The 54,227-nt window shown below is 60.7% G+C and carries 58 protein-coding genes, 1 other RNA gene, 1 pseudogene and 1 riboswitch (2 of these 61 cut by a window edge); of the genes and pseudogenes, 26 read left to right on the top strand and 34 right to left on the bottom strand.

The window, feature by feature from the left end:
* From murF to rsmI, 8 genes are all read right to left on the bottom strand, one after another.
* On the bottom strand, positions 1 to 69 hold the 5' portion of the coding sequence (gene murF, locus HX821_RS18605) for a UDP-N-acetylmuramoyl-tripeptide--D-alanyl-D-alanine ligase (protein ID WP_177036214.1). The gene continues 1,302 nt to the left of window position 1, outside the view; the window shows 69 of its 1,371 coding nt (coding positions 1–69); its start codon is at positions 67 to 69; its stop codon lies off the left edge, out of view.
* On the bottom strand, positions 62 to 1,525 hold the full coding sequence (locus tag HX821_RS18610; protein ID WP_003216207.1) for a UDP-N-acetylmuramoyl-L-alanyl-D-glutamate--2,6-diaminopimelate ligase: 1,464 nt from the start codon (positions 1,523 to 1,525) through the stop codon (positions 62 to 64). The genes murF and HX821_RS18610 overlap by 8 nt, the downstream gene beginning before the upstream one ends.
* Positions 1,525 to 3,267: a penicillin-binding protein 2 gene (locus tag HX821_RS18615; protein ID WP_166742205.1), complete on the bottom strand. Its 1,743-nt coding sequence runs from the start codon at positions 3,265 to 3,267 to the stop codon at positions 1,525 to 1,527. The genes HX821_RS18610 and HX821_RS18615 overlap by 1 nt, the downstream gene beginning before the upstream one ends.
* Positions 3,267 to 3,560, bottom strand: a complete 294-nt coding sequence (gene ftsL / locus HX821_RS18620) for a cell division protein FtsL (RefSeq protein WP_003216203.1) — start codon at positions 3,558 to 3,560, stop codon at positions 3,267 to 3,269. The genes HX821_RS18615 and ftsL overlap by 1 nt, the downstream gene beginning before the upstream one ends.
* Positions 3,557 to 4,504 carry a 16S rRNA (cytosine(1402)-N(4))-methyltransferase RsmH gene (rsmH, locus tag HX821_RS18625; protein WP_003216201.1) on the bottom strand — a complete coding sequence of 316 codons (948 nt, stop codon included), beginning with the start codon at positions 4,502 to 4,504 and terminating at the stop codon, positions 3,557 to 3,559. Before rsmH ends, ftsL begins: the two co-directional genes overlap by 4 nt.
* A complete protein-coding gene (mraZ, locus tag HX821_RS18630; protein ID WP_003171868.1) occupies positions 4,501 to 4,956 on the bottom strand; it encodes a division/cell wall cluster transcriptional repressor MraZ in 456 nt (151 codons plus the stop codon). Before mraZ ends, rsmH begins: the two co-directional genes overlap by 4 nt.
* Positions 4,957 to 5,311: 355 nt before the next feature.
* Positions 5,312 to 5,665: RNase P RNA component class A (gene rnpB / locus HX821_RS18635), an RNA gene on the bottom strand.
* Between the two features lie 95 nt (positions 5,666 to 5,760).
* Entirely contained in the window at positions 5,761 to 6,666 is a 906-nt protein-coding gene (gene rsmI / locus HX821_RS18640; protein ID WP_177036215.1) for a 16S rRNA (cytidine(1402)-2'-O)-methyltransferase, read from the bottom strand.
* A 176-nt stretch (positions 6,667 to 6,842) separates the two neighbouring features.
* On the opposite strand from rsmI, the gene HX821_RS18645 reads away from it, so the two are divergent.
* From HX821_RS18645 to HX821_RS18660, 4 genes are all read left to right on the top strand, one after another.
* Positions 6,843 to 8,654 (top strand): penicillin-binding protein activator, encoded by a 1,812-nt coding sequence (locus tag HX821_RS18645; RefSeq protein ID WP_008434234.1) that lies wholly within the window; start codon positions 6,843 to 6,845, stop codon positions 8,652 to 8,654.
* Positions 8,654 to 9,025 (top strand): YraN family protein, encoded by a 372-nt coding sequence (locus HX821_RS18650; protein WP_003216193.1) that lies wholly within the window; start codon positions 8,654 to 8,656, stop codon positions 9,023 to 9,025. Before HX821_RS18645 ends, HX821_RS18650 begins: the two co-directional genes overlap by 1 nt.
* A 92-nt stretch (positions 9,026 to 9,117) precedes the next feature.
* Complete coding sequence (locus tag HX821_RS18655) at positions 9,118 to 9,711, top strand: phosphoheptose isomerase (protein WP_003216190.1); 594 nt, start codon at positions 9,118 to 9,120, stop codon at positions 9,709 to 9,711.
* Positions 9,708 to 10,289, top strand: coding sequence for a BON domain-containing protein (locus HX821_RS18660; protein WP_003216188.1), 582 nt, complete (start codon positions 9,708 to 9,710; stop codon positions 10,287 to 10,289). The genes HX821_RS18655 and HX821_RS18660 overlap by 4 nt, the downstream gene beginning before the upstream one ends.
* 67 nt (positions 10,290 to 10,356) lie before the next feature.
* On the opposite strand, the gene HX821_RS18665 is transcribed toward HX821_RS18660, so the two are convergent.
* Both HX821_RS18665 and HX821_RS18670 read right to left on the bottom strand, forming a co-directional pair.
* On the bottom strand, positions 10,357 to 11,127 hold the full coding sequence (locus tag HX821_RS18665; RefSeq protein ID WP_032899265.1) for an OmpA family protein: 771 nt from the start codon (positions 11,125 to 11,127) through the stop codon (positions 10,357 to 10,359).
* A gap of 218 nt (positions 11,128 to 11,345) precedes the next feature.
* Positions 11,346 to 11,990: an MBL fold metallo-hydrolase gene (locus HX821_RS18670; protein ID WP_003216184.1), complete on the bottom strand. Its 645-nt coding sequence runs from the start codon at positions 11,988 to 11,990 to the stop codon at positions 11,346 to 11,348.
* Between the two features lie 179 nt (positions 11,991 to 12,169).
* Between HX821_RS18670 and HX821_RS18675 the strand changes: the two genes are divergently transcribed.
* From HX821_RS18675 to HX821_RS18695, 5 genes are read left to right on the top strand one after another with little or no spacing between them, the layout of a single operon-like run.
* Positions 12,170 to 12,766, top strand: coding sequence for a paraquat-inducible protein A (locus HX821_RS18675; RefSeq protein WP_003216183.1), 597 nt, complete (start codon positions 12,170 to 12,172; stop codon positions 12,764 to 12,766).
* On the top strand, positions 12,763 to 13,407 hold the full coding sequence (locus tag HX821_RS18680; protein WP_003216181.1) for a paraquat-inducible protein A: 645 nt from the start codon (positions 12,763 to 12,765) through the stop codon (positions 13,405 to 13,407). The genes HX821_RS18675 and HX821_RS18680 overlap by 4 nt, the downstream gene beginning before the upstream one ends.
* On the top strand, positions 13,388 to 15,043 hold the full coding sequence (locus HX821_RS18685; RefSeq protein WP_177036216.1) for an intermembrane transport protein PqiB: 1,656 nt from the start codon (positions 13,388 to 13,390) through the stop codon (positions 15,041 to 15,043). Before HX821_RS18680 ends, HX821_RS18685 begins: the two co-directional genes overlap by 20 nt.
* Positions 15,044 to 15,060: 17 nt before the next feature.
* Positions 15,061 to 15,615, top strand: coding sequence for a membrane integrity-associated transporter subunit PqiC (locus HX821_RS18690; protein WP_008434246.1), 555 nt, complete (start codon positions 15,061 to 15,063; stop codon positions 15,613 to 15,615).
* 23 nt (positions 15,616 to 15,638) lie between these two features.
* Positions 15,639 to 15,983: a hypothetical protein gene (locus tag HX821_RS18695; RefSeq protein WP_102369890.1), complete on the top strand. Its 345-nt coding sequence runs from the start codon at positions 15,639 to 15,641 to the stop codon at positions 15,981 to 15,983.
* Positions 15,984 to 15,992: 9 nt separating this feature from the next.
* On the opposite strand, the gene HX821_RS18700 is transcribed toward HX821_RS18695, so the two are convergent.
* The 5 genes from HX821_RS18700 to HX821_RS18720 form a co-directional block, all read right to left on the bottom strand.
* Positions 15,993 to 18,722, bottom strand: a complete 2,730-nt coding sequence (locus HX821_RS18700) for a LuxR C-terminal-related transcriptional regulator (protein WP_177036217.1) — start codon at positions 18,720 to 18,722, stop codon at positions 15,993 to 15,995.
* 309 nt (positions 18,723 to 19,031) lie between these two features.
* The gene (locus tag HX821_RS18705; protein ID WP_003216172.1) at positions 19,032 to 20,396 is read right to left on the bottom strand and encodes a DUF1329 domain-containing protein; all 1,365 of its coding nucleotides are present in this window, start codon (positions 20,394 to 20,396) and stop codon (positions 19,032 to 19,034) included.
* A 43-nt stretch (positions 20,397 to 20,439) separates the two neighbouring features.
* On the bottom strand, positions 20,440 to 22,302 hold the full coding sequence (locus HX821_RS18710; RefSeq protein ID WP_063027189.1) for a DUF1302 domain-containing protein: 1,863 nt from the start codon (positions 22,300 to 22,302) through the stop codon (positions 20,440 to 20,442).
* 331 nt (positions 22,303 to 22,633) lie between these two features.
* A complete protein-coding gene (locus HX821_RS18715) occupies positions 22,634 to 24,316 on the bottom strand; it encodes a fatty acid--CoA ligase (RefSeq protein WP_134327311.1) in 1,683 nt (560 codons plus the stop codon).
* Positions 24,317 to 24,447: 131 nt separating this feature from the next.
* On the bottom strand, positions 24,448 to 25,080 hold the full coding sequence (locus HX821_RS18720) for a LysE family translocator (protein ID WP_003216169.1): 633 nt from the start codon (positions 25,078 to 25,080) through the stop codon (positions 24,448 to 24,450).
* 84 nt (positions 25,081 to 25,164) lie between these two features.
* Between HX821_RS18720 and HX821_RS18725 the strand changes: the two genes are divergently transcribed.
* From HX821_RS18725 to HX821_RS18735, 3 genes are all read left to right on the top strand, one after another.
* A complete protein-coding gene (locus HX821_RS18725; protein WP_003216168.1) occupies positions 25,165 to 26,130 on the top strand; it encodes a 2-hydroxyacid dehydrogenase in 966 nt (321 codons plus the stop codon).
* A 30-nt stretch (positions 26,131 to 26,160) separates the two neighbouring features.
* The gene (locus HX821_RS18730) at positions 26,161 to 27,159 is read left to right on the top strand and encodes a class I SAM-dependent methyltransferase (RefSeq protein ID WP_008434258.1); all 999 of its coding nucleotides are present in this window, start codon (positions 26,161 to 26,163) and stop codon (positions 27,157 to 27,159) included.
* A 51-nt stretch (positions 27,160 to 27,210) separates the two neighbouring features.
* Positions 27,211 to 27,330: riboswitch (yybP-ykoY riboswitch) on the top strand.
* An 88-nt stretch (positions 27,331 to 27,418) separates the two neighbouring features.
* Positions 27,419 to 28,003, top strand: a complete 585-nt coding sequence (locus tag HX821_RS18735) for a TMEM165/GDT1 family protein (protein ID WP_003216166.1) — start codon at positions 27,419 to 27,421, stop codon at positions 28,001 to 28,003.
* Positions 28,004 to 28,163: 160 nt separating this feature from the next.
* Here the strand turns inward: HX821_RS18735 and HX821_RS18740 are convergent, their stop codons facing one another.
* Complete coding sequence (locus tag HX821_RS18740) at positions 28,164 to 28,982, bottom strand: M48 family metallopeptidase (protein ID WP_003216165.1); 819 nt, start codon at positions 28,980 to 28,982, stop codon at positions 28,164 to 28,166.
* Positions 28,983 to 30,314: 1,332 nt separating this feature from the next.
* Here HX821_RS18740 and HX821_RS32020 point away from each other — a divergent pair.
* Both HX821_RS32020 and HX821_RS32025 read left to right on the top strand, forming a co-directional pair.
* Positions 30,315 to 30,515 (top strand): annotated as a pseudogene (locus HX821_RS32020) (HAMP domain-containing protein); the annotation flags it as partial.
* 114 nt (positions 30,516 to 30,629) lie between these two features.
* Positions 30,630 to 31,373, top strand: coding sequence for a methyl-accepting chemotaxis protein (locus HX821_RS32025; protein ID WP_371316415.1), 744 nt, complete (start codon positions 30,630 to 30,632; stop codon positions 31,371 to 31,373).
* A gap of 133 nt (positions 31,374 to 31,506) precedes the next feature.
* Here HX821_RS32025 and HX821_RS18750 read toward each other — a convergent pair whose 3' ends face one another.
* From HX821_RS18750 to HX821_RS18760, 3 genes are read right to left on the bottom strand one after another with little or no spacing between them, the layout of a single operon-like run.
* A complete protein-coding gene (locus tag HX821_RS18750) occupies positions 31,507 to 32,127 on the bottom strand; it encodes an SOS response-associated peptidase (protein WP_003216163.1) in 621 nt (206 codons plus the stop codon).
* A gap of 36 nt (positions 32,128 to 32,163) precedes the next feature.
* Positions 32,164 to 32,424 carry a putative signal transducing protein gene (locus HX821_RS18755; protein ID WP_017477710.1) on the bottom strand — a complete coding sequence of 87 codons (261 nt, stop codon included), beginning with the start codon at positions 32,422 to 32,424 and terminating at the stop codon, positions 32,164 to 32,166.
* Positions 32,425 to 32,434: 10 nt separating this feature from the next.
* The gene (locus tag HX821_RS18760) at positions 32,435 to 32,614 is read right to left on the bottom strand and encodes a CPXCG motif-containing cysteine-rich protein (RefSeq protein WP_102369897.1); all 180 of its coding nucleotides are present in this window, start codon (positions 32,612 to 32,614) and stop codon (positions 32,435 to 32,437) included.
* Between the two features lie 144 nt (positions 32,615 to 32,758).
* On the opposite strand from HX821_RS18760, the gene HX821_RS18765 reads away from it, so the two are divergent.
* Entirely contained in the window at positions 32,759 to 33,922 is a 1,164-nt protein-coding gene (locus tag HX821_RS18765; protein WP_029615884.1) for a 1-acyl-sn-glycerol-3-phosphate acyltransferase, read from the top strand.
* A gap of 135 nt (positions 33,923 to 34,057) precedes the next feature.
* Here the strand turns inward: HX821_RS18765 and HX821_RS18770 are convergent, their stop codons facing one another.
* Positions 34,058 to 34,315, bottom strand: coding sequence for a hypothetical protein (locus HX821_RS18770; RefSeq protein WP_003216159.1), 258 nt, complete (start codon positions 34,313 to 34,315; stop codon positions 34,058 to 34,060).
* A 181-nt stretch (positions 34,316 to 34,496) separates the two neighbouring features.
* On the opposite strand from HX821_RS18770, the gene HX821_RS18775 reads away from it, so the two are divergent.
* On the top strand, positions 34,497 to 34,706 hold the full coding sequence (locus tag HX821_RS18775) for a hypothetical protein (RefSeq protein ID WP_008434269.1): 210 nt from the start codon (positions 34,497 to 34,499) through the stop codon (positions 34,704 to 34,706).
* 107 nt (positions 34,707 to 34,813) lie between these two features.
* Here HX821_RS18775 and HX821_RS18780 read toward each other — a convergent pair whose 3' ends face one another.
* On the bottom strand, positions 34,814 to 35,398 hold the full coding sequence (locus HX821_RS18780; protein ID WP_003216157.1) for a YajG family lipoprotein: 585 nt from the start codon (positions 35,396 to 35,398) through the stop codon (positions 34,814 to 34,816).
* Between the two features lie 184 nt (positions 35,399 to 35,582).
* On the opposite strand from HX821_RS18780, the gene HX821_RS18785 reads away from it, so the two are divergent.
* Both HX821_RS18785 and mqo read left to right on the top strand, forming a co-directional pair.
* The gene (locus HX821_RS18785; RefSeq protein WP_003216156.1) at positions 35,583 to 35,816 is read left to right on the top strand and encodes a hypothetical protein; all 234 of its coding nucleotides are present in this window, start codon (positions 35,583 to 35,585) and stop codon (positions 35,814 to 35,816) included.
* 727 nt (positions 35,817 to 36,543) lie between these two features.
* Positions 36,544 to 38,052 (top strand): malate dehydrogenase (quinone), encoded by a 1,509-nt coding sequence (gene mqo / locus HX821_RS18790; protein ID WP_008434276.1) that lies wholly within the window; start codon positions 36,544 to 36,546, stop codon positions 38,050 to 38,052.
* Positions 38,053 to 38,146: 94 nt separating this feature from the next.
* Here mqo and HX821_RS18795 read toward each other — a convergent pair whose 3' ends face one another.
* The 3 genes from HX821_RS18795 to HX821_RS18805 all read right to left on the bottom strand — a co-directional run bounded on the left by HX821_RS18795 (position 38,147) and on the right by HX821_RS18805 (position 39,747).
* Positions 38,147 to 38,434: a PA4642 family protein gene (locus tag HX821_RS18795; RefSeq protein WP_003216153.1), complete on the bottom strand. Its 288-nt coding sequence runs from the start codon at positions 38,432 to 38,434 to the stop codon at positions 38,147 to 38,149.
* A gap of 208 nt (positions 38,435 to 38,642) precedes the next feature.
* The gene (locus tag HX821_RS18800; protein WP_177020458.1) at positions 38,643 to 39,128 is read right to left on the bottom strand and encodes a hypothetical protein; all 486 of its coding nucleotides are present in this window, start codon (positions 39,126 to 39,128) and stop codon (positions 38,643 to 38,645) included.
* A 61-nt stretch (positions 39,129 to 39,189) separates the two neighbouring features.
* Positions 39,190 to 39,747: a hypoxanthine-guanine phosphoribosyltransferase gene (locus tag HX821_RS18805; protein WP_003216150.1), complete on the bottom strand. Its 558-nt coding sequence runs from the start codon at positions 39,745 to 39,747 to the stop codon at positions 39,190 to 39,192.
* 165 nt (positions 39,748 to 39,912) lie between these two features.
* Here HX821_RS18805 and upp point away from each other — a divergent pair, with 165 nt between their 5' ends.
* Both upp and HX821_RS18815 read left to right on the top strand, forming a co-directional pair.
* Complete coding sequence (upp, locus tag HX821_RS18810; RefSeq protein WP_003216149.1) at positions 39,913 to 40,551, top strand: uracil phosphoribosyltransferase; 639 nt, start codon at positions 39,913 to 39,915, stop codon at positions 40,549 to 40,551.
* 2 nt (positions 40,552 to 40,553) lie between these two features.
* The gene (locus tag HX821_RS18815) at positions 40,554 to 41,828 is read left to right on the top strand and encodes a uracil-xanthine permease family protein (RefSeq protein WP_087692860.1); all 1,275 of its coding nucleotides are present in this window, start codon (positions 40,554 to 40,556) and stop codon (positions 41,826 to 41,828) included.
* A 128-nt stretch (positions 41,829 to 41,956) separates the two neighbouring features.
* Here the strand turns inward: HX821_RS18815 and hisC are convergent, their stop codons facing one another.
* From hisC to HX821_RS18865, 10 genes are all read right to left on the bottom strand, one after another.
* Positions 41,957 to 43,009: a histidinol-phosphate transaminase gene (gene hisC / locus HX821_RS18820; protein ID WP_003216145.1), complete on the bottom strand. Its 1,053-nt coding sequence runs from the start codon at positions 43,007 to 43,009 to the stop codon at positions 41,957 to 41,959.
* A gap of 3 nt (positions 43,010 to 43,012) precedes the next feature.
* Positions 43,013 to 44,338 carry a histidinol dehydrogenase gene (hisD, locus tag HX821_RS18825; RefSeq protein WP_177036219.1) on the bottom strand — a complete coding sequence of 442 codons (1,326 nt, stop codon included), beginning with the start codon at positions 44,336 to 44,338 and terminating at the stop codon, positions 43,013 to 43,015.
* Positions 44,339 to 44,465: 127 nt separating this feature from the next.
* Positions 44,466 to 45,101 (bottom strand): ATP phosphoribosyltransferase, encoded by a 636-nt coding sequence (gene hisG / locus HX821_RS18830; protein ID WP_003188599.1) that lies wholly within the window; start codon positions 45,099 to 45,101, stop codon positions 44,466 to 44,468.
* 247 nt (positions 45,102 to 45,348) lie between these two features.
* Entirely contained in the window at positions 45,349 to 46,614 is a 1,266-nt protein-coding gene (gene murA / locus HX821_RS18835) for a UDP-N-acetylglucosamine 1-carboxyvinyltransferase (protein ID WP_003216140.1), read from the bottom strand.
* 23 nt (positions 46,615 to 46,637) lie between these two features.
* Entirely contained in the window at positions 46,638 to 46,877 is a 240-nt protein-coding gene (locus HX821_RS18840; RefSeq protein ID WP_008434291.1) for a BolA family protein, read from the bottom strand.
* A 114-nt stretch (positions 46,878 to 46,991) separates the two neighbouring features.
* A complete protein-coding gene (locus tag HX821_RS18845; RefSeq protein WP_003216137.1) occupies positions 46,992 to 47,297 on the bottom strand; it encodes a lipid asymmetry maintenance protein MlaB in 306 nt (101 codons plus the stop codon).
* Positions 47,294 to 47,947 carry a phospholipid-binding protein MlaC gene (locus tag HX821_RS18850; protein WP_003216135.1) on the bottom strand — a complete coding sequence of 218 codons (654 nt, stop codon included), beginning with the start codon at positions 47,945 to 47,947 and terminating at the stop codon, positions 47,294 to 47,296. The genes HX821_RS18845 and HX821_RS18850 overlap by 4 nt, the downstream gene beginning before the upstream one ends.
* Before the next feature lie 11 nt (positions 47,948 to 47,958).
* On the bottom strand, positions 47,959 to 48,426 hold the full coding sequence (mlaD, locus tag HX821_RS18855; protein WP_003216133.1) for an outer membrane lipid asymmetry maintenance protein MlaD: 468 nt from the start codon (positions 48,424 to 48,426) through the stop codon (positions 47,959 to 47,961).
* Complete coding sequence (gene mlaE, locus HX821_RS18860) at positions 48,426 to 49,223, bottom strand: lipid asymmetry maintenance ABC transporter permease subunit MlaE (RefSeq protein ID WP_003216131.1); 798 nt, start codon at positions 49,221 to 49,223, stop codon at positions 48,426 to 48,428. Before mlaE ends, mlaD begins: the two co-directional genes overlap by 1 nt.
* Entirely contained in the window at positions 49,223 to 50,032 is an 810-nt protein-coding gene (locus tag HX821_RS18865; protein ID WP_003216128.1) for an ATP-binding cassette domain-containing protein, read from the bottom strand. The genes mlaE and HX821_RS18865 overlap by 1 nt, the downstream gene beginning before the upstream one ends.
* Before the next feature lie 292 nt (positions 50,033 to 50,324).
* Here HX821_RS18865 and HX821_RS18870 point away from each other — a divergent pair, with 292 nt between their 5' ends.
* The 6 genes from HX821_RS18870 to HX821_RS18895 form a co-directional block, all read left to right on the top strand.
* On the top strand, positions 50,325 to 51,299 hold the full coding sequence (locus HX821_RS18870; protein ID WP_003216126.1) for a KpsF/GutQ family sugar-phosphate isomerase: 975 nt from the start codon (positions 50,325 to 50,327) through the stop codon (positions 51,297 to 51,299).
* On the top strand, positions 51,300 to 51,824 hold the full coding sequence (locus HX821_RS18875; RefSeq protein ID WP_087692862.1) for an HAD family hydrolase: 525 nt from the start codon (positions 51,300 to 51,302) through the stop codon (positions 51,822 to 51,824).
* 8 nt (positions 51,825 to 51,832) lie between these two features.
* Positions 51,833 to 52,405: an LPS export ABC transporter periplasmic protein LptC gene (gene lptC, locus HX821_RS18880; protein WP_003216122.1), complete on the top strand. Its 573-nt coding sequence runs from the start codon at positions 51,833 to 51,835 to the stop codon at positions 52,403 to 52,405.
* The gene (gene lptA, locus HX821_RS18885) at positions 52,392 to 52,964 is read left to right on the top strand and encodes a lipopolysaccharide transport periplasmic protein LptA (RefSeq protein ID WP_023659193.1); all 573 of its coding nucleotides are present in this window, start codon (positions 52,392 to 52,394) and stop codon (positions 52,962 to 52,964) included. Before lptC ends, lptA begins: the two co-directional genes overlap by 14 nt.
* Positions 52,964 to 53,689: an LPS export ABC transporter ATP-binding protein gene (gene lptB / locus HX821_RS18890; RefSeq protein WP_003216119.1), complete on the top strand. Its 726-nt coding sequence runs from the start codon at positions 52,964 to 52,966 to the stop codon at positions 53,687 to 53,689. The genes lptA and lptB overlap by 1 nt, the downstream gene beginning before the upstream one ends.
* A gap of 184 nt (positions 53,690 to 53,873) precedes the next feature.
* A protein-coding gene (locus HX821_RS18895) for an RNA polymerase factor sigma-54 (RefSeq protein ID WP_003216117.1) crosses the window boundary here: on the top strand, positions 53,874 to 54,227 show its 5' portion. The gene runs 1,140 nt beyond the window's last position; only the first 354 of its 1,494 coding nucleotides appear in the window; the start codon lies at positions 53,874 to 53,876; the stop codon falls past the right edge of the window.

Raw genomic sequence — 54,227 nt, forward strand, 5'->3', positions numbered from 1 at the left:
GCAATCAGCCGACAGCACACGGGCCGACAGGGCCTGGGTCAGTTCGCTGAATGTGAGCGCCTTAAGCATGGGCCACCTCCCATGCGGTCAAGGCATGATCGGCCTCGACCAGATCAGAGAAGGCGTGACGTTCGCCGTTGATTTCCTGATAGTCCTCGTGGCCTTTACCGGCCAGCACCACCACATCGTCAGCACTTGCGCCGGCGATCAATTGGGCGATGGCTGCACCGCGACCGGCAACGAATGTCGCCTTGGACGCATCTTTAAAGCCGACACGAATATCATCGAAAATCTGGCTTGGGTCTTCGCTGCGCGGGTTGTCGTCAGTGACGAGCACACCGTCGGCCAGTCGCTCGACGATTTCCGCCATCAGCGGGCGCTTGCCGCGATCGCGGTCACCGCCACAGCCGAACAGGCACAGCAATTTACCCTTGGCGTGGGGGCGCAGGGCCTGCAGGATTTTTTCCAGGGCGTCCGGCGTGTGGGCGTAATCGACCACCACCAGCGGCTGGGTGCCGCCGCCGAGGCGCTGCATGCGACCGGCCGGGCCTTCGAGCTTCGGCAGCACCCGCAGGATTTCGTCGAGGGCGTAATCCAGGCCGAGCAAGGCACCCACAGCGGCCAACACGTTGCTCAGGTTGAAACGCCCGAGCAAGGTGCTGCGCAAATGGTGCTCGCCCTGTGGCGTAACCAGCGTGGCGCGCACGCCTTCGTCATCAAAGGTGGCTTCACGGCAATACAGGTAGGCGCTGGAGTCTTCCAGGCTGTAGCTGATCAGGCGGCCGTCGCCTTGGGCGGCGGCCAGTTGGCGACCGAATTCGTCGTCCAGGTTGACCACCCGGCACTTCAGGTCATTCCAGGCAAACAGCCGAGCCTTGGTGGCGGCGTAGGCCTCCATGGTCCCGTGGTAATCCAGGTGATCGCGGGACAGGTTGGTCATCACCGCCACGTCGAACGCCAGGGCAGTCACGCGCCCCTGGTCCAGACCGTGGGACGAGACTTCCATGGCAACCGCCTTGGCACCGGCCTTTTTCAGGTCGGCCAGGGTCGCTTGCACGGCAATCGGGTTAGGCGTGGTGTGCAGCCCGCTTTGCAGCGCGCCGTAGAAACCGGTGCCCAGGGTGCCGACGATGCCGCAATGCTGACCCAGCAGGTCAAGCGCCTGGGCAACCAATTGGGTCACGCTGGTCTTGCCGTTGGTACCGGTCACGCCCACCAGGTTCAGGGTGCGGCTCGGGTCGCCATAAAAGCGCCCGGCGATGTCCGACAACTGCGCAGCCAGGCCCTTGACCGGAATCAAAGGCACGTCGGTGATCGGCAGCACGGTGGCGCCTTCCACTTCATAGGCTACTGCCGCAGCGCCGCGTTGCAGCGCGTCGGCGATATGGTCACGGCCGTCGAACTTGCCACCCGGCACTGCCAGGAACAGGTCGCCGGCACGCACATTACGGCTGTCCAGGGTCAACTCGCGAATCAGCAGATCGCGGCCGGCGTGGGCAAAAATCTTGTTCAGGCTCAGAGACATCAGCCGCGCCCTCCATTGGCTTTTACAGCAGCGGCCGGCGGGCCGGCGTTCGCTTGTTGGGTAGCCGGCAGGTTGTCCGGCGTGATGTTCATCAGGCGCAACGTCCCGGACATCACCTTGCTGAACACCGGCGCCGATACCAGGCCACCGAAGTAACCGGCTTTGCTCGGCTCATCGATCACCACGACGATGGCGTAGCGCGGATCGCTCATCGGGCCGAAGCCTGCGAACAGCGAGCGGTAGGAGTTTTCGGCGTAGCCCTTGGTACCCACGGCGGTTTTACGCGCGGTACCGGACTTGCCTGCCACGTGATACGCCGGCACCTGGGCACGGAACACGCCACGTGGTGCTTCGATCACTTGTTGCAGCATGCCTTGCATGGTCTTGGCGACGTTTTCCGGGATCACCTGGGTCGCAGGCGGCGCCTCGTCCAGGTGGATCAGGCTCAGCGGCACCATGCGGCCGTTGTTGGCCAGCACCGAGAAGGCGTGGGCCAGTTGGATGGCTGTCACCGACAGGCCGTAACCGTAGGAAAGCGTGGCGGTCTCGGCTTTTTTCCAGTCACGGTAGTTCGGCAGGTTGCCCACACGTTCGCCCGGGAAGTCCAGGCCGGTGGGTTGCCCCAGGCCGACTTTCTGCGCGAGGTGGTAGATGGCTTCGCCGCCGATATCGAAGGCGACTTTACTCATGCCCACGTTACTGGAGTTGATCAGGATACCTGTCAAATCCAGCACCGGACCTTCGGTGCGCGACACGTCACGAATGGTGTATTTGCCCAGCTGCAATGTGCCCGGGTAAACCTCGACCTTATCGGCCGGTTTCCAGCGCCCGGTTTCCAGGGCGGCACTCATGGAAATGGCTTTCATGGTCGAACCCGGCTCGAACACGTCGATCATGGCGCGGTTGCGCATCATCGCCGGCTGCAGGTTGCGACGGTTATTCGGGTTGTAGGTCGGCTGGTTGACCATGGCGAGAATCTCGCCGGTCTTCACGTCCATGATCACCAGGCTGCCGGCTTTCGCACCGTTCTCGATGATCGCGTTACGCAGCTCACGGTTGGCCAGGTATTGCAGGCGCAGGTCAATCGACAACGCCAAGGGCTTACCGGCCTTGGCGTTTTTGGTGACCTGGACATCCTTGATCAGTCTGCCGCGCCGATCCTTGATGACCTGTCGTTTGCCGGGAACCCCGGCCAGCCATTCGTCGTAGGCGAGTTCCACGCCTTCGCGACCGTGATCATCAATGTCGGTGAAACCCACCATATGGGCGGTGGTTTCGCCGGCCGGGTAGAAACGCCGAAATTCCTCGATGCCGTAGACACCGGGGACTTTAAGGTCGAGTACTTGCTGGCCTTGTTCGGGGGTGAGCCCGCGAACCAGGTAGATGAATTCTTTATTGGCCTGGGCTTCGAGGCGTTCGCTCAGGGCTTTCGGGTCCTGGCCCAGGGCGGCAGCCAGTTCCGGCCATTTGTCCTTGGCGGTCTGCATTTCCTTGGCATTGGCCCACAGGGTGGTCACCGGAGTACTGACGGCCAGGGGCTCGCCGTTACGGTCGGTGATCAGGCCGCGGTGTGCAGGAATCGGGATATGCCGCAGGCTACGGGCATCGCCCTGGCCGATCAGGAAGTCACGGTCCACCACTTGCAGGTCGATAATCCGCCAGGCAATCGCGCCCACCATCAGTGCCAGCAACCCCAGCACTACGCGGAAACGCCACGGGTAGAGTGCGCCCTCGAGTTTCATCATGGCGCCACCATGCGAACTTCTGCAGCGCCCGGGATGTGCATCTTCAGTTGTTCAGTGGCCAGCACTTCGATGCGGCTGTGGGCCGTCCAGGTACTTTGCTCGAGGATCAACCGGCCCCACTCCGCCTGCGCCTTGTCGCGCACGCTCAATTCCCCGTACAGGGTATTGAGCAGTTGACGGTTGTAGTGGGCGCTGTAGGACACCGCAATCGCGGACACCAGCACGCCAACAAATAGCAGCAACATAAAGAAGCTGCCGCCCGGAAGGGGCTTGGCGAAAAGCTTGCTCACCGCAACTTCTCCGCAACGCGCATGACAGCGCTACGGGCACGTGGGTTGGCCTTGAGTTCGGCTTCGGAAGCGAACTGCGCTTTGCCATGGATTTTGATTTTCGGCACAAAAGCTTCGTAACGCACCGGCAGGTTGCGCGGCAGGTTGTCGGACTCGCCCTTGACCAGGCGACGCATGAACAATTTGACGATACGGTCTTCCAGGGAGTGGAAGCTGATCACCACCAGGCGACCACCCACTTCCAGGGCTTCCAGGGCGGCTTCGAGGCCGGCTTCCAGGTCGCCCAATTCGTTGTTGACGTGAATACGCAGGCCCTGGAACGCACGGGTTGCCGGGTTCTTGCCCTTTTCCCATGCAGGGTTGGCGACTTTCAGCACCTCAGCCAGGTCGGCCGTGCGCTCGAACGGCTGGATTTCCCGGCGTTCGACCACGGCACGCGCCATGCGGCCAGCGAAGCGCTCCTCGCCGTATTCCTTGAACACGCGGGTGATTTCTTCGTGGGGAGCGGTAGCGATGAACTGCGCGGCGCTGATGCCACGGCTTGGGTCCATGCGCATGTCCAGCGGGCCGTCGTTCATGAAACTGAAGCCGCGCTCAGGGTCGTCCAGCTGCGGGGAAGACACGCCCAGGTCCAGCAGAACCCCGGCCACCTTGCCCGCCATGCCACGTTCGGCGACTTCTGCACCGAGCTCGGCAAAGCTGCGCTGCACAACGACAAAGCGGCCGTCTTCGGCCGCTAGCGCTTGCCCGGTGGCAATCGCTTGAGGGTCTTTGTCGAACCCGAGGAGCTTACCGTCCGGACCCAGCTGGCTGAGGATCAGCCGACTGTGCCCGCCCCTGCCGAAGGTGCCATCCAAATAGCAGCCATCCGCGCGTACGGCGAGAGCCTCAACGGCTTCGTCAAGCAGTACGGTGATGTGGTTAAAGCCGCTATCAATAGTCACAGGATCAAATCACGCAGTTCATCAGGCATGGCGCCCGGTTGTTGAATAGCAGCCAGGTCAGCTGCAGAAACAGCATCCCAGGCATCTTCGTCCCACAATTGGAACTTGTTCAGTTGGCCTACCAGCATCGCGCGCTTGTCCAATTTGGCGTATTCGCGCAGACGCGGTGGAACCAGGAAACGACCACTGCCATCGAGTTCGAGGTCGACGGCATTACCAATCAGCAAGCGTTGCAGGCGGCGGTTCTCTTCACGCAGTGAAGGCAGTGCACGCAACTTGGTTTCAATCAGCTCCCACTCATCGAGCGGGTACACACATAAACAGGGATCAACGGCATCGATGGTGATGATTAATTGCCCGGAACTTCGCGAAATGAGCTCGTCACGATACCGGCTCGGCATGGCGAGACGGCCTTTTGCATCGAGACTGATAGCGTTAGCTCCGCGAAACACAGATGCGTTTCTCCAAATTTTAGCGTTTTACGTTCAAAAAACCCACTTTGTGCCACTTTCCGCCACTTGCGCACACTATAGGAATGCGCCCACCACACCGTCAAGGCGCGGATTCAAGGAAAAGCCTTACAGAACGGAGATTTAGGAAGGTAAAGGGAGGAGAAACGAGAGTTTGACGGCGATTTTGACTCAACAACACCAAATAGCTCAAAGAGCTAAGGCTTAAAGTTAAAGTAATTTATTAAGAGTAAGATTTTTTCGGTATTACGAAGACGCATCTGCTGACGATTCAGCAGGGAGGGATTCTCGCGTTACTACCAGGTTCCTGCCCGAGATTCGGACAGAAGGAAAAAAGGTGGAGAGTCGATCTGTAAGCCGGGTTCTGTCTTGAACAGTCATTCGTCTACGATGGCCATCACTGGACATCTTTAGCAACCTACCCGGTCCCAGCGCGGGCCACGCCTTGGGACCCTATTTGGTCTTGCTCCAAGTGGGGTTTACCTAGCCACGAACTGTTGCCAGTCGTGCGGTGCGCTCTTACCGCACCTTTTCACCCTTACCGGTACCGAAGTACTTAGGCGGTTATTTTCTGTGGCACTTTCCGTAGGCTCACGCCTCCCAGGCATTACCTGGCACTTCGCCCTATGGAGCCCGGACTTTCCTCCCCCCTCTAATTTTCATAGAAGGCAGCGACTGTCCAATCGACTCTCCGCCGCGCAGGTTAACGGCACGGCGGCGTTAGAACAAGTATTAAAAGACACTAATGCCATCATGTTCAGACGGAGTGCAGGTTAGAACCCGGAACTATTCGCCCTTTTGTTTATCCAGCGCCACTTGATACAGGACGTTCTTGCGTACGCCGGTTATTTCCGCGGCCAATGCAGCGGCGCGCTTCAATGGCATCTCCTTGAGCAGCAGGTCAAGAATGCGCATTGCCTCGCTGCCCACGGCATCTTCGCTTTCCGGCGCCGACCAGCCGGCTACCAGCACCACGCACTCGCCGCGCTGCTGATTGCTGTCGCCCTCGACAAATTCGCGCAGTTCCTGCAGCGGCAAGCCCTTGAGGGTTTCGAAGGTCTTGGTGATTTCCCGCGCCAGCAGTGCCAGGCGATCGCCGCCGAACACCAGCTCCATATCTTGCAGGCACTCAAGGATGCGGTGCGGGGCTTCGTAGAAGATCAGCGTGCGTGACTCTTCCTTTACCAGTTCCAGGCGCGCCCGGCGCCCGACGGCCTTGGCAGGCAGGAAGCCTTCGAAGATAAACCGGTCCGACGGCAAGCCGGCAGCAGACAATGCAGCAATCAGCGCGCACGCTCCCGGAACAGGCACTACATTGATACCAGCCGCCCGCGCCTGGCGAACCAGATGATAGCCAGGGTCGGAAATCAGCGGCGTACCCGCATCCGAGATCAACGCCACGTCATCACCCGCCAACAAACGAGTGATAAAACGACTGCCTTCTTCACGCTCGTTGTGTTCGTGACAGGCGGCCAAGGGGGTCGGAATACCGAAATGCTGCATCAACCGCTGGGAGTGCCGAGTGTCTTCAGCCGCGATCAGTTTTACGTCGCGCAACACTTTCAGCGCACGCGCACTGATGTCGTCCAGGTTGCCAATGGGCGTCGCCACGACAAAAAGCGAGCCTGCAGTGGAATTCAAAGGACCTGGAGCAGTCAAAACGCACACCTCGATGGTTGGCAAAAGCCACATTGTAGCGCGTAGACGCCTTGAATATATGCCCTCGGGGCGGGTTCGATTTCAGCCGCGTATTGGGTCCTGCAACATTTACACGACCTAAATAGACGGTTTCACGCCAGTAACATCGCGCCCCGGCCAGTGCTTGGGTACAATTCCACGCTAATTTGATCGGTATCAGGAACACTTACATGATCGCTTGCCTGCGGCTGTTCTCTGCCCTCTGCCTCGCTGCCCTGTTGGCGGCTTGCGCCAGCTCGCCCTCGTCCAGCCTTGGCGACCTCCCCCGGACTCCGGATGCCAGCATCGAGCAACTGCTCGAACAGGCGACTTCGGCCAAGACTCCGGAAAAAGCCGCGCTGTTGCGCTTGAGTGCGGCTGACCTGGCGTTCCACCAAAACAATCCGGGACGCTCGGCGCAGATTCTTGCCCAGGTGCCACTGGACGTCCTGAAACCGGCGGCGCAGGTATTTGCCAGCACCCTGTCGGCTGAACTGGCGATGGCCCGCAACCAGCCCAAGGCAGCGTTGACGGCCTTGAATCACCCGAGCCTGCAAAGCCTCAAGGAACTGCCGCCTGAACAGCAGATCCGCACGGGCACCGTGCATGCCCGCGCCTATGAGGCCGACGGCCAGACCCTGGCCGCCGCCCGCGAGCGCGTCGCCATGGCCCCGCTGCTGACGGGCGATGCCTACAACAGCAACCACGAAGCCATCTGGGCACTGATTGCCGCCTTGCCTGCCGATCAGCTGCAAGCCAGCGGCAACCCGACGCTGGACGGCTGGATCAGCCTGGCCCAGGCAGTCAAGGGCGCCGGCACTCTGGAGCAACAGCAGGCGGCCATCGACACCTGGCGCGCCCAGAACCCTGGCCACCCGGCAGCTTCGCAATTGCCGCAGCCGCTGACCAAGCTCAAGGAACTGGCCAGCCAGCCGCTGAACAAGATCGCCCTGCTGCTGCCGCAGGAAGGTCCTCTGGCCGGCGTTGCCAAGGCGCTGCGCGAAGGCTTCATGGCCGCGCACTACCAGGCTGAACAAGCCGGGCAGAAGCCGCCGGTGATCGAGTTCTACGACAGCTCGCGCCTGACCTCCATCGACGACTTCTACGCCAAGGCCCAGGCCGCCGGCGTGCAACTGGTGGTCGGCCCGCTGGAGAAACCGCTGGTCAAGCAACTCAGCGCACGCCCGCAATTGCCGATCACCACCCTGGCCCTGAACTACAGCGAAGCCGACCAGAACCCGGCGCAACTGTTCCAGTTTGGCCTGGCCGCTGAAGACGAAGCCCGTGAAGTGTCCCGTCGTGCTCGCGCCGATGGCCTGCACCGCGCCGCCGCCATGGTGCCGAAAGGCGAATGGGGCGAGCGCGTCTACAAGGCATTCCGTCAGGATTGGGAAGCCAATGGCGGCACCGTGGTGGGCGTCGAGTACGTTGACCAGCCGGTAGCCCTGGCCCAGCAGATTGCCGACCTGTTCCAGCTGCGCAAGAGCGAAGGCCGCGCCAAGAGCCTGCAAAGCACGGTAGGTTCGGATGTTTCCGCCCAGCCATCGCGCCGCCAGGACATCGAGTTCATCTTCCTGGCCGTGACTCCGCAACTGGCCCAGCAGATCAAGCCGACCCTGAACTTCCAATACGCTGGCGACGTGCCGGTGTATGCGACGTCCCACGTGTTCAGCGCCAGTGGCGACAAGAACCAGTACCTGGACATGACCAACGTGATGTTCTGCGAAACCCCTTGGCTGCTGAACACCACCGACCCGCTGCGCAACCAGGTCGCCGCCCAATGGCCACAAGCCAACGGCAGCCTTGGCCGTCTTTATGCGATGGGTGTGGATGCCTACCGCCTGGCGCCGCGCCTGGGGCAGCTCAAGGCACTGCCGGACACTCGTGTCGACGGCCTGTCGGGCAACCTGGGCGTCAGCGCCAGCCAGCGTGTCGACCGCCAGATGCCATGGGCGAAGTTCGTCGGTGGCGAGATCCAGCGCCTGCCTGATACCCCGCGCTGATGCCCGAGCGGTCAAGCGCACAAAGCGGCAAGGACGCCGAACTTCAAGCTCTCGAGTACCTGCAACGACAAGGTCTGCGCCTCCTGGCGCAGAACTGGTTATGCAAACGCGGCGAGCTTGATCTGGTCATGCTTGACGGCGATACAGTAGTATTTGTCGAAGTCCGCTACAGAAAACACGCACAATGGGGTGGCGCGCTCGCCAGTATCGACGGGCGCAAGCGCCAGAAGCTGATACTCGCCGCGCAGTTTTTCCTGCTCAAGGAGCGTCGCTGGGCCGATCATCCCTGCCGTTTCGATGTGGTTGCCATAGAAAGCACTCCCCGGGGAACAGCCGATCTGAACTGGCTGCAAGATGCCTTTGACAGCTGATTCGCCGGACATCTACACCGCACACTTTTGCTCTTTGCTTTGCGGGCTGCACATTCCTGTGCCAAACAGCCGCGCTACTTAAGGTCACACAGATGGACATGCAATCCCGAATTCGCCAGCTTTTCCAGGCCAGTATCGATACCAAGCAACAGGCGATGGACGTACTTGCACCGCACATCGAGCAAGCCAGTCAGGTCATGGTCAACGCCTTGCTCAACGAGGGCAAAATGCTTTCGTGCGGCAACGGCGGTTCGGCCGGCGATGCCCAGCATTTCTCCTCCGAGCTGCTCAACCGCTTCGAGCGTGAGCGCCCGAGCCTGCCGGCCATCGCCCTGACCACCGACACCTCGACGATCACCTCGATCGCCAACGACTACAGCTACAACGAAATCTTCTCCAAACAGATCCGCGCCCTTGGCCAGCCGGGGGACGTCCTGCTGGCGATCTCCACCAGCGGTAACTCGGCGAATATTATTCAAGCGATCCAGGCCGCACATGATCGTGAAATGATTGTCGTAGCATTGACCGGACGCGACGGCGGCGGCATGGCCTCGCTGCTGTTGCCCGAAGACGTGGAAATCCGCGTCCCGGCCAATGTCACCGCACGTATCCAGGAAGTCCACCTGCTGGCGATCCACTGCCTGTGCGATCTGATCGACAGCCAACTGTTCGGGAGTGAAGAATGACCGTTAAACGCCTTAGCCTATTGGCAATCACGCTGTGCCTAGGCATCAGCGGCTGCAGCTCGGTAATCGAAGCGAGCCGCGACACGCCCATCCAGGACGATAAAGGCACCCGCACTTTCGGCAGCAAAATCGATGACTCACTGATCGAGACCAAGGTTTCCGTCAACGTGTCCAAGGCCGCTCCAGACCTGGGCAACGGCGCGTCGCGCATCGTGGTCGTCAGCTTCAACGGCGTGGTGCTGCTCACCGGCCAAACCCCGCGCGCCGACTTGAAGGCCCAGGCTGAACAAGCTGCCGCCACTGTGCAGCGGGTCAAGAAGGTTCACAACGAACTGCAGGTGATGGACCCGATCACCCTGCTGGCAATCAGCAACGACGCCCTGCTGACCACCAAGATCAAGACCCAGATGCTGACCGACAGCGCCATTCCCGGCTCTCGGATCAAGATCGTCACCGACAACGGCATCGTCTACATGATGGGCCTGCTGACCCAGGCAGAAGCCACCCGCGCCGCCAACCTGGTACAAAGTGTGTCCGGCGTACAGAAGATCGTGAAGCTGTTCGAATACATCGACTGATTTATCGTCAGCCACAAAAAAGGGCGCCGTGCATGGATTGCACGGCGCCCTTTTTATTGACTACAGATTACTGGTACTGCTGGTACGGGTTGCCCTGGAACTGGTTGTTCTGCTGCGGCGCCTGTTGCTGCTGGGCGGCCGGCTGACCGTACTGCTGGCCAGGGATCGGGCCCAGGTTGACCTCCACACGACGGTTCTGGGCACGGCCATTGACATCGGCGTTGCTGGCGATCGGGTTATCCGGGCCGGCACCGCGGGCACTCAGGTTGGTCGGGCTGACACCTTGGGAGGTCAGGTAATTGGCCACGCTCTGCGCACGACGCTGGGACAGGTCCATGTTGAGCTGACGGCTGCCGGTGCTGTCGGTGTAGCCAACGATCTGGATGGTGTTCTGGTTGAACTGCTTCAGCGAGTTCGCCAGGTTGTTCAGCGGCGTGTAGAAGCTGCTGGAGATCGCATCCGAGTTGGTGGCGAAGGTGATGTTACCCGGCATGATCAGCTTGATCTGGTCGCCCTGGCGCTGCACTTCGACACCGGTGTTGGCCATGCTGGCACGCAGTTTCTTTTCCTGCTGGTCGGCGTAGTAGCCGTAGCCCGCACCACCGATACCGGCGACGGCAGCGCCGATCAACGCACCCTTGCCGCGGTTGTTGTGGTCGATGGCTGCACCCGCCAACGCACCAGCCAGGGCGCCCAGGCCACCATACTTGGCGGTATTGCTCACACCGGAAGAGCCACCACCCTGTGCCTGGCTGCCGTCATAAGGATTAGGTGAAGCGCAGCCCGACAACAGGGCTACGGCAGTAGCAACAACAAGCAGACGACGAGAAGTGAACATGAAGGAAGCTCCTACTTTTGCATTCGGTGATGCAGAGGACATTGGCATTGGACCTGTGCCGAGCTTGGAACACGACAAACGGTAAAAATTCCATCTCCACACAAGCCCGGCCACACTCAAACCCTAGCAGAGACTTCCTGAACGGTAATTGTCATTTTCTCTATATGTTTCGTCTGATAGTTGCCACTTGGTATCCGAAAAACTACCCACATTTTCCTTCACGCGCGGACAAACGGATTCTCACGCATTTCATCTCCCAGGCGCGTATCCGGACCGTGCCCTGTCACCACCACCGCCGCTTCATCCAGAGTGTAGAGCCGTTGCTTGATCGAGCGCACGATGGTCGCCTGGTCACCGCCCCACAAATCCGTACGGCCCACGCCGCGCCGAAACAGGGTATCGCCGGCAATCAGCAACTTCGCATCGGCGAACCAGAAACTCATCGAGCCGGGTGTGTGTCCAGGTGTATGCAAGGCAACCCCGCAACCACAGGCCAGCTCTTCTTCATCCTCCAGCCAACGATCCGGCGACGGCACTGGCGTGTAAGGCACGCGGAACATCTGGCACTGCATTTCCAGGTTGTCCCACAGAAACTGGTCTTCCTTGTGCAGGTGCAGGGTAGCGCCGGTTTTTTCCTTCAACTGCCCGGAGGCCAGGAAGTGATCGAGATGGGCGTGGGTGTGAATAATACTGACCACTTTCAGGCCCAGCGCATCGAGGCGCGCCAGGATCAGCTCATGGTTGCCGCCCGGGTCGACGACGATGGCTTTTTTGGTGACGGGGTCGCCGATGATCGTGCAGTTGCACTGCAACGGGCCTACCGGGAACGTTTCGCGGATCAGCGCGGGAGACTGAATATTCATGGGTATTCCTGCAAATTCAAAGGCACACTCTTTTGTACTGCATTCTGGCGCACAGTATGTTCGACCCTGCACCCGATCCGAAAGCGCTCGCGAGCGCACGGCTGTCAAACCCGGCAACTGCTAAGCTACTCTGGCGCCAGTCATACAACGCGCAACGTATAGCGCATGGAGTGGGACTTATGGCGACCCTCAGCCCATTGATCATCTGCGAACACTGCGATTGCGTGTACGAAAAAGTCACGCTCGCCAAACATCAGAAGACCCTTTGCACCCGCTGCGCAGGCGTACTCCAGCGTTATAACGGGCTGTCGGTGGAACAACGCCTGGCCCTGACCCTGACCGCCACCGTGCTGTGGATTTTCGCCAACTTCTACCCGGTGATGAGCATCAGCCTGCAAGGCCTGAAAAGCAGCGCCACGTTATGGGATTCGGTGGTCGCACTGGCCCAGGGCCCGATCACCTTCATCGCGCTGGTGGCGGCGATTTCCATCATCATCGCGCCGGTGTTCCAGTTGCTGCTGTTGATCTGGGTGCTGGGCTTTGCGATGAAGGGCCAACGCTCGCCGGCGTTCAAGCTGTGCATGCGCTGGCTCGAAGCGCTTCGGCCCTGGAGCATGCTCGAAGTCTGCCTGCTCGGCGCCATGGTGGCGGTGTTCAAACTCGCCGGCATGCTGGATGTATTGCCCGGCACCGGCCTGTTTGCCCTGGCCGCCCTCAGCCTGTTGCTGATCCGCATTGCGGGGCGTGATATTCGCGACCTGTGGGACATCTTATGAGCCGTCCACCGACCGCCAGCGAGCTGAACCTGTGCCTGTGCCACAGCTGCGGCCAGGCTTGCGACGTCAGCACCGCGCCCGACGAATGCGAGCGTTGCGGCGCGCCGCTGCACCGGCGCAAGGTCCATTCGCTGACCCGTACCTGGGCCTATATGCTGACGGCGCTGGCGTTTTACGTGCCCGCCAACTTACTGCCGGTGATGAACACCTCGATGCTCGGCTCAGGCGCCGACAGCACCATCATGAGCGGCGTGCTGGAGTTCTGGCAGCACGGCGCCTGGGACATCGCCCTGATCATTTTCATCGCCAGCATCGCGGTGCCGGGTATCAAGTTCGTCGCATTGACGTTGCTGCTGGTCACTGTGCAGCGCAATAACCAGTGGGCGCGCAAGGAGCGCTCGAAGCTGTTTCGCTTCGTCGAAGTGATTGGCTACTGGTCGATGCTGGATGTGATCGTGGTGGCCTTGGTGGCCGCCCTGGTGCGGTTCCAGGCCCTGGGCACCATCGAGCCGCGCCTGGGCATTCTGTTCTTTGGCCTGGTGGTGGTTTTCACCATGCTCTCGGCAATGAGTTTCGACCCGCGCCTGATCTGGGAAAACCCACACAACGAGGAGATGCCGGATGGCGTCGCAAACCACTGACAAACCGCAGCCTGCGGGCTCGCCTGCGATCAAGACGCGGCGCTTCAGCGTCTCGCTGGTGTGGATCGTGCCGATTGTCGCGGTGCTGGTGGGCATTTCGCTGGTGGTGCACAGCATCCTTCAGCAAGGGCCGAGCATTACCATTACCTTCAAGACCGGCAGCGGCCTGACCGCCAACAAGACCGACGTGAAATACCGCAACGTGGTGATCGGCCAGGTGACTGACGTGGAGTTGAGCGACGATCAGAAAAGCGTCAACGCCACGATCAAACTGTCCAAACAGGCTGAAAGCTTCACCCGTGAAGACTCGCAGTTCTGGGTGGTGCGCCCACGTATCGGCGCCGGTGGCGTTTCCGGTATCGACACGCTGCTCTCAGGGGATTATATCGGCGCCGATATCGGCCAGTCCGATACCCGCGCCAACCGGTTCACCGGCCTGGAAAACCCGCCGCCCATTACCTATGGCGAACCGGGCAAGCGCTTCACGCTGCACACCCAGGATCTGGGTTCGCTGGATATCGGCTCCCCCGTGTACTACCGCAAGATTCCCGTTGGCCAGGTGGTGGCCTATGCTCTGGACGCTGACGGCAAGGGCGTGAACATCGACGTGTTCGTGCATGCACCCAATGACGCCTACGTCACCGAGAACACCCGGTTCTGGAACGCCAGCGGGATTGATGTGAGTGTCGGCGCCAACGGGTTTGCGCTGAAAACCGAATCCTTGTCGTCCATGCTGGTGGGCGGCATCGCCTTCCTCGCCCCGCCCTACAGCCCCAACGACAAGCCGGCCGACGAAGAACACTCCTATGAACTGTTCGCCGACCAGCAAACCGCGCTGGCCCCGCCCAATGGCAAGGCGCAATACCTGAACCTGCGGTTCGACCAGGCCTTGCGCGGGCTTACGGTGGGTGCGCCAGTGGAGTTCCTGGGTATCGAATTCGGCAAAGTGGTGTCGATCAACCTGGATTTCGACGAGAAAAAACGCAGCTTCCCGGTCAACGTCGGCATCGTGATCTACCCGCAGCGCCTCGGCGAAGCCAACACCAAAATGCTCACGGTCTTGAAGCATGACCCCAACGACGAAGCCGGCGGTGTGCGCCTGATAGGCAGCTTCATCGAACACGGCCTGCGCGCCCAGGCCCGCAGCGGCAACCTGCTCACTGGCCAGCTGTATATCGCCCTGGACTTCTTCCCCAAGGCCGACAAAGTCGTGTTTGACCCGAACCTGCGCCCCGTCAGTATTCCGACCATCCCCGGTAACCTGGAACAACTGCAGGAAAAACTCGAAGGCATCGTCAACAAGATCAACCAGCTGCCGATCGAGCGAATTGCCGGCAACCTCGACGGCAGCCTGGTGGAACTGCGCAAGGGTCTCGGCCAGTTCAACGCCAAGACACTGCCGGGGGTGCAAAACGCGCTGGCCGACGTGAGTAAAACCCTGCAATCCGCCAGTTCGACCCTGGCCGAGGATTCGCCGCAACGGGAACAGTTGACCCACACCCTGGACGAACTGAGCCGCATGTCGCGCTCCCTGCGAGAGCTGTCGGACTACCTGGCACGCCATCCCGAATCGCTGATTCGCGGTCGCCCCGACAACGCCGCGCCCTCCGACCTGCAAGGGCCACCGCGCAAATGACCACAGGAGCAACCACCATGGCTTTGCCGCTGAAGATCACGCTGCTCACCGGGTTGCTGCTGCTGACGGCGTGCCGCAGTGAGCCCATTCAATTTCATACCCTGACGCCGGTGCAGCGCAGCAATGCGTCATTGGCCGCGGGGGGCGAGATCCGGATTGAAAGCATCACGGTCCCGCCACAGGTCGACAGGCCACAGATTGTCATCCGCCAGGGTGACAGCGGCGTGGCCATTCTCGAGACGCAATGGTGGGCTGCCAGCCTGGTGGATGAGTTGCGCAGCGCGCTGGTGGATCAACTCGCCAGCAGCCGGAAAAACCTGGCGGTGCGCATTGAGGTCCAGCGCTTTGACTCGATCCCCGGGCAGTACGCCCTGCTCGACGTCAAATGGCGGCTTCGCCAGACGGGCACGGACGAACGCACGCCGCTGACGTGTCGCACGGTGGTGCAGTCGCCATCCGGCCCGACCATTGACGACCTGGTGATCGCGCAGCAAAACAACGTCAAGCGGTTTGCCGCGCTGCTCAGCCAGGCCGCCGACAAGTCATCGAGTGAGTGCCCCGCCGTGCGGTAAACATTGATCCAGGGGATCGAGCCATGCGCACATTCTGGAAGTGGTATCAACAACTGCTGGAGAATGACTTCAGCACCCAGGTCTTCGACAATGTGAAGAACCTGCTGGTATGCGCGCTCTTGTTTGCTGCGGGCACCAACGCACTGGCCGGGAAACATCAGCTGTTCCTCGGCATCCTGGCGTCAAGCGTGGCCGGGTGGGGCTTGATCGTCGTTTCAAGCTTGCTGATGGTGCTGAATGTGAGCGATGGCATCCGCCGGCTCGCCAAGCTGCGTTATCACCTGGTCCTTCAGCTGCTGCTTATCCTGATCTATGTACTGGTGGCAGCCCGCGTGGTGGAAATCGTCTGGGGCTTTCGATCCCATTGATCCAGGTTTCTACCCCAGCAATCCCATCTCCTGCGCCCGCGCCACCGCCTGTGTGCGCCGCTCCACCCCGAGCTTGCTGTTGATATGGCTGGCGTGGGTTTTCACGGTGTGCAGGGAGATAAACAGCTGATTGCTGATCTCCTGGTTTGAACAACCCTGTGCGATCAGGTGCAGCACCGCCAGTTCACGGGTGCTCAGGGTCTCCAGTGTGTGTGGGGTTTCAACTACTGCAACATCCGGCAAGAGTGCCAGCAGGCCCTGGTTCAACAGTCCATGGGGATCCCGAGACAGCTGCTCCCGCGTCCACTCGGGATAGCGTTCCAACAGGCGCTGGAAAGGTTGCATCGCGCCACCGGCAGCCGCTTCAAGCGCGCGGGCAAACACCGGACGGGCCTGGGCTTCCTGGCCACCGTCCAGCAGTAACAGTGCCTGCTGGGTCAGCGCCATCAGGCTGATCATCTGCCGGCCACTGTTATGGGCCTGGCGTGCCAGTTCGTCGAGCCGTTGCAGTGAAGCCGCCGGCTGATGACGGATGGCGTCGAGTGCCGCCTGTTGCAACTCGATATGTTGCGGCAGGTGCGGGTGGAACTCCGGTGCGGCAGCGGCCTGTTCACCGTTGTAGGTTTGCCCCAGCCGCGTCAGCCAGGCATCCGCCAGGTCGGTGCGCCCCTGAGCCAGCCATAGCTCGCATTTGACCAGGGTGATCATCGCCAGATAGAAAATCGGCGGCACGTCCCAGATATGCATCAAGCGCTCGGCCTCGGCCAATTCGGCAAAGGCCACGGAGAAGTCGCCACGGCGACCTTCGAAGCTGGCGATCACACAGTGGCCGATCAACACGCTGATATCCCGACAGGCTCGCGCCTCCGTCAATCCGGCACGCAGCCGAGCGAGCCCGGCTTCAGGCTGGCAGCGCATCAGCAGCAAATAGCCTTCGTACAACGCCAGGCGCGCGCGCACTGCGTACAGCCGTTGCGGCGCCAGGCCTTGCAAACGTTGCAGGCCCTGGCGCACTTCATCCAGCGACCGCAGGATCTCGCCACGGGCCTGCAGTACACGCGCTCGGTCGTAATGGGCCAGCGCTTCGAACAATGGATTGCCGACCCGCTGCGCCAACTCCAGGGATTCGCGGTTCAGGCCGCGGGCGCGCCACAGGTCGGCGTCGACAATGGCCAGGTTGGACAGGGTCGACAGGCACATCAACCGCTGGCCATAGCGTTTGTGCGGCAGGCTTTCCAGGGCCTCGCTGCAATACGAGTGGGTCAGCTCACGATCACCACGGCCCCGGGCAATAATCCCGCTGAGGGCCAGCCATTGCGCCAGCATCGACTTTTGCGCGGTGGCCGACGGGGCCGGTAAAAAACGGCTGAGGTGGCTGGCCAGTTCCTGCGCCGCATCCAGCTGGCAGGCCAGGCCCAACGCCCAGCTGTAGAGCACGATCAGGCGTGGCGTACTCATCAGCAAACTGTCGGGCAAGTCCATTTTCCAGCGCAGCAGCATGCCGACATTCTGCTCCGCCAGCAGTTGCTCTTCGGACAGGTTCTGCACCAGGTTTGCCGCCACATCCAGGTGGCCCGCACGCAGTGCCTGCTCCACTGCCTCGTCGATCAAGCCCTGGGCATTGAACCAGCGGCAGGCCCGCAGGTGCAGGCTGGCTGCCGGCAACACAGCATTGCTCGCGCGCCGGGTGCGCAGCAGGTCGGAAAACAGATGGTGATAACGGTACCAATGGCCCTGCTCGTCCAGCGGCACCAGGAATACCTGGTGGGCTTGCAGGTAGCGCAGGATTTCCGTGCTGTCGTGGGCCTCGCGCACGGCGTCGCACAGCTCGCTGCAAAAGCGCTCCTGGGACGCGGTGTCGTAGAGGAACGCCTGGACTTCCGAGGGCAGGCAGTCGATGACCTCTTCGAGCAGGTAATCGCGGATCAGCCCTTCCCCGCCGTGCAAACCCTGGGGCAGCGTACCTTCGCTGCCGGCCTCGGAAGCCGCCAGCAGCCAGAAACGCAGGCCGGCCACCCAGCCTTCGCTGCGCCGGATCAGGTTATCCAGGGCTTCACCACGCAATGAACTGCTGTGGCGATCCAGCAGCGCCAGGGATTCGCCGTGAGTCAGGCGCAGGTCCTGCTCGTGCAGTTCCAGCAAATGCCGGGACAGGCGCAGGCGGGCCAGGTGCCAGTCGGGACGCTGGCGGCTGGTGACCAGCACCAGCAGGCCGTCGGGCAGATGATTGAGGAAAAATTGCAGGCAGCGGTCGAGTACCGGGCCCTGGGCCAGATGGTAGTCATCCAGCACCAGCAACAGCGGCGCCTGGGTCGACAGGTGCACCGTCAGCTCATCCAGCAGGCCGTCGAGCCATTCTTCAAAGGCGAAGGGTTGGTGACGCTGGCGCATTTTCAGCAGGCCCAGGGATTGGGCGCCCAACTGCGGGAAGTATTGCTGCAAGCCGTCGAGCAGGCGTTCAAGGAAACGTCCCGGGTCATTATCGCGAGGACTGAGCCCCAGCCACAGGCTTTGCCAGTGGGCCGGCAGGCTCTGGCAGAACTCCACCGCCAGCGAACTCTTGCCGAACCCGGCCGGGGCGCTGACCAGCAACAGACGCCCGGCCAAACCTTCACTCAGCCGTTCGCACAGGCGCGGTCGCAACACATAGCCGTCAGGCAGTGGGGGTCGATAGAAGCGCCCTTCCAGGGTCGGAATCACCGCGCTGGCAGGCCCTTGAATTCGGGACAGATCAGTCATCGCCGGGCTCTTGTAGAAGGCTGTTGTCGGCATTGCAGATGTCCGCAGACTAGCGGTAAAAGCGGCAGCTTTGTAGATCTTTGCAACATTTGTCTGAAAAAGACTACAACAAAAAATATCCGGACTTCTTCTGGAACGACCCACACTCTGTGGCGAGGGAGCTTGCTTCCGCCGGAGTGCGCAGCGCTCCCGTTTTTGGGGCTGCTACGCATCCCTGCGGGAGCAAGCTCCCTCGCCACCGTGGTCGCGCAAAAAGAAGCCCCGAACCAGTCGGGGCTTCTTCGAGGATGCGGCCTCGTTTACAGCAAGTTAGCGAACACCATCCTGGCGCAGAGCCGCCGGGGTGAAGTCGCTGGTGGTGGCGGTGAAACCGAAGTCATAGGCCTGTTTCTCTTCGTTCTTCATGCCCAGTGCCAGGTAGCGGCCGGACTGCAGGTCGTAGAGGGTTTCGAGGGCGTACCACGGCACTTGCTTGTCGTAGTAGTTCTCGGCATGGGCTTCCGCCACGCGCCACAGCTGGCCACGACCGTCGTAGTGGTCGATGACCGCGGCTTGCCAAGTGTCTTCGTCGATGAAGAAGTCACGCTTGGCGTAGATATGGCGCTGGCCTTCCTTCAGGGTTGCAACCACATGCCACACGCGGCGCAGCTCGTAGCGCGCCAGGTCCTGGTTGATGTGGCCGGCCTTGATGATGTCGACATACTTGAGCTTCGGATCGTCAAGCTTGTAGCTGTTTTCGGCGATGTAGAGCTCTTTCTTGCCTTCCAGTTTCCAGTCGTAGCGGTCCGGTGCACCGTTGAACATGTCGAGGTTGTCGGAGGTACGCAGGCCGTCGGCGGCGGTACCCGGGCCGTCATACGACACTTGCGGTGCCCGGCGCACACGACGCTGGCCGGCGTTGTAGACCCACGCCGAACGCGGCTCTTTCACCTGGTCGAGGGTTTCGTGCACCAGCAGCACACCACCGGCCAGACGTGCCGGCGCAGTCACTTGCTGCTTGAAGTAGAACAGGATGTTGCCCGGGTTTTTCGGGTCGTAGTCCTTCATCTTGTCGCGGAACACGAACTGATCACGGAAATACACCAGGCTGAACGAGCCGTTGGTTTGCGGCGTGGCCTGGGTCACCAGGCGGGTCACGCTGCCGCCGCGATAGCGGGTGATGTGGTTCCAGATCACTTCAACGCCGCTTTTCGGAATCGGGAACGGTACGGCGGTTTCAAAGTTTTCCAGGCCGTTGCCGCCGGACACCAGGTTGGTGCTGGTGGCGTTTTTCTTGATGGCGGCGAACACATCAGCTGGCACCGTGGCGCCGCGATGGGTCGGGTAGACCGGCATCTTGAAGGTGTCGGGGTAGCGCTTGAACATCGCGTACTGCCCCGGCGCCAGCTTGTCCTTGTACTGCTCGACGTTCTGCGCGGTGATGGTGAATTGCGGTTGTTCGTTGGCGTATGGGTTGGCGAGGAAGCCACGGGCATCCACGGCACCGGCGTTGGTTGGCAGCGGCGACCATTTAGGGATGGTGCCGGCCGCGTTACCGGCCATTTCGGCGCCCATCGGGGTCAGGGTCGTGCCGAGCTTGGCGGCTTCATCCGCCGAGACCGCCGCCATGACGCTACCCGCCATGATCGACAGCCCCAGCACACCCACCTGCAACAGATTTTTAGTTATTTTCATGTTCTGGTTCTTCCTTAAAACATACTGCTTAAAGAGAGTGTGCTTAGAAGTTCACGCCGACGCTCAAGGCGACAAAGTCGCGGTCGTCCACGGTGCTGTAGTCGCCACCAAAGAAGTTGGTGTAGGCCAGGCTCGCGGTGTAAGTGTTCTGGTACTCGGCGTCCAGCCCGAGGCTGATCGCCTTGCGGCCTTCCTCGAAGTTACCGCCAGGGCCAGGCGAGTAACCCTTAACGTCATGGGACCAGGCCACGTTGGGTTTGAGGTTGACGCCGGCAAACACATCCGGGTATTCCCAGATCGCACGGCCACGGTAGCCCCACGAAGTTGCAGTAGTGAAGCCGTCGTTGTTGCAACTGGTGTTCAGGCCGTTGGCATTGGGAAGGCCAGCACCTTGGGCGGTAGAGTTGTTCAATGCCGCACACGCGCCGTTAGGCAGGGTACCCGGGCCAAACACCGGATCACGGCCATAGCGAACCTTGGACTTGCTCTCCAACCCGCCGACATAGGTCATACCGACTTCGCCCACCAGCGTCAGGCGGCTGGCGCCCATGACCTGGTCAAAGAAGTGGGTGAACGTGGTTTGGAGTTGAGTGATTTCCTTACGGCGATAACCATGCAAATCCTGGCCTGGTACACCGCTTAACAACGAAGCATCCTTGAGCACCGGGAAGCCCAGAGGGCGAACGCCGGCAAACAGGATGTCGGTGGAGTTCAACTGCACAGGCGCGTTGGGCCGGTAGCTCAACTCGCCGCTCCATGCCGTGCCGGTAGGCAACGTGGTGGAGAAACTCAAGCCAAAGAGGTGGATGTCTTCCGGATACTCAACGAAGTATTGCGAGTTGCCCGCCACCACCAGTGCAGCTGCCTGACCCAAAGGCCTGGCTCTGTCGTAGACCGACTGAGGCGCGCCAGTTGCACTGAAAATCGGCGCACGGCTGTGGTAGTTCATGTAGTAGGCGCCGAACTCGGTGTCCAGCGGCTCAAAGTTGTAGTGCATTGCGACGCCGTATTGGCCGCCGTCACGTGCGTTACGGTTCGGACCGCGGCGCACCAGGACGCCCTCGTCATTAACGTCGACGCCCAAGGCGGCCAAGCTCGGCAAAGCGGCCGGGTTGATCGTGGAACGCTTGTTCAACACCCGCAAATTATCGTTACAGCCGGTGGTAATGATGTCGGGCTGCGAAAAAAACGTGCCGCAGTTATCGGTCACGGTCTTGTCCCAACCGATCTGATAGAAGCCTTCAGCCGACAGGTTGTCGGTCAGCGTTTGCGACAGGTAGAACATGTTGACCGGAATCAGGCCCTCCTTGATCTCGGCCCCCGGACGACGGAATGCAGCCACGTCGATCGGGTTGATGGCGTTGATACCGCCACCAATGAACGTGCTCTCACCCCAGCTCACTACCTGCTTGCCCAACCGTACGGAACCCGGTTCATCACCAATCGAGTAGTTGTGGTAGACGAAGGCGTCGAGAATCTGCCCGCCGGAAGATCGGGCGCCTGTTGGGCGGTTGTTGTCGCTGATGTTCTTGAAATCGAGGTCGTCGTCTTTAAGCTTGAAGTCATACCAGTACTTGCCCCGGACAAACACGCCGGTGTCGCCGTATTTCAACTCAAGGTCATGAATGCCTTTGAAGATCTTCGAGAAGGAATCACCTTTGTCGAAGTTCAGGTGACCGTCATCCGAGGTTTGCGACAACCCCCTGCCACCGTTGTTGGCACCGATCAGGTCTTTATTGCGACCCGCCGTCGACCAACTGGCTCCGACCGACAGGGACGAGTCAAAGCTGCCTTCGATTTCACCGATGTTGAAACTGACGCCGAATGCGGGCCCGGCGAGCGTAGAGGCGAGGCTGACGGCCAAAGGCAGTTTTGCCCGGCGCCAGAACTGGTGTGCTGAGATCATCGACGCTACTCCATGTGCATTATTGTTATGGCAGTGAGTCGTTTCTAAGGGCTTGTAACGGCCGGAATACAACGATTCCAATGCCGGGCGAACAGATGAACCCGCCAGGTTCACAGCACCGCACCTTGAAAAACTCTGGGATGGACTATAGCCAGCAGGGGGTACCGCTTGATCCCTCTAAAGTGTGATTTGCATCACCAACCCGTCTGCCACAGTCCTTTTCGCCATGCTGACGAAGGTCAGCGACGGAAGGATGGCTGAAAATTGGCAAATCACAAGTGAAGGCTTGGACTAGAGCGCTGCCGTGCCCGCGAGGGCACGGCAAGCAGCGTCAGAGGGTGGAGAGGAAGGTGCTGTTGTTGGCCTGCCATTCGATGATGTCGATACGGATACGTTTTTTGTCGAGCTTGCCGACACTGGTCTTGGGAATTTCCGTAACAACGGCGATTTGGCTTGGAATCGCCCACTTGCTCAGGTGGCCCAATTCCACAAACGGCTTGAGATGTTCCTTCAGCTCTTTGGCCCCTATCACATGGCCATCACGCACCACCAGCAACGCAAACGGGCGCTCGCCCCACTGCGGGTCGGCAATCCCCACCACCGCTACTTCGCGTACCGCCGGGTGACGGCTGACCAGGTCTTCCAGCGCCAGGGAGGAGATCCACTCGCCGCCGGTCTTGATCACGTCCTTGATGCGGTCGCGGATATCGATCACGCCGAAGGCATCGAGGGTGGCCACATCGCCGGTGTGCATCCAGCCGCCGGCCCACAGCTCGGCGCCCTTCTGCGGCTCGTTGAAATAGCCTTCGCTGAGCCATGGCGCGCGCAGCACCAGCTCGCCCTGGGATTCACCGTCGGCGGGCAGGAAGTTGCCCTCGCCATCGATGATCGCCGCTTCCACCAATGGGCCGGGCACGCCGGCCTTGATGCGGTAGGTGGTGCGTTCGTCTTCGGTGCCGGCCATCAGTTCTTCATTGAGATGGGCGCAGGACACCAGCGGCCCGGTCTCGGACATGCCGTACGCCGCTGTCAGTTGGATCCCGCGGGCCTTGGAGGCTTCATACAGTGAGCGATTGAGGGCGCTGCCACCGATGACGATTTTCCAGCCGCCGAAATCCACGCCCTGGCCGGCCTTGGCGTTGAGCACCATTTGCAGGATGGTCGGCACACAATGGGAGAAGGTGACCTTCTCCTTGCGCCACAGCTCCACTAGGTATTCGGGGTCGTAGCGGCCTGGATAAACCTGCTTCAGGCCGAGCATGGTCGCCACATACGGCAGGCCCCAGGCGTGCACGTGGAACATCGGAGTGATCGGCATGTAGACGTCGTTGGTGCCCAACAGCCGCACGCTGTCGACGCTGCCCATGATGGTCGCCACGCCCATGGTGTGCAGCACCAGTTGGCGGTGGGTGAAGTACACGCCCTTGGGATTGCCCGTGGTGCCGGTGGTGTAGAAGGTGGTGGCGACGGAGTTTTCGTCGAAATCCTCGAAGTCGTAGCGGGGGCTCGCCGCCGCCAGTAATGTTTCGTACTCACCCACCAGGTTCGGCAGTTCGGCGGTTTTGTCCGCGCCGTCGGTGAGCAGCAGGGTTTTGTCGACGGTGGTGAGGTGGCCGGCAATGGCCTGGTAGAGCCCCACGAACTCGCTGTTGACCAGTACAAAGCGGTCCTCGGCGTGGTTCATGGTGTACAGAATCTGTTCCGGGGACAGGCGCACGTTGATGGTGTGGATTACCGCACCAATCATCGGAATGGCAAACATGCATTCCAGGTAGCGATGGCTGTCCCAGTCCATCACGGCCACGGTGTCACCGGCCTTGACCCCGGCCTCGGTCAGCACATTGGCCAGGCGGGCGACGCGCTCGATCAGGGTGGGATAGGTGTAGCGCAATTGGTCGCGGTAGACGATTTCCCGGGTCTTCTCGTAGCGTGTCCCGGACATCAACAGGCGTTTGATCAACAGCGGGTATTGGTAGGCGCCTTCGGCGGGCGGGATAACACGAGTCTGCAACATACGAATCCCTTATCTGACTGCACGGTCTTGGCTGAAACATCTGCACTTTAGAGCGCTTATGTTTCAGCCAAATCAGCCAAAGGAATGATTTGCAGAACCCAATGAATGCTAGCTTTGAGCCAGCATCCGGCTTATTTCATGCTGGTAAAGGCCAGCTTCACACCGATGGCAATCAGCACCGCGCCCATGGTGCGGTCGAACCAGTGGCCCATGCGTGCAAAACCGGCGCGTACGCGTTGCTGGCTGAACAGCATGGCCACCAGGCAAAACCAGATCGCGGTCGCCACGGCCAGGTACACGCCGTAACCGGCCTGGACCGCCAACGGCGTGTGGGGATTGATCACCACGGTGAACAGCGACAGGAAGAACAGCGTGGCCTTGGGGTTCAAGCCATTGGTGACAAACCCTGAGGTAAACGCACCACGGGCGGTGCGCTCGCCCGCTTCCAGGTGCAGGTCTTCTTCACTGGCAGGCTTGGCCGGCTGGGCGCGCAGGGCCTTGAAGCCGATGTACAGCAGGTAGGCCGCCGCCGCCCATTTCAGCGCATTGAACAGCACGATGGACTGGGACACGATCAAGCCGATGCCCAGCAGCGAATACCCCACGTGCAGGAAAATCGCCGAACCGACGCCCAACGCCGTCCAGGTGCCGGCACGTCGGCCATGGGTCACGCTTTCACGTACCACCACGGCGAAATCCGGGCCAGGGCTGGCCACCGCCAACAGGTGAATCAGTGCCACGGTCAAGAACTCGGTGAGGTACATGCACACTCCAGGAAGTAACTGATTATTTCATCTGATAGGCTCGGCAGATTACGCCTTCGAATCCCGCCGCAAAAGGTACAGTTGATGACGAACAATCGCCGCGCCGTCTTCCTTGATCACCCTTCCCTGGACCTCGGGGACCTGGACCTCAGCGGGTTGCAGGCACTCTTCAGCGAACTGAGCCTGCACCAGCAGACCACACCCGAAAACATTATCGAACGCCTGCAAGGCGCGCAGGTGGCGATCAGCAACAAGATCGCGCTGAATGCCGAGACCCTGGCGGCCTGCCCCGAGCTGAAGCTGATCCTGGTGACCGCCACCGGCACCAACAACGTCGACCTCGCTGCCGCCCGCGCCCACGGCGTTACCGTGAGCAATTGCCAGGGTTACGGCACGCCATCGGTGGCGCAGCATACGATCATGCTGCTGCTGAACCTGGCGACGCGCCTGAACGACTATCAACGGGATGTGCAGGCGGGGCACTGGCAACAAGCCAAGCAGTTCTGCCTGCTGGACTACCCGATCGTCGAGCTGGAAGGCAAAACCCTCGGCCTGCTGGGCCATGGTGAATTGGGCGGTGCCGTTGCGCGCCTGGCTGAAGCCTTTGGCATGCGCGTGATCCTGGGTGCGATTCCAGGCCGCCCGGCCCGCGCCGATCGCGTGCCGCTGGATGAGTTGCTGGCGCAGGTCGACGCGCTGACCCTGCACTGCCCGCTCAACGAACACACCCGCGACTTTATCGGTGCCCGTGAACTCGCCTTGCTCAAGCCCGGCGCGTTTATCGTCAACACCGCCCGTGGTGGCTTGATCAACGAACAGGCCCTGGCCGATGCCCTGCGCAGCGGTCATCTGGGCGGCGCGGCGACCGATGTGTTGAGTGTCGAACCCCCAGTCAACGGCAACCCGCTGCTGGCCGGCGACATCCCGCGCTTGATCGTCACCCCGCACAACGCCTGGGGCAGTCGCGAAGCGCGGCAGCGGATCGTTGGCCAATTGATCGAAAACGCTCAGGGCTTTTTCAGCGGCGCCCCGCTGCGCGTCGTCAGTTGATAAACTGCGCCCCTTTTCAAGGAGCAGACCATGGATCCGCGCAGTGAAGTACTGCTTCGCCAGGCCGAACTTTTTCAAGGCGACGTGCTGCTGGTGGGCTTGCCCGCCGACGACCTGCTGGGCCGCCTGCCCAATGCCCATGGCTGGAGCTGGCACGCCGGCGACCAGGCCGCGCTGGACGCACGTTTTGCCGAGCGCAGCCAGTTCGGTGTGAACGTGCCCGAGCGTTCGTTCGAGACCGCGGTGGTGTTCCTGCCCAAGTCCAAGGACCTCACCGATTACCTGCTCAATGCCGTGGCGGCGCGTTTGCCCGGCAAGGAGTTGTACCTGGTGGGGGAGAAGAAAGGCGGCATCGAAAGCGCGGCCAAGCAACTGAATCCGTTCGGCAAGCCGCGCAAGCTCGACAACGCGCGGCACTGCCAGTTGTGGCTGGTGACGGTGGCCAACGCCCCCGAGCCGGTAGAACTGGAGAGCCTGGCGCAGGTGTTCGAGGTGCCGCTGGCTGAGGGCCCGCTCAAGGTGGTGAGCCTGCCGGGCGTGTTCAGCCACGGTCGGCTGGATCGCGGTACCGCATTGCTGCTGGAGCATCTGGACAAGTTGCCGAGCGGTCACTTGCTGGATTTCGGTTGTGGCGCGGGTGTGCTCGGGGCAGCGGTCAAGCGTCGCTACCCGCATAACACGGTGACAATGCTCGACGTGGATGCCTTTGCCGCTGCCAGCAGTCGCCTGACATTGGCGGCCAATGGCCTGGAAGCCGAGGTGTTGACCGGTGATGGCATCGACGCTGCTCCGATGAATCTGAACGCGATTCTGAGCAACCCGCCGTTCCACGTCGGGGTGCACACCGATTATTTCGCCACCGAGAACCTGCTACGAAAAGCGGCCAAACATCTGGCAAAAGGCGGCGAACTTCGCTTGGTTGCGAACAGTTTCCTGAAGTATCAGCCGCTGATCGAAGAGCATCTTGGCGTGTGCGCAATCAAGGCAGAAGGTCAGGGTTTTCGCATTTACCGTGCCAAGCGCGGCTGAGATCTTTTTCCAAAAGAAGGCTTGCCGAATGGATTTTGCCTAGGCAGAATCCGCTCCGTCCTAGGGGAGTAGTCTCCCACGAGCGCCACGCTCGTCCGGCATACGTCAACATACTTGGTCAACAGGCCATGGCGTATGCGACCCAGGAGTCCGCACAGACGGACCGGGGTTTGACAAGACCTATGACACGAACACCTTACCCGGGGCGGGAAGGCTGTACGTGTCATAGCCGTGTCGACCCGCCCCTGGAACTTACCTGATGCTGGATTCTCTGCTCGTCCCTACCGCAATCGTTGCCTTGGCCGAAATTGGCGACAAGACGCAACTGCTCGCACTCATTCTCGCTGCACGCTTTCGCAAACCCTGGCCGATCATCGCCGGCATCGTTGCCGCGACCCTGGCCAACCATGCGGCCGCCGGTGCCGTGGGGGCCTGGTTCGGGAGTTTCTTCTCGGATGCGGTGCTGCACTGGATCCTCGCGGCGAGCTTCTGCGCCACGGCGCTGTGGACCCTGGTGCCCGACAAGCTCGACGATGACGAAGCCAGCACTTCCCGCAAGTTCGGGCCCTTCCTGACCACGCTGATCGCGTTCTTCCTCGCGGAAATCGGCGACAAGACCCAGATCGCTACCGTGATGCTCGCGGCGCAATACCCGGAACTGTGGCTGGTGATTATCGGCACCACCCTGGGCATGTTGATTGCCAACGTGCCGGTGGTGCTGGCGGGTAATTTTGCCGCGGACAAATTGCCGCTGACGCTGATTCGTCGACTGGCTGCTACGGCATTCTTCATCCTGGCCATTGTTGCGGTGTACAAGGCCATGCAGAGCAGTGGCTGGATCTAAACGCAACCCCATATGAGGGCTGGGCTTTGGTGGGAGCTAGCTTGCCTGCGACAGCATCACCTCGGTGCAACTGACACACCGAGGTGCCTGCATCGCGGGCAAGCCCGACGCCCACACAAGCCGGGCCCCCACATTCAGATTTGCATTTCAGCCTTATAAATCAGGATTTTTTCGCCTGCTGATACAACGGCATCACCTTCGGAATCGCCGCCTGCAACGAGGCGATCCGGCTGTCGGAGGCAGGGTGGGTGCTCATGAATTCAGGTGGCGAGCCTTCCGAAGCCTTGGCCATTTTGTTCCACAGGGTAATCGCCGCGTTCGGGTTGTAACCGGCACGCGCCGACAACTCCAGGCCGATCAGGTCCGCTTCGTTTTCATTGCTGCGGCTGTTGGGCAAGGTCATGCCGTAGTTGGCCACGGTATCGGCCAGCGCCAGGCTGTCCTGACCGAGGCCGAACAACGCACCGGCCCCCTGCTTCGCCATTTCGATACCGTAGGCCTTGGACATGGCTTCGCGGCCGTGTTCACGCAAGGCGTGGGCAATTTCATGGCCCATCACGGCGGCGAGTTCGTCGTCGGTCAACTTGAGATTGTCGATCAGCGCGCTGTAGACAAAGATCTTGCCGCCAGGCCCGCAGTTGGCGTTCATCTCGTCACTTTTGATCAGGTTCACTTCCCACTTCCACTGCGCCGCATCCGGGCGGAAGGTGGGCGCCTGGGCGATCAGGCGGTTGGCAATCGCCTGCACGCGCTTGGCGTTGGCGCTGGTCTTGTCCACCAGGCCCTTGCCGCTGGCTTCACCCAGGGTCTGCTGGTAGGACTGCGCATACATCTGGTCGACTTCCTGGCTCGACAACATGCTGAACATGTACTGCTTGCGCTCAACGCCCACGGCGCCGCCGCTGGTGGTGTTGACCGACTGACAACCGGCGAGCAACAAAGCCGCGCCCAACGCACATACCGCCACTGTCTTTTTCATCAACCTGCTCCCTGAAAACATGGCGCGTATCGTAGTCGGCCAATTGTATCGGCGCCAGATACAACAGACGTATAGCCACCTGATTTCAGATACATCCCACACTGCCGCAAAAAATTCACAAACGCTGGCAACCATTCCATTTACGACATTCGCCCATCCGGCACAGCCATTTTGAGGTAATGGCCCTCATGTCTCCCCCGCCCGCGGCCGATATACACAAGCAGCCAATCTCCCCCTGCGTTCGGAGCCGTCATGAAGTTCAAGTCGATTCAATTTTCTGTCGCGGCACTGGCCGGGGCCATTGTCCTGAGCGTGGTGGCGGTGTTGGTGCTGTATGCCTTGTTCGCCGGGGCGCGCACCCAGGAGATGGTGCAGGAACGCACCCAGGGCCAATTCGAACAAATCATCGAGCAGCGCCTGACCGCCCTGGCGCAAACCCAGGCGACGCTGATCCAGCGCGAACTCGAAGCGCCGCTGGTGACGGCCAAGGGCCTGGCCACCGCCAACGCCCTGATGGGCATGAAAGACGCCAACGGCAACCCGCAACTGGCGGTCTCCCGCGAACAGCTGATCAACCTGATCCACGAAACCGTGGTGCGTAACCCGAAGATTCTTGGCGCCTATATAGGCTGGGAAGCCAACGCCATCGACCACAACGATGCTGCCTACGTCAACAGCCCGGTGGTCGGCATCGAAACCAACGGCCGCTTCCTGCCGTGGTGGTTCCGCAATGCCGACGGCAGCCTGGGCCTGGATAAACTGGCTGACGTGGCCGACCAGACCATCCTGTCCACCGGCGTGCGCGCCAGTGAGTACTACCTGTGTTCCAAGGAAAGCAAAAAGCCCTGCGCCATCGATCCGGCCCCTTATAAAGTCGGGAACGCGATGGTGATGCTCGCCTCGTTTATCGAACCAATCATGATCGACGGCACCTTTCAGGGCATCGTCGGCGCCGACCTGTCGGTGAACTTCATCCAGGAAATGCTCACCAAGGCTGATCAGAATTTGTACAACGGTGCTGGCGAGTTGGCGCTGATTTCCAGCAACGGCCGCCTGGTGGCCTACACCAAGGACGCCAGCAAGCTGGGAGAAAAAGCCAGCGATCTGCTCGACAGCAACGAGTTGGCCAACCTCGGCCAGTTGAAGATCGGCGAAGTGCGTTACGACGTGGATAAGGAACACGGGCATATCGAGTTGTTCCTGCCGTTCAACATCGGCCAGACCGATGCCCGCTGGACCCTGTTGCTGCAACTGCCCTTGAGCGCGGTGATGGCGGACTTGCAGGCGATGCAGCACGACCTCGACGCCCAGCGCAAAACCGATATTTTCGGCATGGCCGTGGCCGGGCTGCTGATCGCCGGCATCGGCTTGCTGGTGATCTGGCTGGTGGGCCACGGGATTGCCCGGCCGCTCAAGCAAATGGTGGCGATGCTCAATGACATCGCCCAAGGCGAAGGCGACCTGACCCGGCGCCTGACCAGTGATCGCGCCGACGAACTGGGGGCGATTGCCAGCGGCTTCAATACATTCCTGGCCAAGTTGCAGGGGATGATTACCCAGGTGGTGAGTTCGGTGCAGAAGGTCAGCGACTCCTCGGAGCACACCGCCGACATCGCGATTCGTACCAACCAGGGCGTGCACAAGCAAATGGTCGAGATCGACCAGGTGGCTACCGCCGTGCACGAGATGACCGCGACCGCACAGGACGTGGCGCGCAACGCCACCCAGGCCGCACAGGCCGCCAGCCACGCTGATCAAGCGGCGAGCCAGGGCATGCAGATTGTGCGCGACACCTCCACCTCCATCGGCGCCCTCGCCGAGGAAATCGGCAAGGCGGTCGGTGTGGTGCAGGCGCTGGCCAAGGACAGCGAGAACATCAATGCCATCCTCACGGCGATTCGCGGGATTGCCGAGCAGACCAACCTGCTGGCGCTCAACGCGGCAATCGAAGCAGCACGGGCCGGTGAGCAAGGGCGCGGGTTTGCGGTGGTGGCCGACGAGGTGCGCAACCTGGCGCAGAAGACCCAGAAGGCTACCGAAGAAATCCAGGCCATGATCCAGCAACTGCAGCAGGGCACCCGCGACGTGGTGCGGGTGATGGAAGACAGCCAGAACCGCATCGATGAAAGCGTGCAGCACGCGGCCAAGGCGGCTCAGGCGCTGGAGACCATTACCCGGGCGGTGTCGGTGATCAACGACATGAACACCCAGATCGCCAGCGCCGCCGAGGAACAGAGCGCGGTGGCCGAGGACATTAACCGTAACGTGATCAATATCGGACAGGTGGCCAATGAAGTGGCAGGCGGAGCGGATGAGTCGAGCGCGGCCAGCGCAGACCTGACCAAGCTGGCGGAACAGCAGCGGCGGTTGATCAATCAGTTCAAGGTTTGAGTCAAGCGGCGCCCTTTCGGGCGCCTTCGCGAGCAAGCCCGCTCCCACATTTGATCGCATTCCTTCAGTTGAAATGCAATCAAATGTGGGAGCGGGCTTGCTCGCGAAGAGGCCGGCCGATTCAACACAACGCTCAACCCGGCGTCAGGCACTCCGGTCCATTCAGCTTCGGATCGTTGACCATATTGGCCAGCACCCGCTCGCGCAACGCGGTGGGTTCACTGGCCAACAAGGCCTGCAAGGTGTGCAGCGGGGTCTCGGGGTTCAGCCAGGCTGCCTGCCCCGCCGCATCCAGAATCAACGGTCGGCGCTGACTCTGCGCCGCCTGGGTCACCACTGCCGTACTCAGCCACACCTGCTCCTGCACCGGATACGCCTCCCAGATCGCCGCAAAGAACAGCGTGCTGCCCTCCCCCGGCGTCAGCCAGTACGGGCGCTTGCGCTGGGTGCCGCGCCATTCGTAGAAACCATTGGCCGGCAGCAGGCAGCGGCGCTGGCGAAACGCTTCGCGAAACATCGGCTGTTCGGCAAGGGTTTCCGCCCGGGCATGGGCCGGTGTACGAGAGAGATCGGTCAGCCAGGGCGGCGTCAGGCCCCAGCGCGCCCGCGCCAGGGTGTGCTGGCCGTCACTCAGGCGCTGGATCAGCACCGAGTCATTGGGAGAGATGTTCCACTGGGCCTGCTGGTCGGCCGGGAAGCCCGGCAAGGCAGCAAACGCGGGGTTCCAGCGAAACAGGGCATAACGTCCACACATGGGGCAACACGACTCTTGGAGAAACTGGCCGACAGCCTAACAGACCAGCACGTCGGGAAAGCTGTCGGGTTCATCACCGGGCAGTGGTTGCGCACCGTTGTAGGCGGTGATCAGCTCGCGGGCGTAGGCGGCCTGGTCGTTCTCCACCGCCAGCGCCAGCAGGCCATAGATCGGCAGTTCGCCGGTACCCCCGAGCAAATCGCGCCCCACCAGGTGCGCGGTGATGCCCTCGCTTTCGAGCATGCCTTGCAGCAGCTCGCCTTCCATCAGGTTTTCCGGCTCGTAGATTCGCTGCATGGGCGTACCTTTATTCGTTCTCGCTGCGCACGTTGAGCATCCATTCGTCGTCATGAACCTGCAGCTCGAAAACAATGGGCCGGCAGCACACCGGGCAGTCCTCAATATATTCCTGATCGCCCGCCGACAGGTCCAGTAGCGCCGTGACTACCTCTCCACAATAAGGACATTCGTACGACTCCTCTTCCATCGCGGTCTCCAAGGTGACTTGTGCGTATAATCGCCGGTCTATTTACAGGGCTATTTTTCGTCCCGGCCAATTGCCCGGACCACGCCCTGATATTTATTGTTCCAAACCTTTACTTACCCTAGCCGTTTCTAACAAGAGAGCATGATGGGCGAATTCGATACCATCCGACCTTACAACGACAGCGAAGTCCCGGCAGTGCTGGCCCGACTGTTCAGTGACAAGGCCTTTCTGGACATCCTGACCCACTTTCGCTTCCCGCGCTTTGCCGGCGCCTTCGGCTGGCTGCTCAAGCCGATGATCGCTCATAAACTGCGCCGTGAGTTCGCCGGCGTCACCACCGTGGCCACGCTGCAGGACAAAGTCGAGTTTTACGTCGACCACACCATCGAGCGGGCAACCGACGGCGTGACCTATACCGGCGTGGAGCAGTTCAAGTCCGGCAGCGCCTACCTGTTCCTGGCCAACCACCGCGACATCGTGATGGACCCGGCCTTCGTCAACTACGCCGTGTACCACGCCGGCCTGCCGACGCCGCGCATCGCCATCGGCGACAACCTGCTGCAGAAGCCGTTTGTCAGCGACCTGATGCGCCTGAACAAGAGTTTCATCGTGCACCGCTCGATCACCGGGCGCAAAGAGAAGATGGCGGCCTATCAGTTGCTGTCGGCCTACATCAACCATTCGATTCGCAACGACTGCCAGTCGATCTGGATCGCCCAGGCCGAAGGCCGCGCCAAGGATGGGGATGATCGCACCGAGTCGGCGATCCTCAAGATGTTCCACATGAGCCGCAAGGACGAGCCGTTCGCCGAAGTCATCCAGTCACTGAACCTGACGCCGGTGTCCATCAGCTACGAATACGACCCGTGCGACGCAGCCAAGGCCCGCGAGCTGTACATCCGCGCCACCACCGGCACCTACAGCAAGGCGCCGGGGGAAGATGACGTGAGCATTGCCCTGGGCATCACCGGCTACAAGGGCCGGGTACACGTCAACTTCGCGCCGCCGATCACCGAGGCGTTCGAAGACACCAAGCTGTTGGCGATCGAAATGGACCGGCAGATCCTGGGTGGGTACCGGTTGTTCCCGGTGCATTACCTGGCGTACGCCCAATGGAGCGATGCCGATCCGCAATTGCAGGTACCGACCGCAGCCGAGGTATTCCCGGCGGACGAGTTGGCCAAGGCAAAGGCAGAGTGGGAGCGGCGCTTGAATGCGTGCCCGGCCGAGCATCGGCCGTATCTGGTATTGCAATACGCGACGCCGGTGAGGAATCAGTACCGGGTCAAGGCCGGGATTGCCCTGTAACCCGGTACCAGCAACAGCGCAAACCCAATGTGGGAGCGGGCTTGCTCGCGAAGGCGGTGGATCAGCCAATCATGTATTGACTGACACCGCGCTTTCGCGAGCAAGCCCGCTCCCACAGTTGTTTTTAGGGTGTTCCTACAATCGGGTACTAAGAAAGGACACCAGCAACGCCAGCCCCAGACAGGCAAACCCCAACCGGTAGAACAGGCGATAGGTACGCTGCGTCAACACGTCCAGATACAGCATCGGCTGATCAATGGCACGCAGTTCGCTTTGCGCGGCAAGGCGGGCCATCGCGCGCTGTTCATGCAGGCGCGTGACAAACAGCAGCCATGCCGCCGGGCAGGCCAGTAACAGGGCAAGGGAATTGAGCAGTAGTGCGGTCAGCGACATCGCAAACCTCGATGTATCAGTGTCTTGGTATCAATCCAGATACAAACCTGAATGATATGCGCCGCCTGCGCGTCATTACTCCTTCCCCATTGACGGCTAATGTATCCAGTAATTTACAGCGTCACCTGAACGTCACCTTAACAAGCCACTCTGTTGCCCTTCGAAAGCCCGGGAGCTTGTCATGTTGCACGCGCAGAACCAGGATCGGCTGTATCTGATTGCCCCAAGCGATGAGCAAGAGGCCCTGGTGGGCGGCCTCGCGTTCAATGTGCAGGACCGCCACTGGCTGGTGTATTGCGCCCTCGGCGGGCATCAACATGCCGACCTGCCGGAGCTGGACTTGCTCACTGGCGTGAGTGTGCTGGACTTTTATGTCGAAACGGCTGCATGAAAACGGCAGGCGTAAAAAAACCGGGCTCAGTGATGAGCCCGGTTTTTTGATCGTTCCCACGCGCCGCAAAGGAATGCCGACTGGGGCGCTCCGCGCCCGCCTGACGGTTACTGCGAGCTGAGCAGCGAACCGATGCTCGGGTCCTTGAACAGGCGCGTCAGGGCATCGCTCAACACGTCGCTGACCAGCTTGGTGTTGGTTTCCTGGTTCGGCGCCATGCCGAAGCGCTGGTCCAGGGATGCGCCGTAACGGCCGCTGTAGCGACGGGTACCGGCAGTCACGTCGGACTTGAAGGTCGCGCCGATGGTGGCTTCAGTCACGTACAGGCCTTCCTTGGGCGACTGATACTTCAGCTCGGCCAGGGTGATGGTCAGTTGTGGCGCACCTGGCGAGTTGGAAGGGGTGAAGCCCAACAGGCGCACGGCCGCTTCGGCCTGGGCTTGCAGCTTGGGCAGCACGTCCGCACCGGTCACCGTAATGGCGCTGGTTTCCGGGTACAGGCCGCCACGGGTGCCGAGGGTCGGCGACGGACGACCGTCAACCACACGCACCGACACCGGCTGGCCATGGCCGACAGGCGCCAGCTGGGTGGTGATTTTCGGTTGCGGGCTGAGTTGTTGCGGGCTGTGGGCGCAGCCAACCAGGGTCAAACTGGTCACAGTGATCAAACCGAACAACAGGCGTTGCAACATACTCATTTCTCCAGGACTAGATGCAAACAGGGCGCCAGTATAACGGTGAGCGCTCGCCACTCACCAGAATTCCTGAACGGCGCCTGAACTGTCGGCGAAATTACAATTTTCACACAGAACCGTCACCTCAATGTCATGCCAGACTGCCAACCTTCGCAGCATGTAACGAACCGGGTACACAGCCATGCGCCTTCTCAAATCTTTGTTCTTTTCCCACGCCAGCCATCGCCACTTTGCCCTGCTCGACGCCCAAGGCTGCTGCCAGGCTTTCAAGCAGTGCAGCCTGCCGCCCGTCGGTGAAGGCTGGGTCGAAGTCGAAGAGACCCGCCTGAGCTGGATGCACCGCCCGCTGCCCGCCAGCGCGCGCGTCAGCCCCCGGGTTTCGCAGCCACAGGCACGGCACGCGTTGGCCTCCTGACCAGACTGCTAATAAAAGTCATTAAACACGTCCATTTGCGCGCATTTCTTCGCTACAATCTCCCCCCGATTATAAGGACGTCTCCTGATCGGGCCTCGCAGCATCGCTAATGCACTTGTATTAGCTCCCCCGCACCGCCCACAGAGAGCCGCCCACACAGATCGTGTGAAGCTGGCGAGCTTGCTGTTTTCTCTGCAAACCATCGTCTTTACCCGAATCTGCCAGAGCTGCCATGCGCTCGGCCACTTGAGTTGTTTGCCCGTTTTGCCGCTTGCCGGCAGTGATTTCGGGCCAGGTGCCAGGCTGGGGCAGCCCTTTTTTGAGGTTCACGTCTTCAAAAGAGCGTGAAAAAAACGGGTTTTCACAACTTCACAAGAGTGTGGCGAGCAAATGAATAGTTTTGCGTTTGTACAAGCACCATCAGCGTCTGGAACAGCCCCACCACACAGGACCGAGCACTCCTCAAGAACCGGAGCTTGAAGCCTGTCCGCTACGGATTTGGTTGCACGATCGGACGAGCTTGACCATAAGTCGAATTGCCACAGGCGCCCTTAAATGCGTTCATACGCAGATCAGGCCCGGTCGGCAGCGTCCGCTTGCGATAAATTGCGAAGAATCGGACATGGCGATCCTGGCCATGGGTAACCTGGGGCATCACGTGAACCGCCCCGTCACTCCTGGCAGCCATGCCGTCAATTTGGTGCTGCAGATTTTGGAGACGCGTTAAATGGCGCATAACGAAGCAGTCGACGTAGTACTGGTAGGTGCGGGCATCATGAGTGCCACCCTCGCCGTACTGCTCAAAGAGCTCGACCCCGGCCTCAAGCTGGAAGTCGTTGAGCTGATGGATTCGGGTGCCGCGGAAAGTTCCAACCCGTGGAACAACGCCGGTACCGGCCACGCCGGGCTGTGTGAGCTGAACTACACACCGCAGGCCGCCGACGGCTCCATCGACATCAAGAAAGCCGTGCACATCAACACCCAATTCGAGGTGTCGAAGCAGTTCTGGGCCTACCTGACCAAGAAAGGCACCTTTGGCTCGTCCAAATCCTTTATCAGCCCCGTGCCGCACCTGAGCTTCGTACAGGGCGATAAAGGCGTGTCGTTCCTCAAGAAGCGCTTTGAAACCCTCAGCCAGCACCACGCGTTCTCGGACATGCACTACACCGAAGACCGCAGCGAGATGGCCGAGTGGATGCCGCTGATGATGCCCGGCCGCCCACTGGACGAAAAAATCGCCGCCACCCGCGTGATGAACGGCACCGACGTCAACTTCGGCGCCCTGACCAACCAGTTGCTCTCGCACCTGACCAGCGCCCCGGATGCCCAGGTCAAGTACAGCAAGCGCGTCACCGGCCTCAAGCGCAACGGCGCCGGCTGGACAGTGAGCATCAAGGACGTCAACAGCGGCAATTCCCGTGATGTGGACGCCAAGTTCGTGTTCCTCGGCGCCGGTGGCGCGGCCCTGCCGCTGTTGCAAGCCTCGGGCATCGAGGAAAGCAAGGGCTTCGGCGGCTTCCCGGTCAGCGGCCAGTGGCTGCGTTGCGACAACCCGGAAGTGGTCAAGCACCACCAGGCCAAGGTCTACAGCCAGGCAGCCGTGGGTTCGCCACCGATGTCGGTGCCGCACCTCGACACCCGCGTGGTGGATGGCAAGAAGTCCCTGCTGTTCGGGCCATACGCCGGTTTCACCACCAAGTTCCTCAAACACGGCTCGTTCCTTGACCTGCCCATGTCGATTCGTGCCGGCAACATCGGCCCGATGCTGGCCGTGGCCCGGGACAACATGGACCTGACCAAGTACCTGGTCAGCGAGGTGCGCCAGTCCATGGAGCAGCGCCTGGAATCCCTGCGTCGCTTCTACCCTGAAGCGAAAGCCGAAGACTGGCGCCTGGAAGTGGCCGGCCAACGGGTGCAGATCATCAAGAAAGACCCGAAGAAAGGCGGCGTGCTGCAATTCGGTACCGAACTGGTTGCGGCCAAGGACGGTTCGCTGGCCGCCCTGCTGGGCGCGTCCCCAGGTGCTTCGGTGACCGTGTCGATCATGCTGGAACTGATCGAACGCTGCTTCCCGACGAAAGCGGCCGGTGAGTGGGCCGCCAAGCTGCACGAGATCTTCCCGGCTCGGGAAAAGGTCCTGGAGACCGATGCCGAGCTGTATCGCAAGATCAACACGCAGAACAACATCAGCCTGGAACTGGTTGAGCAGAGCAGCGAGACCGAAAGCTACGCTTGAGCGTCGTGACGCAGAGCGTCAGTTGATGCATTCCCACGCAGAGCGTGGGAACGAAAAACGCCCCGAACGGGGCGTTTTTTTTCGTCCGCAACAATCAGCCGCGGGCTTGTTCGATCAGCTCGATGTACTCGGCGGCGTTGCGCTGGTCCTTGATCACTTCAACGAAGGTCAGGCCATGCTCGTCCTTGCCATCGAGGTCCAGGCCGGCTTCCTTGAAGAAAACCAGGAAGCGTTCGAAGTCGTCGATACGCAGGCCGCGGTAGGCCTTGATCAGTTTGTGCAGGGACGGCGAAGTGGCGTCTACCGGCTCGAAATCCAGGAACAGCTTGATTTGCTCGTCGCCGATTTCATCACCAATCACCTGTTTCTTATCTTTACGCATTACCGACTCCAGCCTGCAGACATTTACACGGGAAAAGCAGTTTACCTGCGGCACAGCGGCTTCGAAAGCTACGCGAACCAATGTGGGAGCTGGCTTGCCTGCGATAGCGGTGCATCAGTAACAGATGGGCCAACGGACCCACCGCTATCGCAGGCAAGCCAGCTCCCACATTGAATGTATTTACACCGCCGAATGCGCGTTGGCTGGATTATTTGGCGCGCACCGCCCCGGTGTGCAAATCGGCCCAGATATGGCCGTTGGCGTAAGTGAGGAATTGCACATAGACCGTGTCATTGCGCAACAAGTCGACGATCACCCGATACTGGGTCACCGGATACGACAAGGTCAGGGTTTTGCTTTTGTCGTCGAACACCGGCTTTTTCAGGCTTTTGCTTTCAGCATCGAAATTGAGAACCACCTGGGCGATGGTCGCGCCTTTGTTCAGGGACTTGCCCTTGAGGCGGATCATCAACGGCGAGGTCACCGGGATCGGCTGCTGGGTGGATTGGCGCTGGTTACCCACCACCACCGAATACTCGGTGACTTGCAGCAATTGCTGCTGGTCCGGGGTTTCAGCGCGCAGGGTCAGGTCGTCGGGCGGCAGGAATTGGCTGTGCAGCGGCGCCGGAGCAGCCGCCAGGGGCAAACTGAGGGTCAGCGCCAGGGCGGCGCAGGTGCGAATCAACAGGCTCATGAACAGCTCCAGACGCAGGGGCCAAGCACGATAGCATGACAACCCTGCGCCTGAATCCCGCTTACATCCCTTTGACGGCGTAGATCCCATTGGCGTTGCGCCAGTAGCCTTTGTAGTCCATGCCGTAACCGAAGATGTAACGGTCAATGCACGGCAGGCCCACGTAATCGGCTTTCAGGTCCGGACGGGCCTTGCGGTCGTGGTCCTTGTCGATCAGCACGGCAGTGTGCACCTTGCGCGCGCCGGCGTGTTTGCAGAAGTCGATGATCGCGCCCAGGGTGTGACCTTCGTCGAGGATGTCGTCGATGATCAGCACGTCGCGGTCGATGAACGAGACTTCCGGCTTGGCTTTCCAGAACAGGTCGCCGCCACTGGTTTCATTGCGATAGCGAGTGGCGTGCAGGTAGGACGCTTCCAGCGGGAATTGCAGGTGGGTGAGCAATTTACCGGCGAAAATCAGGCCACCGTTCATCACGCAAAAGACCACCGGGTTGGTGTCGGCCATTTCACGGGAGATGTGCGCGCCGACCTTGGCGATGGCCTCTTCGACTTGCGCTTCGGTGTACAGGCAGTCAGCCTCGCGCATGATTTGACGGATATGCTCGAGATCAGCGGACATGGCGCTCTCCAAGGGGGTGCTGTGGCAAGAAAAGCGGGCAAAGGTACGCATGTGAGGCCCAACGTTCAAGCCTTAATGGACTAACGTACTAGATGTCTATAGGACAACACCCTCGGATAGATTAATCTAGGCCGGTTTTTTTGCCCGCCGCCGGAGCCTTTCCCCATGCCCATCCGTGAGATCCGCCATCCGCTGATCCGACATAAACTCGGCCTTATGCGCCGCGCCGACATTAGCACGAAGAACTTCCGTGAGCTTGCTCAGGAAGTCGGAGCGCTGCTCACCTACGAGGCGACCAAAGACCTGCCCCTGGAAAACTACGAGATCGCCGGTTGGTGTGGTCCCGTCCAGGTCGAGAAAATCGCCGGCAAGAAGATTACCGTGGTGCCGATCCTGCGTGCCGGTATCGGCATGCTCGAAGGCGTGCTCAGCCTGATCCCGGGTGCCAAGGTCAGCGCCGTAGGCGTGGCCCGCAACGAAGAGACGCTGCAGGCTCACACCTACCTGGAAAAACTGGTACCGGAAATCGACGAGCGCCTGGCGATGATCATCGACCCGATGCTCGCCACCGGCAGCTCCATGGTTGCCACCATCGACCTGCTGAAAAAAGCCGGTTGCAAGGACATCCGCGCCATGGTGCTGGTGGCCGCTCCCGAAGGCATCGCCGCCGTCGAGAAAGCCCACCCGGACGTGTTGATCTACACCGCATCCATCGATGAACGCCTGAATGAACATGGCTACATCATCCCGGGCCTGGGCGATGCCGGCGACAAGATCTTCGGTACCAAGCAGAAGGACGCGTGACCATGCAGGATGAGTTCAACGACCCGCTTTGGCGCCAGATCCTGTCTGGCGCACAGATGCTCTTCGTAGCATTTGGCGCGCTGGTGTTGATGCCGCTGATCACCGGTCTCGATCCAAACGTCGCCCTGTTTACCGCAGGCTTGGGCACCTTGTTGTTCCAGGTGGTTACCGGGCGCCAGGTACCGGTGTTCCTGGCGTCGAGCTTTGCGTTTATCACCCCGATCATTCTCGCCAAGGGCCAGTTCGGCCTCGCGGCGACCATGGGCGGCGTGATGGCGGCCGGCTTCGTTTACACCTTCCTGGGCCTGGCCGTGAAGATCAAGGGCACCGGTTTCATCGACCGGCTGCTGCCACCGGTGGTGATCGGGCCGGTGATCATTTCCATTGGCCTGGCCATGGCGCCGATTGCGGCCAATATGGCGATGGGCAAGGCCGGTGACGGCAGCGAGTTGATCCACTACCAGACCGCCATGCTGATCTCGATGCCGGCGCTGCTGACCACGTTGATCGTGGCGGTGTTCGGCAAAGGCATTTTCCGCCTGGTGCCGATCATCTCCGGCGTGCTGGTGGGTTTCGCCATGTCGTTCTACTTCGGCGTAGTCGACACCGCGAAGATCGCCGCCGCACCGTGGTTCGCCCTGCCCCACTTCACCGCGCCGGAATTCAACTGGCAGGCGATCCTGTTTATCGTCCCGGTGGCCCTGGCCCCGGCGATCGAACACATCGGTGGTGTGATTGCGGTGGGCAGCGTGACCGGTCGCGACTACCTGAAGAAGCCTGGCCTGCACCGCACCCTGCTGGGTGACGGGATCGCCACCACCGCTGCCGGCCTGTTCGGCGGCCCGCCCAACACGACCTACGCGGAAGTGACGGGCGCGGTGATGCTGACCAAGAACTACAACCCGAAGATCATGACCTGGGCGGCGGTGTTTGCCATCAGCCTGGCGTTTATCGGCAAGTTCGGCGCGCTGCTGCAAAGCATTCCAGTCCCGGTAATGGGCGGGATTCTGTGCCTGCTGTTCGGCTCGATTGCCGCAGTGGGGATGAACACCCTGATCCGCCACAAGATCGACCTTGGCGAAGCGCGCAACCTGGTGATTGTGTCGGTGACCCTGGTGTTCGGGATTGGCGGTGTGCTGGTAGGCACCGGCACTGGCCCGGATGACTTTGGCCTGAAGGGCATCGCCCTGTGTGCGGTGGTAGCGATTGCGTTGAATCTGCTGCTGCCGGGCAATGACGGCTGGAAGAACAGGAAGCCGGATGAGCCGCTGATCTAACTGCCAACGCAAAACCAATGTGGGAGCGGGCTTGCTCGCGAATGCAGTGTGTCATTCAGCACATCAGTGACTGAACCACCGCATTCGCGAGCAAGCCCGCTCCCACATTTTTTGAGTTTCAGTGTGGCTTACAGCTCACCCAACGCATCGATCAGCGCCTGGTTCTGCTCAGGCGTGCCAATACTGATCCGCAGGAACTGGGCAATCCGCTCCTGCTTGAAGTGCCGCACAATCACCCCCTGCTCCCGCACCTTGGCCGCCAGCCCGGCAGCGTCGTGCCCTGGATGCCGGGCAAAGATGAAGTTGGCCGCCGACGGCAGTACTTCAAACCCCTTGGCCTGCAGTTGCGCCACCAGCTTTTCACGGCTATCGATCACCAACTTGCAGGTGTTCCGGAAGTATTCGCGGTCTTCAAAAGCGGCGGCCGCGCCGACAATCGCCAGACGGTCCAGCGGGTAGGAGTTGAAGCTGTTCTTGACCCGCTCCAGCGCCTCGATCAGGTCCGGGTGGCCCACGGCCAGGCCCACCCGCAAACCGGCCAGGGAGCGCGACTTGGAGAGGGTCTGGGTCACCAGCAGGTTCGGGTAACGGTCCACCAGGCTGATGGCGGTCTCGCCGCCGAAGTCGATATAGGCTTCATCGACCACCACCACCGAGTCCGGGCTGGCCTTGAGGATTTGCTCCACGGCGTCCAGCGCCATCACGCAACCGGTCGGCGCGTTCGGGTTCGGGAAGATGATCCCGCCGTTGGGCCTGGCGTAGTCCGACACGCGGATCTGGAACTGTTCATCCAGCGGCACTGCGTCGAAGGCAATGCGGTACAGGCCGCAGTACACCGGGTAGAAGCTGTAGCTGATGTCCGGGAACAGCAGCGGCAGGTCGTGCTGGAACAAACCGTGGAAGATGTGCGCCAGGACTTCATCGGAGCCGTTGCCGAGGAACACCTTGCCCGCGTCGATCCCGTAGTACTTGGCCACCGCCTGCTTGAGCAGGTCGCTGTTGGGGTCCGGGTACAAACGCAGGTTGTCGTTCAGCTCGGCCTGCATGGCAGCCAGCGCCTTGGGCGATGGGCCGTAGGGGTTTTCATTGGTGTTGAGTTTTACCAGCTTGGTCAGCTTCGGTTGCTCACCGGGCACGTAAGGCACGAGATCCTTGACGAGCGGGCTCCAGAATTTGCTCATGTTTCAGTTCCCCTGCTTATCGTCAACGATGCGGTATTCGGCGCTGCGGGCGTGGGCGGTCAGCGACTCGCCACGGGCCAGCACGGAAGCGGTCTTGCCCAACTCCGACGCGCCCTCTGGCGAGCAGAAGATGATCGACGAGCGCTTCTGGAAGTCATACACGCCCAGCGGCGAGGAGAACCGCGCAGTGCCCGACGTGGGCAGCACGTGGTTGGGACCTGCGCAGTAGTCGCCCAGGGCTTCGCTGGTGTGGCGGCCCATGAAGATCGCGCCGGCGTGGCGAATCAGCGACAGCCAGGCTTGTGGGTCGGCGACGGACAACTCCAGGTGTTCCGGGGCGATGCGGTTGGCCACTTCGATGGCCTGCTCCATGTCGCGGACCAGGATCAGGGCGCCACGGCCATTGATCGACTTCTCGATGATCTCGGCGCGCTCCATGGTCGGCAGCAGCTTGGCGATGCTGGCGGCGACCTTGTCCAGGAATTCGGCATCCGGGCTGACGAGGATCGCCTGGGCGTCTTCGTCGTGCTCGGCCTGGGAGAACAGGTCCATGGCGATCCAGTCCGGGTCGGTCTGGCCGTCACACACCACGAGGATTTCCGAAGGGCCGGCGATCATGTCGATGCCGACCTGGCCAAATACATGGCGCTTGGCCGTGGCCACGTAGATGTTGCCCGGGCCAACCACCTTGTCGACCTTCGGCACGCTTTCGGTGCCGTAGGCCAGGGCCGCTACCGCTTGGGCGCCACCGATGGTGAACACGCGATCAACGCCCGCGATGCAGGCCGCTGCCAGCACCAGTTCGTTGATTTCGCCGCGCGGGGTAGGCACCACCATGACCACTTCGGTCACGCCGGCCACCTTGGCCGGAATCGCGTTCATCAGTACCGAGGACGGGTACGACGCTTTGCCGCCCGGCACGTACAGGCCGGCACGGTCCAGCGGCGTGACCTTCTGGCCCAGTACGGTGCCGTCGGCCTCGGTGTAGCTCCAGGAATCCTGTTTCTGTTTCTCGTGGTAGCTGCGCACCCGCGCGGCCGCCACTTCCAGGGCTTCGCGCTGGGGCGCGGTGATGCGGGTCAAGGCCAGTTCCAGGCGTTCGCGGGGCAGGATCAGGTCGGCCATGGAGGCGACATCCAGGCCATCGAACTGCCGGGTAAAATCAACCAGCGCCGCGTCACCGCGCTCGCGCACGGCCTTGATGATGTCGAGCACCCGCTGGTTGACCGAATCGTCGGACACGCTTTCCCAGCTCAGCAGATGATCCAGATGATGGGCGAAATCCGGGTCGGCAGCGTTGAGTCGGGCAATTGCAGTGGACGTGGTCATAGCGAGGGCCTCATAGGAATGGCAAAAATGCTCAGGCGCCGAAAGTTAGCAGTCGATCCGCTTGGGCACCTGAGAATTCTGGCTATGAGGCGGATAGACGGGCGCGGCTTGAGGCCGCGCGGGTGAGTCAACCGCGGTGTCGAGACTCCACTGCCTTGCGCAGGGTGTCGATCAACGCCTGGATACGGGCGTGCTGCATTTTCATCGAAGCTTTGTTGACGATCAGCCGGGAGCTGATGTCGGCGATAAAGTCCTGGGGCTCCAGGCCGTTGGCGCGCAGGGTGTTGCCGGTGTCGACCACGTCGATGATCTTGTCGGCCAGGCCGATCAGCGGTGCCAGCTCCATCGAGCCGTAAAGCTTGATGATGTCGACCTGGCGGCCTTGCTCGGCGTAGTAACGCTTGGCAACGTTGACGAACTTGGTCGCCACCCGCAGGCGGCCTTTAGGCTCGACGTCACCGACACGGCCGGCGGTCATCAGCTTGCACAGGGCGATACGCAGATCCAGCGGCTCGTACAGGCCCTGGCCGCCATATTCCATCAACACGTCTTTGCCAGCGACGCCGAGGTCGGCCGCGCCATGTTCAACGTAAGTTGGCACATCGGTGGCACGCACGATCAGCAGGCGAACGTCGTCCTGGGTCGTGGGGATGATCAGCTTGCGGCTCTTGTCCGGATTCTCGGTCGGCACGATGCCCGCTTCAGCCAGAAGCGGCAAAGTGTCGTCAAGGATGCGGCCCTTGGACAGTGCGATGGTCAACATGGGAAACGTCAGTCCTTCATCAGGCTATTGCTGTCCGGTCGCAATCGGCGCCAGACACAGATCGAGGCCATTACAGCCTCGACTTGAAACAAATCAGCTAACAGCATACATCGTCATGTGGCGAGGGAGCTTGCTCCGGCTGGGGCGCGAAGCGGCCCTGATCTTTGTTTAAAAAGACTGGGACTGCTGCGCAGTCCAGCGGGAGCAAGCTCCCTCGCCACAATGAACGTGTTTGCAGTTCCTGGAACTAGCCCGGTACGCGGCGGATTTTCGCGCCGAGCATCTGCAGCTTCTCTTCGATGCACTCGTAACCACGGTCTATGTGGTAGATGCGGTCGATGAGGGTGTCGCCGTCAGCGCACAACGCCGAGATCACCAGGCTGGCGGAGGCACGCAGGTCGGTAGCCATCACTGGCGCGCCCTTGAGCTTCTCGATGCCGGTCACGATGGCGGTGTTGCCTTCGACCTGGATCTTGGCGCCCATGCGGTGCAGCTCGTACACGTGCATGAAGCGGTTTTCGAAGATGGTCTCGATCACGGCACCGGTGCCTTCGGCAATCGCGTTCAGGGAAATGAACTGCGCCTGCATGTCGGTCGGGAACGCCGGGTACGGAGCGGTACGCACGTTAACGGCTTTTGGCCGCTTGCCATGCATGTTCAGCTCGATCCAGTCTTCACCGGTGGTGATCTCGGCGCCGGCTTCCTTGAGTTTTTCCAGGACGGCTTCGAGGATGGTCGGATCAGTGTCCTTGACCTTGACACGGCCACCGGTGACGGCAGCAGCGACCAGGTAGGTACCGGTCTCGATGCGGTCCGGCATCACTTTGTAGGTAGCCGAATGCAGGCGTTTCACGCCATCAATGGTGATGGTGTCGGTGCCGGCGCCGGTGATGTTGGCACCCATGGCGATCAGGAAGTTGGCCAGGTCGACCACTTCCGGCTCGCGCGCGGCGTTTTGCAGCACGCTGCGGCCATTGGCCAGGGCAGCGGCCATCATGATGTTCTCGGTACCGGTCACACTGACGGTATCAAAGAAGAAGTTTGCGCCACGCAGGCCGCCTTCCGGCGCCTTGGCCTTGATGTAGCCGCCTTCGACGTCAATGGTTGCACCCATGGCTTCGAGGCCACGGATGTGCAGGTCCACCGGACGCGAACCGATGGCGCAACCGCCAGGCAGTGCGACTTCGGCTTCGCCGAACCGGGCAACCATCGGGCCCAGTACCAGGATCGAGGCGCGCATGGTTTTCACCAGCTCGTACGGTGCGATCAGGGTCTTGATGGTGCGCGGGTCGATTTCGACGCTGAGTTTCTCATCGATCACCGGCTCGATGCCCATGCGACCGAACAACTCGATCATGGTGGTGATGTCATGCAGGTGCGGCAAGTTGGCCACGGTAACCGGGCCATCGCACAGCAAGGTCGCTGCCAGGATCGGCAGGGCGGAGTTCTTCGCCCCGGAAATACGGATCTCGCCATCAAGACGAGCACCGCCGGTAATAATCAATTTATCCATAAGAATCTCGACGCCTTGGGGGCTCAGGTGCGCTCGGCCCAGGCCGCGCGGCTGAAAAATTTCATAGTGACCGCATGGATGCTGCCATCGGTGATCCACGGGTTCAAATGGGCATAGATCTGCTGCTGACGCTTGACCGGGCTCAATGCCGCCAGTTCATCGCTAATCACGTTCAGCTGGAAATTGCAGCCTTCGCCCTCAACTTCAACATTAGTTTCGGGCAGCTTTCCTTCAAGGAAGCTTTTAACTTCTAGGGCCTGCATGATCAACCTCTATGGGCGCCCAGTGCGCGCGGGTCGCACATCATACAAAAAAGCCCCGCGCCTGCGAACCCCGCATAGCAGGACTCTGACGGGGGGCTTCTTTAATAATGTGTATTAAGGATGCGCCAACAGCTCGGTCAGACCGGAAACCTCAGCGATTTCACGCATGTCTTCGGGCAATGCACGAATGCTCACCGGCTTTTTGACGGCCTGCGCATCGCGCATGAAACACAGCAGCAACGACAAGCCGACGCTGCTGGACTTCACCACCGCCGAGCAATCCAGCACCAGCGCAGGAGCGGTACTGGCATTGATCAGCGCCTGGCCCTGCTTGCGCAGGGCGGGCCCAGTGCTGTAATCCAGCACGCCGCTGAGCAACAGCTCACCGGACTCGCCAAGGCGAATGGCCGACTCGGTCATTGGGCAGGCTTCCCGGCAGCTTTGTCGGTTTCTTCCTTGGCCTTGGCCACTTCACCGGCCCAACCGTTGATGGTTTTGTCCAGGTCGTTGCCATTGCGCTGCATGGCATCCGCGAACTGGTCACGGAACAGCTTGCCAATGTTGATGCCGTTGATGATCACGTTACGCAGTTTCCACTCGCCGTTGACCTTCTCGAGCGTGTACTGCACAGGGTAGACCGCGCCGTTGTTGCCCTTGACGCTCATGTTGACGCTGGTGCGGTCACCCGACTCATCCCCGGCAGGGGCGACGGTAATCCCCTGGTTGTTGTACTCCAGCAGGGCATTGCCGTAGAACTGGAACAAGCCCTTCTTGAAGTTTTCCTGGAATGTCTGCATCTGCGCAGGCGTAGCCTTGCGCGAGTACTTGACGGTCATGATGCTTTTGGAAATACCTTCAGCATCGACAACAGGCCCGACAATCGTGTTCAGCGCGTTATAGAACTGACTCGGGTCCTGCTTGTACTTTTCCTTGTTGGCACTCAGGTCAGCCAACATCTTGTTGGTGGTGTCCTGCACTAGGTCATGCGCAGAACCGCCGGCAGCGGCGTTAGCCATCAACGGCAGTGCCGCGAGCAGTACCAACAGGCCACGTCGCAAAGTAGAGATCATGAACACATTCCTCATTTGGCGTCTTTATTGACGGTATTGAGCAGGAATTTACCGATCAAGTCCTCCAGCACCAACGACGACTGTGTGTCATGAATGGTCGAACCATCCTTGAGCAGGGCAGATTCCCCGCCGACGCTGATGCCGATGTACTTCTCGCCCAGCAGGCCAGCGGTGAGGATAGACGCAGTGGAGTCAGTCGGCAGGTTATCTACCTTCTTGTCCACCTGCATGGTCACACGGCCGGTGAAGCTGTCGCGGTCCAGATCGATTGCCGTGACCTTGCCGATGGTTACACCCGCCATGGTCACTTTAGCTCTGACAGTCAAACCGGCGATATTGTCGAAGTAGGCGTAAAGTTTATAAGTATCGGCGGTGGGGCTGGCCGATAGGCCGCTGACTCGCAGGGCGAGCAACAGTAAAGCCAGGATGCCAGCCAGCAAGAAAAGGCCGACACCGATTTCCACAGTGCGGTTTTGCATCAGAAATCTCCAAACATCAAGGCGGTCAAAATGAAGTCAAGGCCCAGTACCGCCAGCGAGGCGTACACAACGGTCTTGGTGGTGGCGCGACTGATCCCTTCTGAGGTGGGCTCACAGTCATAGCCTTGGAATACGGCGATCCAGGTCACTACAAAGGCGAAGACGATGCTTTTAATGATGCCGTTGAGCACGTCGCCGCTGAAGGTCACGCTGTTTTGCATATTGCCCCAGTAGGAGCCGTCGTAGACCCCCAGCCAGTCAACCGCGACCCAGGAACCGCCCCAGATTCCCACCACGCTGAACACCATCGCCAGCAGTGGCAGGGAAATGAAGCCGGCCCACAGACGCGGGGCAACAATGTACTTGAGCGGATCGACACCGATCATTTCCAGGCTGGACAGCTGTTCGGTGGCCTTCATGTTGCCGATTTCGGCCGTCAGTGCCGAACCGGCACGCCCGGCAAACAGGAGAGCGGTCACCACCGGGCCCAACTCACGCAACAGCGTCAGGGCAACCATCTGCCCAACAGCCTGCTCGGACCCGTAGCTGGAGAGGATATTGAAGCCTTGCAGCGCCAGCACCATGCCGATGAACACCCCGGAGACCACGATGATCACCAGAGACATCACGCCCACGGAGTGCAGTTGCTTGATCAGCAGGCCGAAACCGCCGCCAATACCGCCGCGGCCGAGCAAGGCATGAAACAGGAAAATCGTCGAACGCCCCAGCACACCGATGATATCGATGCCGGAGCGACCGAAAAGGCGAACCTTTTCGAGTAATGATGTCTTGCGCATCAGCGCTTCCCCAGAAGATCTGAGCGGTAGTCCGCTGCCGGAAAGTGAAAAGGCACCGGGCCATCGGGATCGCCGGTCATGAATTGGCGAATGCGCGGGTTGTCTGCGTTCATCAGTTCTTCAGGCGTGCCCTGCCCCAGCACCTGGCCATCGCCCACTACATATAGGTAGTCGGCAATGCTCGCGGTCTCGGCCAGGTCGTGGGAAACCACGATACTGGTGATACCCAACGCATCATTGAGCAGGCGGATCAGGCGTACCAGCACCCCCATGGCAATCGGGTCCTGGCCAACGAAAGGCTCGTCGTACATGAGAATCTGCGGGTCGAGGGCGATGGCACGCGCCAGGGCGACACGACGCTTCATGCCTCCGGACAACTCGTCGGGCATCAAATCGATAGCACCGCGCAGCCCGACGGCCTGCAATTTCAGCAACACAATGTCACGAATCATTTCATCGGACAGCTGTGTATGCACCCGCAGCGGGAACGCCACGTTTTCGAAAACATCTAGATCGGTAAACAACGCGCCGCTCTGGAACAGGACGCCCATGTGTTTGCGGGCATCGAACAGGTCACTGCGCGAAAGGGTCGGCAAGTTCTGGCCATTGACCCAGACTTCACCGGCGGAGGGGCGCAATTGCATGCCCATCAGGCGCAGCAGCGTAGTCTTGCCGCAGCCGGAAGGCCCCATGATGCCCGTGACTTTGCCGCGGGGAATGCGAATATCCACATTATTGAAGATGCTGCGCGTACCGCGCTTGAAGGAAAGGCCCTTCAGCTCGACCGCGTAGGCGTTATCGGCACTCATCTAAACTCCTTGGGATGCAGCCTTTCACTCAGACACTTTGTTTTCGACAAATGCTTGCGCCGAATAGACAAAAAGGCCGTGCGGACCGAACTGGCCGCGAACTATATCACTGCTGGTACAGCGCCCCCAAGGCCGGAACAGAGCTTGTTCAGAAACAGGACAGCTAAAAAATCCTGGCTGAGGTTCAATCTCAACCACGGGCGTATTGAATAAAGCCTGACGAACTTGTGTGAGGGAATTGATCATTACCGTTATAATCGCCGACTTTTCGTCAGGCTATACGATTTCAGACATGAGCCAATCCAGCGACCTTATTCAATCCGCACAACGCACCATCCGCCTCGAGCTTGAAGCCGTAGAAGGCTTGCTGGCCCATATCGACGCGGATTTCGTACGCGCCTGCGAGATGATTCTGGCCAGCAAGGGCCGCGTAGTGGTGGTCGGCATGGGCAAATCCGGGCATGTCGGCAACAAGATCGCCGCCACCCTGGCGAGCACCGGGACCACCGCGTTCTTCGTGCATCCGGCCGAAGCCAGCCACGGCGACATGGGCATGATCACCCGGGACGACATCATCCTGGCACTGTCCAACTCCGGCACCACCAACGAAATCGTGACCCTGCTGCCGCTGATCAAGCGCCTGGGTATCCAGCTGATCAGCGTGACCGGCAACCCGGACTCGACGCTGGCTAAAGCCGCCGAAGTGAATTTGAACGTGCACGTTGCCCACGAGGCCTGCCCGCTGAACCTGGCACCGACCTCCTCCACCACCGCTGCCCTGGTCATGGGCGATGCGCTGGCCGTGGCATTGCTGGAAGCCCGCGGGTTTACCGCCGAAGACTTCGCGTTTTCCCACCCGGGCGGCGCCCTTGGCCGTCGCCTGCTGCTGAAAGTGGAAAACGTCATGCACGCCGGCGACGAGCTGCCACAAGTGCCACGCGGCACCTTGCTGAAAGATGCCTTGATGGAAATGACCCTCAAGCGCCTGGGCATGACCGTAATCCTGGAGTCCGACGGGCGGCTGGCCGGGGTCTTCACCGACGGCGACCTGCGCCGCACCCTGGACCGCAACCTCGACATCCAGACCGCCACCATCGACGAAGTCATGACGCCTCACGGCAAGACCGCACGCCCTGACATGCTCGCGGCCGAAGCACTGAAGATCATGGAAGACCACAAGATCCTGGCGCTGGTGGTGGTCGACAGCGACGACCGTCCGGTTGGCGCCCTGAACATGCACGACTTGCTGCGTGCGGGAGTGATGTAAATGACCACCGACCTGTTGCAACGGGGCAAGCACATCAAGCTGGCGATTTTCGACGTCGACGGCGTGCTGACGGATGGCCGCCTGTACTTTCTGGAAGACGGCAGCGAATTCAAGACGTTCAACACCCTCGACGGCCAGGGCATCAAGATGCTGATGGCGGCGGGCGTGCAAACCGGCATCATCAGCGGTCGCAAGACCCCGGTTGTGGAACGCCGCGCACAAAACCTGGGTATTCCTCACCTGTATCAGGGCCGCGAGGATAAACTGGTGGTTCTGGACGAGCTTCTTGGCCAACTCAACCTAAGCTATGAGCAGGTTGCGTACCTGGGTGACGATTTACCCGACCTGCCGGTGATTCGCCGGGTCGGCCTGGGCATGGCCGTGGCCAATGCGGCGGCGTTCGTTCGCGAACACGCCCATGGTGTAACCACCGCCCGCGGCGGCGAAGGCGCCGCCCGCGAGTTCTGCGAGTTGATTCTGCGCGCCCAAGGCAGCCTTGAAGCGGCCCACGCCGCCTACCTATAGAGCGTTTTATGCTGAGTAAAAAGATTCGCAATTTCCTGATACTTGCAGTCATCGCCGCGGTTTTCCTCGCGGTCGGCTACTGGAATATCAGCCCGGAGCGCTTCCTCGACAAGCCGGTTGCACAGGTTGACGAGAGTGCTATCGACTATTACGCCATCAACGCCCACAGCATCCAGTACCTGCCCGATGGCAAGGTCCAGTATGAAATGACCTCCGACAAGGTCGAACACTTGAAGGCATCCGAGGTCACTTTGCTGACCAAGCCGGACATGAACCTGTACCGCGGCGCCGAATTTCCGTGGCACGTCACCAGCGAGCGTGGCGAGGTCAACCCGGACGGCACCCAAGTGGAACTGATTGACTCGGTGCGGGTAGCCCGCACTGACGCCAAGAACCGCGACACCATTATTACCAGCAGTCGCATGACCGTATTCCCACAGAAGCAATATGCGCAGACCGAGCAAGACGTTAGAATTGACGGCGCTGGCGGTGTATCGACTGGCAAGGGAATGAAAGCGTATTTGAAAGAAAGCAGGATACACCTGCTATCGAACGTAAGAGGACAGTATGAGGCTCGTTAAAACCCTCCCTATTTTGCTCGGCCTGGGCGCAGCACTGGGAAGCGTGAGCGCCTGGGCTCTGCCGAACGATAGCCAGCAACCGATCCACATTCAGGCTGACGATGCGCAGCTGGATGACAAGCAAGGTATCGCGACCTACACGGGCAGCGTGATCATCACCCAGGGCTCGATGAAAGTGACGGGTAACACCGTGACACTGACTCGTACCCCGGCAGGCGATATCGACGTGGTCACTTCGGTGGGCAACCTGGCGTATTTCGAACAACTGCAGAAAGTGGGCGACCCTACGCCGGTCAAAGGCTATGGCAAGACGATCCAGTACCACGCCCAGCAAAACCGCATCGTGCTGATCGACCAGGCCCGGGTCATCAATGACGGCAACACCACCGACGGCGAAAAAATCGTCTACGACACGGTGAAGCAGATCGCCCAGGCCGGCCGTGCTACCGGCTCGAAAATCAGCACGCCGAAGCCGCGTATCGACATGGTTATCCAGCCGAAGCAGAAACCGGGCGCAGCCCAGCCGGCGCCGAAACCCGACGCGAAGAAGGCGAATTAATGGCAACCCTGAAAGCCCAGCATCTGGCCAAGGCTTATAAAAGCCGTCAGGTCGTGCGTGACGTCAGCCTGTCGATCGACAGCGGCCAGATCGTCGGCTTGCTCGGCCCCAACGGTGCCGGCAAGACCACCTGCTTCTACATGATCGTCGGCCTGGTGCAGGCCGATCAAGGCCGCGTCCTGATCGACGACCTGGACGTGAGCCACCAGCCTATGCACGGCCGTGCGCAGGCGGGTATCGGCTATCTTCCCCAGGAAGCATCGATCTTCCGCAAACTGTCGGTTTCCGACAACATCATGGCCATCCTCGAGACCCGCAAGGAACTCGACCGCGCCGGGCGCAAGAAAGAGCTGGAAAGCCTGCTGCAGGAATTCCACATCAACCACATTCGCGACAACCTCGGCATGAGCCTTTCCGGCGGCGAGCGTCGTCGTGTGGAAATCGCCCGCGCGCTGGCCACGGCGCCCAAGTTCATCCTGCTGGACGAACCTTTCGCCGGTGTCGACCCGATCTCGGTCGGCGACATCAAGCAGATCATCCATCATCTCAAGGCCAAGGGCATCGGTGTATTGATCACCGACCACAACGTCCGTGAGACACTCGATATCTGCGAAACCGCCTACATCGTCAACGATGGACAGCTGATTGCCGAAGGTGACTCTGCCACTATCCTGGCCAACGAACTGGTCAAGGAAGTGTATCTGGGTCACGAGTTCCGCCTGTAAACACGGTGGTATCAGGCCATTCGCCATGGAGCGCGGTAGTCAATAAAAACCTCAGTATTTTTATTGTTACCGCGCTCTAGGCAAAGCCCCCGATATCAGGCATATAATTTGCTTATGTTTGGCGCTCACGCGCCCTGTCGTGGATGGCGCATTGCGCCGGCGAATAAGGTGTTAAGCCCCTGCCATGAAACCATCGCTAGTCCTGAGAATGGGCCAGCAGCTGACGATGACACCGCAGCTGCAACAGGCCATCCGCCTGCTCCAATTGTCGACCCTGGACCTGCAACAGGAAATCCAGGAGGCCCTGGAGTCCAATCCGATGCTCGAACGCCAGGAAGAAGGCGACGACTTCGATAATGCAGACCCGCTGGCCGACAACATCGAGCAAAAGCCCAACCCCGACGTACAGGAACCCTCCTACCAGGAAACCGCCCCCACGGTGGATAACCTTGAGGAAGGCGAATGGAACGAACGCATTCCCAACGAACTTCCCGTGGATACCGCCTGGGAAGACGTCTACCAGACCAGCGCCAGCAGC

It is taken from the genome of Pseudomonas sp. B6001 (genome assembly GCF_013386015.1).
Classification (GTDB): Bacteria; Pseudomonadota; Gammaproteobacteria; order Pseudomonadales; family Pseudomonadaceae; genus Aquipseudomonas.

What these genes read in the sequence shown, in the direction of transcription:
- HX821_RS18795 (WP_003216153.1), bottom strand. Translation starts at nt 38,434, where the DNA reads ATGCGTAAAGATAAGAAACAGGTGATTGGTGATGAAATCGGCGACGAG.
- HX821_RS18615 (WP_166742205.1), bottom strand. Translation starts at nt 3,267, where the DNA reads ATGAAACTCGAGGGCGCACTCTACCCGTGGCGTTTCCGCGTAGTGCTG.
- lptA (WP_023659193.1), top strand. Translation starts at nt 52,392, where the DNA reads ATGAGGCTCGTTAAAACCCTCCCTATTTTGCTCGGCCTGGGCGCAGCA.
- hisC (WP_003216145.1), bottom strand. Translation starts at nt 43,009, where the DNA reads ATGAGCAAATTCTGGAGCCCGCTCGTCAAGGATCTCGTGCCTTACGTG.
- HX821_RS18680 (WP_003216181.1), top strand. Translation starts at nt 12,763, where the DNA reads ATGAGCCGTCCACCGACCGCCAGCGAGCTGAACCTGTGCCTGTGCCAC.
- lptC (WP_003216122.1), top strand. Translation starts at nt 51,833, where the DNA reads ATGCTGAGTAAAAAGATTCGCAATTTCCTGATACTTGCAGTCATCGCC.
- HX821_RS18755 (WP_017477710.1), bottom strand. Translation starts at nt 32,424, where the DNA reads ATGCAGCGAATCTACGAGCCGGAAAACCTGATGGAAGGCGAGCTGCTG.
- HX821_RS18770 (WP_003216159.1), bottom strand. Translation starts at nt 34,315, where the DNA reads ATGTCGCTGACCGCACTACTGCTCAATTCCCTTGCCCTGTTACTGGCC.
- HX821_RS18660 (WP_003216188.1), top strand. Translation starts at nt 9,708, where the DNA reads ATGACCGTTAAACGCCTTAGCCTATTGGCAATCACGCTGTGCCTAGGC.
- HX821_RS18840 (WP_008434291.1), bottom strand. Translation starts at nt 46,877, where the DNA reads ATGCAGGCCCTAGAAGTTAAAAGCTTCCTTGAAGGAAAGCTGCCCGAA.
- HX821_RS18705 (WP_003216172.1), bottom strand. Translation starts at nt 20,396, where the DNA reads ATGAAAATAACTAAAAATCTGTTGCAGGTGGGTGTGCTGGGGCTGTCG.
- HX821_RS18655 (WP_003216190.1), top strand. Translation starts at nt 9,118, where the DNA reads ATGGACATGCAATCCCGAATTCGCCAGCTTTTCCAGGCCAGTATCGAT.
- HX821_RS18775 (WP_008434269.1), top strand. Translation starts at nt 34,497, where the DNA reads ATGTTGCACGCGCAGAACCAGGATCGGCTGTATCTGATTGCCCCAAGC.
- HX821_RS18695 (WP_102369890.1), top strand. Translation starts at nt 15,639, where the DNA reads ATGCGCACATTCTGGAAGTGGTATCAACAACTGCTGGAGAATGACTTC.
- HX821_RS18700 (WP_177036217.1), bottom strand. Translation starts at nt 18,722, where the DNA reads ATGACTGATCTGTCCCGAATTCAAGGGCCTGCCAGCGCGGTGATTCCG.
- HX821_RS18785 (WP_003216156.1), top strand. Translation starts at nt 35,583, where the DNA reads ATGCGCCTTCTCAAATCTTTGTTCTTTTCCCACGCCAGCCATCGCCAC.
- HX821_RS18845 (WP_003216137.1), bottom strand. Translation starts at nt 47,297, where the DNA reads ATGACCGAGTCGGCCATTCGCCTTGGCGAGTCCGGTGAGCTGTTGCTC.
- HX821_RS18675 (WP_003216183.1), top strand. Translation starts at nt 12,170, where the DNA reads ATGGCGACCCTCAGCCCATTGATCATCTGCGAACACTGCGATTGCGTG.
- HX821_RS18780 (WP_003216157.1), bottom strand. Translation starts at nt 35,398, where the DNA reads ATGTTGCAACGCCTGTTGTTCGGTTTGATCACTGTGACCAGTTTGACC.
- lptB (WP_003216119.1), top strand. Translation starts at nt 52,964, where the DNA reads ATGGCAACCCTGAAAGCCCAGCATCTGGCCAAGGCTTATAAAAGCCGT.
- HX821_RS18865 (WP_003216128.1), bottom strand. Translation starts at nt 50,032, where the DNA reads ATGAGTGCCGATAACGCCTACGCGGTCGAGCTGAAGGGCCTTTCCTTC.
- mlaE (WP_003216131.1), bottom strand. Translation starts at nt 49,223, where the DNA reads ATGCGCAAGACATCATTACTCGAAAAGGTTCGCCTTTTCGGTCGCTCC.
- HX821_RS18670 (WP_003216184.1), bottom strand. Translation starts at nt 11,990, where the DNA reads ATGAATATTCAGTCTCCCGCGCTGATCCGCGAAACGTTCCCGGTAGGC.
- HX821_RS18750 (WP_003216163.1), bottom strand. Translation starts at nt 32,127, where the DNA reads ATGTGTGGACGTTATGCCCTGTTTCGCTGGAACCCCGCGTTTGCTGCC.
- HX821_RS18765 (WP_029615884.1), top strand. Translation starts at nt 32,759, where the DNA reads ATGGGCGAATTCGATACCATCCGACCTTACAACGACAGCGAAGTCCCG.
- HX821_RS18760 (WP_102369897.1), bottom strand. Translation starts at nt 32,614, where the DNA reads ATGGAAGAGGAGTCGTACGAATGTCCTTATTGTGGAGAGGTAGTCACG.
- HX821_RS18645 (WP_008434234.1), top strand. Translation starts at nt 6,843, where the DNA reads ATGATCGCTTGCCTGCGGCTGTTCTCTGCCCTCTGCCTCGCTGCCCTG.
- HX821_RS18685 (WP_177036216.1), top strand. Translation starts at nt 13,388, where the DNA reads ATGGCGTCGCAAACCACTGACAAACCGCAGCCTGCGGGCTCGCCTGCG.
- HX821_RS18730 (WP_008434258.1), top strand. Translation starts at nt 26,161, where the DNA reads ATGGATCCGCGCAGTGAAGTACTGCTTCGCCAGGCCGAACTTTTTCAA.
- mqo (WP_008434276.1), top strand. Translation starts at nt 36,544, where the DNA reads ATGGCGCATAACGAAGCAGTCGACGTAGTACTGGTAGGTGCGGGCATC.
- HX821_RS18800 (WP_177020458.1), bottom strand. Translation starts at nt 39,128, where the DNA reads ATGAGCCTGTTGATTCGCACCTGCGCCGCCCTGGCGCTGACCCTCAGT.
- HX821_RS18725 (WP_003216168.1), top strand. Translation starts at nt 25,165, where the DNA reads ATGACGAACAATCGCCGCGCCGTCTTCCTTGATCACCCTTCCCTGGAC.
- hisG (WP_003188599.1), bottom strand. Translation starts at nt 45,101, where the DNA reads ATGTTGACCATCGCACTGTCCAAGGGCCGCATCCTTGACGACACTTTG.
- HX821_RS18850 (WP_003216135.1), bottom strand. Translation starts at nt 47,947, where the DNA reads ATGATCTCTACTTTGCGACGTGGCCTGTTGGTACTGCTCGCGGCACTG.
- HX821_RS18665 (WP_032899265.1), bottom strand. Translation starts at nt 11,127, where the DNA reads ATGTTCACTTCTCGTCGTCTGCTTGTTGTTGCTACTGCCGTAGCCCTG.
- hisD (WP_177036219.1), bottom strand. Translation starts at nt 44,338, where the DNA reads ATGACCACGTCCACTGCAATTGCCCGACTCAACGCTGCCGACCCGGAT.
- HX821_RS18690 (WP_008434246.1), top strand. Translation starts at nt 15,061, where the DNA reads ATGGCTTTGCCGCTGAAGATCACGCTGCTCACCGGGTTGCTGCTGCTG.
- HX821_RS18815 (WP_087692860.1), top strand. Translation starts at nt 40,554, where the DNA reads ATGCAGGATGAGTTCAACGACCCGCTTTGGCGCCAGATCCTGTCTGGC.
- HX821_RS18740 (WP_003216165.1), bottom strand. Translation starts at nt 28,982, where the DNA reads ATGAAAAAGACAGTGGCGGTATGTGCGTTGGGCGCGGCTTTGTTGCTC.
- HX821_RS18715 (WP_134327311.1), bottom strand. Translation starts at nt 24,316, where the DNA reads ATGTTGCAGACTCGTGTTATCCCGCCCGCCGAAGGCGCCTACCAATAC.
- HX821_RS18710 (WP_063027189.1), bottom strand. Translation starts at nt 22,302, where the DNA reads ATGATCTCAGCACACCAGTTCTGGCGCCGGGCAAAACTGCCTTTGGCC.
- HX821_RS18805 (WP_003216150.1), bottom strand. Translation starts at nt 39,747, where the DNA reads ATGTCCGCTGATCTCGAGCATATCCGTCAAATCATGCGCGAGGCTGAC.
- mlaD (WP_003216133.1), bottom strand. Translation starts at nt 48,426, where the DNA reads ATGCAAAACCGCACTGTGGAAATCGGTGTCGGCCTTTTCTTGCTGGCT.
- HX821_RS18875 (WP_087692862.1), top strand. Translation starts at nt 51,300, where the DNA reads ATGACCACCGACCTGTTGCAACGGGGCAAGCACATCAAGCTGGCGATT.
- HX821_RS18735 (WP_003216166.1), top strand. Translation starts at nt 27,419, where the DNA reads ATGCTGGATTCTCTGCTCGTCCCTACCGCAATCGTTGCCTTGGCCGAA.
- HX821_RS18720 (WP_003216169.1), bottom strand. Translation starts at nt 25,080, where the DNA reads ATGTACCTCACCGAGTTCTTGACCGTGGCACTGATTCACCTGTTGGCG.
- murA (WP_003216140.1), bottom strand. Translation starts at nt 46,614, where the DNA reads ATGGATAAATTGATTATTACCGGCGGTGCTCGTCTTGATGGCGAGATC.
- HX821_RS18610 (WP_003216207.1), bottom strand. Translation starts at nt 1,525, where the DNA reads ATGTCTCTGAGCCTGAACAAGATTTTTGCCCACGCCGGCCGCGATCTG.
- rsmI (WP_177036215.1), bottom strand. Translation starts at nt 6,666, where the DNA reads ATGTGGCTTTTGCCAACCATCGAGGTGTGCGTTTTGACTGCTCCAGGT.
- HX821_RS32025 (WP_371316415.1), top strand. Translation starts at nt 30,630, where the DNA reads ATGGTCGAGATCGACCAGGTGGCTACCGCCGTGCACGAGATGACCGCG.
- upp (WP_003216149.1), top strand. Translation starts at nt 39,913, where the DNA reads ATGCCCATCCGTGAGATCCGCCATCCGCTGATCCGACATAAACTCGGC.
- HX821_RS18650 (WP_003216193.1), top strand. Translation starts at nt 8,654, where the DNA reads ATGCCCGAGCGGTCAAGCGCACAAAGCGGCAAGGACGCCGAACTTCAA.
- HX821_RS18870 (WP_003216126.1), top strand. Translation starts at nt 50,325, where the DNA reads ATGAGCCAATCCAGCGACCTTATTCAATCCGCACAACGCACCATCCGC.